The following is a 55,652-nucleotide window of genomic DNA, read 5'->3' on the forward strand; positions in this document are numbered from 1 at the left end:
ATCGGCACCGAACTGCACAACCTCGTCGGCACTGCGGCGGGCGGCGGCGAACGCACTGTCGGCCGGCACCACCAGCGCCGCTCTGCGCGCCTGCGCCAGGCGCTGGCGCTGGGTGTCGAGCTCGGCCAGGCCGGTCTCCAAGGCCCGCAAGGCGGTCTTCGCCGCATCCGCTTCGGCAAACTGCGCTTGGGCCGCCTGGCCTTGCTGCAGGGCGGTGCGCGCAGCGGTATCGTCGGCGCGCGCCTGCGTTTCGGCGCCGGTCAGTACCGCCAGTTCGGCCTGCAGTGCGTCGCGGCGGGCCAGCAGCGCCTCGGGTGCGTCAGCGCCAGCCTGATCGAGCAAGGTGCGGCGTTGCAGCGCGGCCTTCTCGCCACGCTCGCGCAGCGCGGCGGCGTCGGCCTTGAGGGCATCCTGCAGACGCTTGTAGGTGGCGGTGGCGAACAGGGTCTCGAGGATCTTCTCGCGCTCGGCCGAGCTCGCCGCGAGCAGCTTGCGGAACTGCCCCTGCGGCAGCACCACCACCTGGCGGAACTGTTCGGCCTTGAAGCCGAGCAGCTCTTCGACCAGCGCACCAACCTCGGTGGTCTTCTGCGCCAGCGGCGTCCAGGTCTCGCCGTCCGCCTCGAGGCGGTAAAGCTCGGCACGGGCGAGCACCTTGACCAGCTTGTCGCCACGCAGCGCCGCACGCTCCTGCTCGGGCACGCGGCGCACGCGGTAGTGGCGCTGGCCGAGGGCGAACTCGAACTCGACCTCGGTCTGCACGCTGGCGTCGGCATGGTGGCTGCGCATTTCACGCGCGCTGCGCTCGCCGCCCGAGGTGTCGCCGTAGAGGGCGTAGGTGATGCCGTCGAGGATGGACGTCTTGCCGGCGCCGGTGGGGCCGGCGATCAGGAACAGGCAGCCGGGCGGCAACAAGGTGAAGTCCACCGTTTCACGGCCGGCGAAGGGACCGAAGGCCTGCAGGTTGAGCTTGAGCGGTTTCATGCGCTGCGCGCCTCCAGCTCGATGCGGTCGACGATGCGTTCGAGCGCAGCCTGTGCGGCAGGCTCGAGCGCGAGTCCGGTGGTGTCACGATGGAAGCTGGCGAACAGGTCCTGGATGCGGGTGCGGCGGTGGTCGGCGTGGGCACGGCCGGGGCCGTCGCCGGTGAGCACGGGGCGCTCGATGGCGAGCGCGTTCGGGTAGGCCGTGCGCAGCTTGCCCATGGCGTCGAGGAGCGCACCGCTGTCGGTGAGGCGGGCGAGCAGGTAGTCGTCACGCGCCGGGTCGGAGGCAGCGGCGGCGACGATGGCTTCGAGCGTGCCTTCCACGATACGCAGGTCGCGGCGTGGCGTGAGCGCAATGCGCTCGACGCTGCACACGCCCGCGCCGTCGAGCTCGACCAGGGTCACGGACTTGCGCTGGTCCGCCTCGGAGAACGCGTACTTCAGCAGCGAGCCGGCGTACTGGATGCGCGCCTCGCCCACCTGCTGCGCACGGTGCAGGTGACCGAGCGCGACATAATCGAAGCCGGCGAACACCTCGGCACCGACCGCCCCCGTGCCCCCTACCGACAGCGGACGCTCGGACTCGCTCTCTGCGCCGCCCTGCACGAAGGCGTGGGCAACCACGACCACGCGCCGGCCCGGCGCCCGCGCGGCACGCACGGCCGCAGTCTGCGCGGCAAGCGCGGCGTGGTGGTCGGTGACCGTATCGTCGCCACTGACGCTGCGCACCAGCGCGGGCTCGGCATAGGGCAAGGCATGGATCTCGACCTCGCCGTGCGCATCATTCAGCACCAGCGGCGCCGCAGCCCACTCCACCGGGCCACGCACCAGGAGCCCTGCGCGCTGCAGCAGGCCGGAGCCGAAGGCGAGACGATCGGGGCCGTCGTGGTTGCCCGCAATCATCACCACCGGAATCCTCAACCCGAGCACGAGCTGCTCGAGGACGCGGTCGAGCAGGCGCAACGCCTCTGCGGGCGGCACCGAACGGTCGTAGATGTCACCGGCAAGCAGCACGGCGTCGGGCCGGGTATCGGCAGCGATACGCACGAACTGCTGCAGCGCATGGTCCTGGTCTTCGAGCAGGGAGACGCCGTGATAGACACGGCCAAGATGCCAGTCGGCGGAGTGAAGGAAGCGCATGAGCGGAAGCGGGCGTGGCCGTGGGCACGAGGTGGATTGATGACGCTGTCGAGCATAACCCCGAACCTTGCACGGTACGTACGACAGCCCTCGCACCACGCGCCATGGCGCCGCGTTTGATGGCGCCTGCGCTATAATCCAACGCTTTGTTTTATCTGAACTTCAGGACTCTCCGTGCTCGTCGCAGCCAACATCACCATGCAGTTCGGGGCCAAGCCCCTGTTCGAGAACGTCTCCGTCAAGTTCGGCGACGGCAACCGCTACGGCCTGATCGGGGCCAACGGGGCCGGCAAGTCGACCTTCATGAAGATCCTGTGCGGCGCCCTCGAAGCCAGCGCAGGCAACGTCTCCAAGGATGTCCATGAGCGCATGGCCTACCTGCGCCAGGACCAGTTCGCCTACGAGGACATGCGCGTACTCGACGTGGTGATGATGGGCCACGAGGAACTGTGGGCGGCGATCAAGGAGCGCGACGCGATCTACGCCAACCCGGACGCCACCGAAGACGACTACATGCACGCCGCCGAACTCGAGGGCAAGGTGGGCGAGTACGACGGCTACACCGCCGAGTCGCGCGCCGGGGAACTGCTGCTGGGCGTGGGCATCGGCACCGAACTGCACAACGGCCCGATGAGCGAGGTCGCCCCGGGCTGGAAGCTGCGCGTGCTGCTGTGCCAGGCGCTGTTTGCCAATCCCGACATCCTGCTGCTCGACGAGCCGACCAACAACCTCGACATCAACACCATCCGCTGGCTCGAGGACGTGCTCAACAATCGTGACTGCACGATGATCATCATCTCGCACGATCGCCACTTCCTGAACCAGGTGTGCACCCACATGGCCGACCTGGACTACGGCACGATCACGATCTATCCGGGCAACTACGACGACTACATGGAAGCGTCGACGATGGCGCGCGAGCGCCAATCTTCGGCCAACGCCCGCGCCAAGGACAAGATCCAGGAGCTGCAGGCCTTCGTGCGCCGCTTCTCGGCCAACAAGTCCAAGGCCAAGCAGGCCACCAGCCGCCTCAAGCTGATCGACAAGCTCAAGCCCGAGGACGTCAAGCCGTCCAGCCGTCAGTACCCGTGGATCCGCTTCGACTACGACGAAAAGGACAAGCTGCACCGCCTGGCCTGCGAGGTGGACAACATCTCCTTCGCCTACGAGGGCATGGACAAGCCGCTCATCAACCGCTTCTCGATCGCCATCGAGGCCGGCGAACGCGTCGCCATCATCGGCGAGAACGGCGTCGGCAAGACCACCCTGTTGAAGCTGCTGGTGGGCGAGCTTGCGCCGCAGAAGGGTGCCATCAAGTGGGCTGAGAAGGCCAAGCCCGGCTACTACGCCCAGGATCACTCGAGCGATTTCGCCGAGGACGTCAGCCTGACCGACTGGATCGCGCCCTACTCGCGCATCACCGCCGCCGCCACCGGCGAGGACAACGAGACCCTGCTGCGCGGCACGCTCGGCCGCCTGCTGTTCTCGGGCGACGAGGTGAAGAAGTCGGTCAAGGTGATCTCCGGTGGCGAGCAGGGCCGCATGCTGTTCGGCAAGCTGATGCTGTCGCGCCCCAACGTGCTGCTGATGGACGAGCCGACCAACCACCTCGACATGGAATCGATCGAGTCGCTCAACAGCGGCCTCGAGAAGTTCTCCGGCACGCTGATCTTCATCTCCCACGACCGCGAGTTCGTGTCATCGCTCGCCACCCGCATCATCGAGATCAAGCTGGACCGGCAGATCGTGGATTACCGCGGGACCTACGAGGAGTACCTGCAGAGCCAGGGCCTCGACTGATTCACTGCCACAGCGCGTGCAGCGGCGTATCCGGCGCGAACCGGTGCGCCACCTGCGCCTGCAGCAGCTCGGCGGTGGCGAGCGCGTCGGTCAGCGCGTGGTGGGCGCGGTAGCGCGGCAGGCGGTAGCGTTCGCGGCTGTCGGCGAGGCGGATCGACACCTGGTCGTGCTTGCGGCCAAACAGGCGGGCGCGGAGGTTTGCAAGCCAAGAGCCCGTCGCTGGCGCACGATGCAGGCGCGCCTCCAGCTCCATGGTGTCGATCACCGGAAACTCGATGCCTTCGCCGATGCGCGCCTTGAGCGCTGCGGCCAGGAAACTGCGCTCGATGTCGCCGCAATGCACCACCACGACGCGGCCGGCCAACGCCGGCAGCAGTTCGTCCACGATGGCGCCGAGATCGGGTGCGGAGGCGATCTGCGCGTGGGTGATGGCGTGGATCGTCACCGACTCGGGGTGCAGCTCGGCACGCGGGCGCACCACCCAGTAGCGCGAGGCGCTCGAGCGGATGCAGGTGAGATCCATCGGCACCACGCCGATGCTGACGATCTCGTCGCGAACCGGGTCGAGCCCGGTGGTCTCGACGTCGAGCGCGACCATCTGCACGTTCTTGAGCGGCGTTTCGCCCGCGACCGTGCCTGCCGCATAGAAGCGATGCAGGCGCGGATCGCGTGCGGCGGCGGCGAGTTCGGCGAAGCGCGCCGGCCAGTCCGGAACGGCGCGGGCGCGCGGCTCACCGCTGCGTGCAGGCGCGGCGGGCGCGTCCTTCCTGAGGTCGCCAAGGTGAAGCATGGCCGCGCCCTTAGTTCGCCCGCCCGGGCTGGTAGCGGTACTTGAGGAATTTCTGCGCGTTGCCGAGGATCAGGAAGGCATCGCGCAGACTCTTGCGTTCGAATTCGGACAGCTTCTCGGGGTCGATGCTGTTGTCCGGCTCTTCGCCTGCGGCGAGTGACTCGGCCTGGTGGCGGGCGCGCACCATGGCGATGAATTCCAGTGCGTCGTAGAGGTCCTGGCCGCGGCCAAGCGGCAGGATGGCGGCGTCGATGACGTCCTTCAGGCGCTCGAAGGAGTTGAGTGCCATCGAGCCGATCGCCAGCGCGTGGACGCGGGTCAGGTCCGCGAGCGGCGCGGTGCCGCGGCGCTTGATGTTGATGACGCGGCTGTGGCGGCCATCGGATTCGACCACGAAATCCTTGAAGAAACCCAGCGGTGGCGTGCGCTGCAGCGCGTTGCGTGCCATGCAGGCGAGGAAGCGCGAGTTGCCCTTGGCCTTGCGCGCGATCAGCTCGCGCAGCCGCGTTGCCCACTCCAACCGCCCCCAGACGCCGTCGAGGTCGAAGAAGATGCCGGCGTTGAGCAGCGACTCGGGCGTAGGACGCTCGATCCAGTCCGTGAAGGTACGCTCCCACACCTTGAGCGGCTGGCGCCAGCGTTCGTTGGTCGCCATCACGCCGCCACTGCAGTAGCTGTAGCCGCAGCGCGCCAGGCCGTCGCTGACGAATGCGGCAAGCGCCCTGAAGTAGGCGTCGTGCTGCACGGGGTCGAAGCGGTCGTCGAGCACCAGGGCGTTGTCCTGGTCGGTGACGATCATCTGCTCCTGGCGCGCCATCGAGCCGAGCGCGAGGAAGCAGTAGGGCACGGGCGGCGCGCCAAGCTCGGCCTCGGCCAGCTCGAGCAGGCGCTGCTTGAAGCTGCGCCCGATCGCGGCCATGGCGCTGCCGATCATGTTGGCGCTGGCGTCCTCGGCCACCATGCGTGCGAAGCAGGCGCGCACCTCGGGTACGAGGGCGGCGAGTTCATCCACCGAGTGCTGGCGGAAGATGCTGCCGACCAGGAACAGGCTGCTGCGCGACTCGTAGCGAATGATGTCCGACAGCGCGATCACACCCAGCGGACGCTGGTTCCTGAGCACCGGCAGGTGATGCACGTTATGGCGCAGCATCGCCAGCATGGCCTCGAACACGAGCTGGTTGTGGTTCACCGACACCACGCCGGCCGACATGATCTCGGTCACCGGGGTGTCGTAAGGTAGGCCGGGGGCGACCAGGCGTGTGCGCAGGTCGCGGTCGGTGACGATGCCGGCAAGCTGCGGCAGATCGGGCACCTCCGGGTTGTGTTCGAGAATGAGCAGCGAGGACACGCCCTCCTCGCTCATGCGCTGCGCCACCTCGCGCGCACTGGCGGTGCTGGACAAGGTTACCGCGCTACGTCCGACCAGGGTGTCGATCGTCGCCGACAGCAGGTCGTTGGACTCCTCGCGCTTGGAGACCACCTGGCGCAGCCGTGTGCGGTCCTCGACCTCCACCAGGTCGGCGAAGCGCTCGTGCTGGTCGAAAAGCTCGGCGAAGAGCTCGCGCGGAATCAGGTACAGCAGCGTGTCTTCCAGCGCAGTGACCGGAAAACGCACCCGCCCGTTGCGCAGCAGGCCGAACTCGCCGAAGTAGCCGCCGGCGGTGAGGCGGTTGTAGAGCGTGCCGTTGCGGCGGAAGACCTCCACCGCACCGCTGCGCACCACATGCCAGGACTCGGCCACCTGGCCGAACTCGACGATCGCCTCGCCCGCTTTGTAGTAGCGCACGTCGATCGCCGCCGCCACCCGCTGCAGTACCTCGTCGGGCAGTTCGTCGAAGGGCGGATGGGCGCGCAGGAAGTCGAGGATCTCGAGTTGTTCGATCTGCATGGCGGACAGCAGTGGCGAGGGCGAGAGAGAATCGTAGCGCAAGCCTTCAGCCCGTACGCGGCTCCGAGGCCAGGCCCTTGATCACCGCCACCGCCGACATCAGCAGCACGATGGTAAACGGCAGGCCGGTCGACACCGCCATCGCCTGCAAGGCCACCAGACCACCGCCAAGAATCAGCGCAACCGCCACCAGCCCTTCGAAGGTGCACCAGAACACGCGCTGCGGCATCGGCGCATCCACCTTGCCGCCTGCGGAGATGACGTCGATCACCAGCGACCCGGAGTCGGACGAGGTGACGAAGAACACGACCACGAGCACGATGGCGACGAACGAGGTGATCGAGGCCAGCGGCAGCGCGTCGAGCATGGTGAATAGCTGCAGGGGCAAGGCGGCGCCGGCGGCAGCCTCGTAGCCATCCCTGACGAGTTGGCTGATCGCGGTCTCGCCGAATACCGTCATCCACATCACGCAGGCCAGCGAGGGCACGATCAGCACCGAGACGATGAACTCGCGCACCGTGCGCCCACGCGACACGCGTGCAATGAACATGCCGACGAAGGGCGACCAGGAGATCCACCATGCCCAGTAGAAGGCGGTCCAGCCCTGCGAGAAGTTGGCATCGTCACGCCCGATCGGGTTGGCGAGCGCGGGCAGGTTCTGCAGGTAGGCGCCAAGATTGGAGAAGAAGCCGGTCAGGATCGCCAGCGTGGGCCCCACTGCTACCACGAACAGCAACAGCACGACCGCGAGCACCATGTTGATCTCGGACAGGCGCTTGACCCCCGCGTCCAACCCCGCCACCACCGACACCAGTGCAATGGCGGTGATCGCAATCACCAGCACGACCTGGGTGGTGTTGCCGAGCGGTACGTCGAACAGGTAGTTGAGCCCCGCCGAGGCCTGCGCGGCGCCGAAGCCGAGCGAGGTGGCCAGACCGAACAGTGTGGCAAATACGGCAAGGATGTCGATGACGTGCCCCGGCCAGCCCCATACACGCTCGCCGAGCAGCGGATAGAACACTGAGCGCACGGTCAGCGGCAGGCCCTTGTTGAACGAAAACAGGGCCAGGCCGAGCGCCAGGATGGCGTAGATCGCCCACGGGTGCAGCGCCCAGTGGTAGATGGTCGCTGCCATGGCGAGACGGGTCGCCGCCTCGGCATCGCCCGCTGCGGCCCCCAGAGGCGCCCAGTCGGTGCGCACGCCGTCCTCGACCACGGTGCCGCCAAAAGCGCTGCCGAAGTGGGACAAGGGCTCGGAGACGCCGAAGAACATCAGCCCGATCCCCATGCCGGCCGCGAACAGCATCGAGAACCAGCCGAGATAGGAGTAGTCGGGCTTCGCCTCGGTACCGCCCAGCCTGACCTTGCCGAGCGGCGACACCGCCAGGCCCAGGCAGACCAGCACGAAGACGTTGCCGGCGCTGATGAAGAACCAGTCGAGGTGTGTCGTCAGCCAGCCGCGCAGGCCACTGAAGAGGGGCTCGACATGGTTCTGGAAGGCCAGGGTGAGAATCACGAAGGCGACCACGGCGAGGCCGGAGATCGCGAATACGCGGTTGTGGATGTCGAGGCCAAGCGGCCCCACGTTAACGATGATGTTGTCCTGGCCAACCTTGTAGTCGGTGTCGATCGGATTGACCTGGCCATCGGGGGACATCGGGTCCCTGCGCTCTGTCATTCCAGCTCCTTGTCGTTATATGAAGGGAGGCCGCAGCACTTGCGGCACGAGCCGTAACGGGTCGAGCGAGACATTTTAACATTTGTCCAAATTAAATTTGCCTGGTTTTCAAAATACCCTTTGCCCGCCGCACACCGGCCAACGGACGCCCCCCGCACAGACTCGGCTAGAATCACGCCCAGCGGAGAACGGACATGATCGGCATCTTTCTGATAACGCATGGCACGCTGGGCGAATCGCTCATCCAGTGCTGCTGCCATGTGCTCAACAAACGGCCTGTGCAGATCGCGCAGCTTGGCGTATCGGCGCAGGACGACCCCCTGGACGTGCTGCCGCTGGCGCGCAACATGCTGGGCTGGGTCGATGGCGGCGAAGGCGTGCTCGTGCTCACCGACATCTACGGCGCCACGCCGAGCAACATCGCGGCCAAGCTGGTGATGCCGGGCCGCATCGAACTGGTCGCCGGCGTGAACCTGCCGATGCTGCTGCGCGTACTGACCTATCGCGAACGTGACATGCCGACCCTGGTCAAGCGTGCGGTATCGGGCGCCTGCGACGGCGTCCTGCACGTCGACGCCAACTGAACGCGAAGAATAACGAGGACACGGGAAAACCCGGGGGAGACGAGTCCATGCCAAGAGCGGACGCCGACATCATCAACAAGCTCGGCCTGCACGCACGTGCGTCGGCCAAGCTCACCCAGCTCGCCAGCAATTACCCGTGCGAGGTCTGGCTCGAGCGCAACGGCCGCCGCGTCAACGCCAAGAGCATCATGGGCGTGATGATGCTGGCCGCCGCCAAGGGCAGCACGATCACGATCGACACCGAAGGCGAGCAGGCCGACGACGCCCTGCGGGCGATCCGGGACCTGGTCGCGGACCGCTTCGGCGAAGGGGAGTGAGATGCCTTTCACTGTCCACGGCCTCCCGGTCTCGCAGGGCATCGCGATCGGCCATGTGCACCTGATCTCCCACGCCCTGCTCGAGGTCAACCACTACCACGTCGCGCCGCGCCACATCGAGGACGAGCTCGCGCGCCTGGACGAGGCCGTCGCCACCGTGCAGGGCGAACTCGTCGGCCTCAAGGCGGTCACCACCTCGGGCCAGGCCCACAGCGAAGTCGGCGCATTCGTCGACCTGCAGCTGATGATGCTGGCCGATCCGATGCTGGTCGACGCCGCCCGCCAACTCGTCGAATCGCGCCGCTGCAACGCAGAGTGGGCGCTGGTGCAGCAGATGGAGCACCTGGTCGAGCAGTTCCGTCAGATCGAGGACCCCTATCTGCGCGAGCGCCAGGCCGACGTCGTGCAGGTGATCGAACGCCTGGTCAAGGTCCTGCTCGGCCATCCCGGCCACCTGCCGCCCAAGCGGCGCGACGGTCTGGGCACCATCGTCGTCGCCCACGACCTGTCACCGGCCGACACCATCGGTTTTCGCGACCACAACATCGCCGGCTTCGTCACCGACGTCGGCGGGCCGACCAGCCACACCGCGATCGTTGCCCGCAGCCTCAAGATCCCCGCCGTGGTCGGCCTGCACCATGTGCGCGACCTGCTCGAGGACGATGAGCTCGTCATCGTCGACGGCACGCGCGGCGTCATCATCGTCGCCCCCGGCGACGAGATCATCGAGGAGTACCGCCTGCGCCGCAGCGAGCTGGAGATCGAACGCTCCAAGCTCAACCGCTTGCGCGACACGCGCGCCACCACGCTGGACGGCGAAAGCATCAACCTGATGGCCAACATCGAGGGCCCCAAGGACCTGCCCGCGGTCAAGTCCGCCAACGCCGACGGCATCGGCCTGTACCGGACCGAGTTCCTCTTCATCGGCCGCGACAACCTGCCCGACGAGGACGAGCAGTACGAGGCCTACCGCGCCGTCGTCAAGGCGATGCCGAGCAAGCCGGTCACCATCCGCACCTTCGACGTCGGCAACGACAAGGCACTCAACGGCGTGCACTCGCGCATGGAGCCCAACCCCGCGCTCGGCCTGCGCGCGGTGCGCTACTCGCTGTCCGAACCCAAGATGTTCCTCACCCAGCTGCGCGCACTGCTGCGCGCGTCGGCGCACGGCAAACTGCAGATCATGGTGCCGATGCTCGCCCACGCCCAGGAGATCGACCAATGCCTTGCCCTGATCGAAAAGGCCAAGGCTGAGCTGCGCGCCGAGAAGCTCAAGTTCGACGAAGGCGTGCAGATCGGCGGCATGATCGAAGTCCCCGCGGCCGCGTTGTCGCTCGGCATGTTCATCCGCCGCCTCGCCTTCCTGTCGATCGGCACCAACGACCTCATCCAGTACACGCTGGCGATCGACCGTTCGGACGAGGCGGTGGTACACCTCTACGACCCGCTCCACCCCGCGGTGCTCAAGCTCATCGCCGGTACCATCGCCACCGGCGCCCGCTACGGCCTGCCCGTGTCGGTGTGCGGCGAGATGGCAGGCGACCTCGCCTACACCGAGCTGCTGCTCGGCATGGGCCTGCGCAACTTCTCTATGCATCCGGGCAACATCCTCGAGATCAAGCAACAGATCCTGCGCGCCGACCTCGGCGAACTCGCACCCAAGGTGCAGCGCATCCTCAAGATGGACGAACCTGCGCGCATCCGCGAGGCGGTCGAACGACTGGTGGCCTGACGCTCACACAGAAAACGCCGTCTGCCGGTATCGGGCGAAGCGGATGTTGCGTAAGCCCAACTTGGGCGAAAAGACCCTGAGCGCTCCGTGGCCTTGGTGCTAATCTTGAGCGCAGGATGCACTCGCACGCTCAGGCGACAAGAACATGAAAACCAGCAGCAAAAAAACCCGCTCGATGCTTCGCCCCAGCGTGCTGGCCTTGGCCATTGCGACGGGGTTCCCCCTGATTGCTTCGGCCCAATCCAGCCTTCCCGCGGAATTCACCGTTCTCGGCTCGCTGGGAGGCGACTACAACCGCCTCGGTGGCTATTACAACAACCGTGTGGTTTCCGCGGATGGCACGGTCGTCATCGGTTACGGGGAGACGACGGATGGCTACTACAACGCCTTCCGGTGGACCGCTGCCGACGGCATCGCCAGCCTGGGGACCCTGGGCGGCAACTACAGCTACGCCCACAGCATGTCCGCCGATGGCGGCGTGGTGGTCGGGCAGAGCTACCTCACCGACTGGAGCAACTCCCGCGCCTTCCGCTGGACCGAGGCCACCGGCATGATCGATCTCGGCACCCTGGGCGGCAACTACAGCTATGCCTACGGTGTCTCCGCGGACGGTAGCGTGGTTGTCGGACAGGCTCGCACGGCGATGAACCAGGACCGCGCCTTCCGCTGGACCGAGGCCACCGGCATGGTCGACCTGGGCACCCTGGGCGGCAGCTACAGCTACGCGACCGGTGTGTCCAACGATGGCAATGCCGTAGCCGGATATGCATACACTGCAGCAAGCCATGGCCATGCATTCCGCTGGACGGAAGCGGGAGGGATGGCCGACCTGGGCACCTTGGGCGGCAACTATAGTTACGCATACGGCATTTCCGGTGACGGCAGCGCGGTGGTCGGCCACGCGGACACAGAGAGCGGACACACGCACGCCTTCCGCTGGACCGAGGCCTCCGGCATGACCAACCTGGGCACACTGGGTGGCAACTGGAGCTACGCCTACCGGGTCAACATCGACGGCAGCGTCGTGATCGGATACGCGCGCACCGAAGAGGACCAATACCATGCCTTCCGCTGGACCGAGGCGGGCGGCATGGCCGACCTCGGCACCCTGGGCGGCAACTATAGCTGGGCGAGCGGGCTCTCGGACGACGGCAGCGTCGTGGTCGGGGTCACGTACGACGCAGACTCGATCTACCAGCCCTTCCGCTGGACGGCCGCGACGGGCATGCAGTCGGTGTCGGACTGGCTGGCGGGCGCGGGCGTGACCACGCCCGAAGGCTGGCGGCTGGCAGACGGTGGCGAGGTCGGCGTGAATAGCCTCGGCAACGTCGTAGTCGGCACCGGCCGGGATGCAGAGGGGCGCAATCAGGTGTGGCTCGCACGTGTGGGTCACGGCAGCGGCATCATCAGCGTGCAGGACTGGCTGCGCAGCGTCTCCGGCGCCGGCCAGGCCTTCCATTCCGGCTTGCAACTGACCAACCTGCCGCTCAATGGCGCCCACCATCGCCCGCTGATGAGCTATCCACAGCTCGGCAGCACGAACTGTTTCTGGGCGACCGGCGATCTCGCCCGACACGAGAACAAGGATGCCCGCGTCGGCACGGGAGAGGTGGGTGTGTGCACCGACTTCGCTGGCGGCGCCGTGCGCGCCGGGGTCGGCGTCGGCATCGGACGCCAGACTCAGGATCTCGCCTTTGGCGGCCGCAGCAAGGTCGACGGCCAGTTCCTGGTGGGCGAGGTGAACTGGCGCCCTGAAGGCTCCCCCATCGTCGGCTCCGTCACCGCAGTGCTCGGTGATTGGGATGCCGATATCCGGCGCGGCTACATGAACGGCACGACGCAGGAACGTTCGAGCGGCAGCCCGGACGTCGACGCACTCGCACTGCGCTTGCGTGCGGACTGGTTCGACGCCGCACGGCTGGGCTCGGCGACACTGACGCCCTGGGCCTCCTACACCTGGAGCCGGGTCAAGGTCGACGGCTACACTGAGAGCGGCGGCGCTTTCCCCGCTACCTTTGACGGCCAGAAACATAACGCCGACGAGCTCCGCCTCGGCGTCGCCGCCGACTGGAGCTTGACGCCGGCGACCGGGGTCCGCGGCACGATCGAGACCGTTCATCGCCTCGACGACCGTGGCCCGGCGCTATCTGGCAGCGAGGCGAGCGGTCTGCTCAGCTTCAACGAGCCAGGCGCCCGCATCCGCAAGAACTGGCAGCGTGTCGGCGTCGATGTGGATCACCGCATCAAGCCGAACATGGTTGTGACCGTGTCGGCGCATGCCGCCACCTCCGGCGAGGACCCGAGCTACTCCGCCGCGGTTTCGCTGCGCCTCGGCTTCTGACGGCTGCAGCCTTCGTCGTACCGCCACCGTGCCGGGTCCCGCCCTGGCGCGGTGGTTTTTGACCTTTCTCATCCACTTCATCCGGAACCGCAGCAAGCGTCCCCCAAGCATGGACTTCGTAAGCACGATGCCTGGCCTGCACTGGCCAGCGTTGCCGGGACCAAGGGCGATCATGCGCCTCGGGTTGCTGCATCAGTTCGCAGCCACGCAATGGTGGCCTGCCGAGCGGCTGGCAAGCATGCAGTTGCGCCAGCTTGCCGAGCTCGTCGCCCACGCCCGCAAGCACAGCCCCTACTACGCCCGCACGCTCGCACACCTCCCCGCGCAACTGGACGAAAGCGCATGGCGGTCGATCCCGGTCCTCAAGCGCGACACCGTGCAGGAAGAGAAAGCGGCGCTGCGTAGTACGCATTGCCCGCAAGCGCATGGTGGTCGCGAAACCATTTTCTCTTCTGGCTCGACAGGCAAGCCGATCGCCGTCGAGCAAACCACGCTCACCCAGTTGTTCTGGGAGGCATTCACGCTTCGTGACCACGAATGGCATGCGCGTGACGTGGCGGGCAAGCTGTGTTCAATCCGCTTTTTCCCCGATGGCAGTGCCGCGCCCCCCCAGGGTGGGCGTGGCCCGAACTGGGGCAGCGCCACGGCCGACCTCGTCCGCACCGGCCCCGTTGCCATGCTGGACGTACGCTCGAGCGTCGACCAGCAGATCGCTTGGCTGGAGCGCGAACAACCCGAATACCTGCTGACCCACCCCACGATTCTCGACACCCTTCTGCGCACCCTTGAAGACGGCAGGCCGTTGCGGCTGGAGCGCCTGCGCGAGGTCCGCACGGTAAGCGAAGCGCTGCCCGAAGGCTTGCGCGAGCGCTGCCGGCAATTGCTCGGTGTTTCCCTGACCGACATCTACAGCACGCGCGAGACGGGCTACCTCGCGCTGCAATGCCCCGAGCACGATCACTACCACCTACAGGCCGAGAACGCCCGCATCGAGATCCTCGACGCCGGCGGCCAGCCCTGCGGCCCCGGTGACATCGGACGAGTGGTGGTCACACCGCTGCACAATTTTGCCTTCCCGCTGCTACGCTACGAAGTTGGCGACTATGCCGAAGTCGGCGAACCTTGCCCCTGCGGTCGCGGCCTGCCGGTCATCAGGCGCATCCTTGGCCGCCAACGCAACATGCTGCGCCTGCCGGACGGTCGATGCCACTGGCCGATCCTGAACTACAAGGCCATGAACACCATCGTGCCATTGCGACAGCTGCGCATGATCCAGGTCGAGCTCGAGCGTATCGAGGTCGACATCGTGGCCACGCACCGACCTGATGAAGCCACGGAGCTGCGCCTCGGCGAGGAGATACAGCGCAACCTGGGCTACCCCTTCAAGCTCGAGTTTCACTATGTCGACGCCATTCCACGCTCCGCAGGCGGCAAGTTCGAGGACTTCATGTCGCGGGTCGCATGAGTCCGCACAGTGATGAGCACATGATGACGGCGTCGATTTCACCTACCGCAAGCCTGCTGCCCAGCAACGCGGCATTGCTCGCATTCTGGGAAACACTGCTGGCGGGCTCGCTCGCCACCCACGAGTTCGAGGACATGGTCGGCAGGCATTGGCAGGAACGACGTTTCCTGCGCCGCTGCCCGGCTGCTGTCGATCAAGTCGAGGAGATCATGCGCGCACGCCACGACCTCGAGTCCGCGGGCTATGGTCATGACATCGGCGACATGCGTTTCGAGAGCCTGCTGCTGACCCGGTCGATCGGCGGACCGTCGGCAATCCACGTGCGCGCCCCGGCCGAGCGCCACCCCGATGGCCCATTGAGGACACGCAACCGCGAACCCCATGTACACGACTCGGGGCGTATTGCGCTGATCACCGCGGACAGCGCCACGTTCTTCATCGAACATCCGGGCCGGCGAGGCGAAGCAGTACTCAGGGTGGCGGTGGCGCGCGGCGACATGCTGTTCTGGCCCGCCGGCCTCGCCCACACCTTCGATGCTGGCAAGGGATTCAGCCTGGTCTCGGCCATGGCACGCCACGTCCCGCCTGCATCCACCGAGTTCGCCTTGCCGGCGTCGGCGCTGGGACTCGATCTCGACGCCTGCGAGGCGTTCGACTACGGCGACATCGAAGCGCAGATTTCACCTCTGCCCCCCGCTCGACACGGATGACAGCGGCTTCGACCGCCATGCGCACGGAGCTGCCCTGGCTGCTCGGCGGACGCCCGCTGCGACCCGACCGCGGCGGCTACACCGTGACGATGCGGGAGGACGAAGGCACCGCCCGCGCTCTCGCTGCGCTGCGCGCGAGCCGGCGCGCGGCGCCCTGCATCCATGTCGGCTGGGGCAGCTTTCGCAATCTCGACATCGCCGCGGCCAGAAGCTCCGCCAGCGTGTATCTGTGCGACATCAATCTGCACCAGTTCCGCGTCTGGCGAGCAGTACGCCAGGCATTGCGCAGGGCCGACTCACCCGCAGCCTTCGTGGATGCAGTCACCCCGAAACTGCCCCAGCGCCCTCGCCTGCGGATGTTCTCCACCGACGTACGGGACTGGATTGGCCGTGAGCTGTCCCGCCCCGACAGCTGGCTCAACGAACGTTCGACAGAGCGCTACCGGCACATACGCGAGCTGTTCGAAACCGGCGCCGTCAGAGTGCTGCAACTGGATCTTGCAACCTCGCCCGACGCCCCGCTACGGCCCTTCGGACGCCTTGCCGCACGACTCTCGGAGCGGGCAAGCAACGACGGTTTCGCTGTGGACACGGTATACGTGTCGAACATCCCGTTCATGCTGCAACAAGCGGTAGGCTTCTTCGGGGAAGACCAATCATCGGACGGACGGAGCGTATCCGCCGCGTTGCACGCAGTCCGCCACAACCTTGGATTGCTCGCCTCGCCCGCCGCCCTGTTGATCACGGCTGAGCACCTGGCAACGACGAGCACGAACGACAATCTGCAATGGCGCACCGAGGTACTGCAGCTCGATGCGTATCTGCAAGCAGGACTGCCTTGAGGCGGCGCCACGACGCATAACCGCAGTCACTCCGTCATCGCTGACACCACCTGCCGGGCTCACCTGGACACATTGCGTCGGACGGCCTGCGCCCAGTAGAATGGCGACCTTGTTCGCTTCGGCCAGGGGCCGGATGCGCATGGCGGGTGTCGTATAATGGCTATTACCTCAGCTTCCCAAGCTGATGACGAGGGTTCGATTCCCTTCACCCGCTCCACCTGAATTCAAGCACTTGCGCCAATCCTCCGGGGTTGGCGTTTTGCTTTCATGGCTCATGTAGCCGAGACGAATGCCATTCGGATGTACTGAAGAAGGAATTGTTCTCGGGCCGGCAGTCCCTCTTACCAGTCGCCGTCAGCTGGCTGCAGCCGGCGGCGTCGCGTAGCCATCGACGATGCGATCGATTTGTGCACAGGCCTCGATCAGCGCTTCATCCCCCCAGCGCCGCCCGACACACTGCAGACCGACTGGCAGGCCATCGACCGGGCCAGCCGGCAGCGAAACCACGGGGTGACCGGTCAGTGAAAACAGCCCCACCATACTGACGGTGGCCTCCAGAAAAGGGAGGGCCCGGTCACCGACCACCAGTGTCGGCGGCTTGCCCAGCGGCTTGAGCGCGAACGCCGGATAAGCGGTCCGCGGTGCCGTGGGGCAAATCAGCACATCGTGGTCATCGAGGAAGTTCTCCATGGCACTGATCAGCTGATCCCGGATGTTGAGCGCGGCGTTGTAGCGACGCCAGTCAAACCGCAAACCTTGCGTGAAGGCTCGGGTGAGAGGCTGGCGCTTGGGAATCAGGCGACCGGCCATCGCGATCAGATGACGCTCCCAGGGCTTGAAGGCCAGACCGATCTCGGCGCCGGCGAGCACACCATAAGCGTATAGGGCACGCTCAGGATCGAAGGCGTCGGGAAAACACCGTACAACCTCTACGCCCGCATCGGTGAGCCGCCCGATGGTCCGATCCAGGCCGGCACGTGTACGATCGCACAGGGGCAGGCCGGCGAAGTCATCCCACCAAGCGACGCGCAGCCGGTCAGTGCGGGCACGGCCGGCCACTCCGGCGACCGGCGGCACCTCGGTATCGATACGGTCCGGCCCCGCCATGACCGACAAACCAAGCGCCAGATCCTCGATCGACCGGGTCAGTACGCCGAAACTGAGCATGTGTCGGACACTGCGCGGCTGCCCGGGCAGATGCGGAATGTGACCGGTTCTCGGAATACGGTTCTCCGTGGCCTTGAGTCCATAGACGCCACAGTAGGCCGCCGGGATGCGGATGGAGCCGCCCAGGTCGCTGCCCGGGTCCATGTACGAGAACCCCATGGCCACCGCGGCGGCGGCACCGCCGGAACTGCCGCCCGGGGTGACATCGTGACGCCATGGGTTGCGTGTCGCCCCGAATACCGGACTGATGCATTGAGGGTCGCCAGCCAGTCGGGACAGGTTCGTCTTTCCCAGGATGATTGCACCCGCCTGGCGCAAACGCGCAACCACGGTCGCATCGGTGTCAGGCACGTAGTCAGCCAGCGGCGGGTGGCTAGCGGTCGTGCGCATGCCAGCCGTGGCAAACGCATCCTTGACAGTGATGGGCACGCCCCGCAACGGCAGCTTCGCAGGGTCATGGACAGACTCACGGTCACAGGCCTCGGCCTGCCGGCGCGCAGACGCCGCATCCAGGGTCACCACGGCGTTGATGATGCCGTTGGAGAGATCGATACGCGTCAGACACCCGTCCACCGTGGCCGCCGCGCTCGTCGTGCCGATCGACATGGCTTGATGCAGCCGGGCAACCGAATTGCTCAAGATGATGCTCCTCTGGCCGGAAGCAAACCAATCATGACATTTGCTTTTCGATGTACATCAAAATTGATATTCTCAACGGATATCGTTTGAGCTTTTGTTCAAGCGAAATCCGCTTGTAAAGGCGAATTTTCGGTTGTTCGTGTGCCATTTTGGATGATGTATTTTTCTGGCGCCCGGGTCAGCCGACGCCGCCGTAGCGCTGAACGATGGAAGGCCACACCGTCTTGGTCCAGGCCAGACCATCGACAATGGCTGTCAGTCGCCGCAGGGAGGCAGCCATGCCCAGATCCCGCATGTGCCCGTCGACCAGCATGACGTTCGATCGTGGCTCGCCCGTGCGCTTTAGGAAGGTATGACCGTGCAAGACATCAAGCACCCAATCCCAACCCAGACTGATGTAAGGACGACGCCCCGCGATCCATTCGGTGAACCCGGTCACCTCAGTCACGTCACCACACCCCGGAATGGGGGCCGCCTCCGGTACGTCCAGACCCGAGGCGAAGTGACGCAACCGGACAGTGCTCAAGGCCTGCTCCGGCAAACGGACGAGTCCATCGTCCGATACCCGAACGACGGACGTCATTGGCTGTTCTGTTCTCATCTGCTCACGCGTTGTTATTGGTTTGAAGCGCTTCATTGTTGCCAGACATTAGCGCGCCGGTGTGTTTCTAGGCATGTCAACGTTGACAGGTTCAGAGATCCCGATACCCGGCCAGAGGGCGTCGGATGAACATCTGGCGCGAAGACCTCCTGACCCGACTGAACGCCGCGCACGGTGCAACCGAAGTGTTCTCGGTGATCGAGCTTGAGAGCAAGGCACTTGGCTTCGACCACCTGGCCTACGGTGTGCGCTTCCGCTATCCACTGAGCAACCCCCGCATCGTTCTGCTCAACAACTACCCGGAACAATGGCAAACCCTTTACGCCGAGCGTGGATACATCAATAACGATCCCGTGGTCATGCGTGGAATGGCATCGCAACTGCCCTTCGTCTGGTCCGAACACTACTCACAGGCCAGCGACACGTTCTGGGAAGAAGCCAGGCAGTTCGGCATTGCCAACGGTTGGTCTCAATCTGCCACGGACTGTCGCGGCCGGCAGAGCCTGGTGTCTTTCGTTCGCGGCGCCGAGTGTCTGAGTTCGGCCGAGCTATTCGCGAATGGGGCGCGCTTGAGCTTTCTCGCCCATGCGGGCCATGAGTACCTGTGTCATCAGTTGGCCCGCGAACACCACGCGCAAGATCTCGGCGAACTGACGACCCGTGAGGTCGAGGTCTTGCGATGGACCGCCGAGGGCAAGACTGCCGGGGAGATTTCGATTCTCATGGGCATTTCCGAACGCACCGTGAATTTTCACGCCGCCAACACCATGGCCAAACTCAACTGCGCCAACAAGACCGCCACCGCGGTAAAGGCAGCCATTCTGGGATTGCTGGATTAAGCTTGAAGCGCCGCCGTTCGGCGATCGGGCGCTGGAGCCACCGGCTGGGTCGGGGGGCTGGCCGTACTTGGCATGTCGCTCTACACCCGCTTAATACGGATTCAGACGCTCAACCCGGCTCATGCGAGTCGGCCGTTTTGGATCACACCCTGAGGCAACAGCGGAGGCAAGTGATGAGTCCACGCCGACCGAAGACATGGCATGCCCAAGCAACAGCGCTGGCCGTGCTCGGCGTAAGCGCCCTCGCACTCGCGCTCGTAGCGCCCATCCCACAGTCGCCGCAGTATCACCAATTCGCCGACACGCGCGCACTTGCAATCGGCCGCCTGCTCATTCCCAACGCTGCCGATGTCCTGAGCAGCCTCGCCTTCTGTGCGGCGGGCCTTGCAGGCCTGGTGCGGGGAGCGCACGCGCCGCCCTCGCAGCGCATGGCGCTGAGGGTGTTCTTCATCGGCCTGGTCCTGACTGGGGCGGGTAGCGCCTGGTACCACCTCGACCCCAGCAGTGCCAGCCTGTTCTGGGATCGCCTCGCCATGTGCATCGCGTTTGCCGGTGCACTCGGCGCCCTTGCCGGCGAGCGCCTCGGCGACCGAGCGGCTCGGCGCTGGCTCGGTGGCTGGCTGTTGCTGGGCGCGTCGGCGCTGGCCCTATGGGTACTGAAGGACGACCTGCGGCTATACGTTCTGACGCAGTTCGGCGGCTTCATGGTCCTACTGATCTGGCTGCGCCACAGTGTGCGGCCCGGGGCCTGCGCCTTGCCATGGGGATGGCTCCTGGTGGCATACGGGCTGGCCAAGGTTTTCGAGGCCGCCGACACCAGCATCTGGACGCTCTCCGGGCAGCTTATCGCTGGACATGCACTCAAGCACCTCGCCGCCGCCGCGGGTGTCATCCCGCTGCTGATCGCCCTGTCACGTGCAGACCGGGGCCTGGATCAAGGCTCGGGCGGCAGGTAGAGACTTTCCTTGACCTCCTCCATCACCACGTAGCTGCGCGATTCGGTTGCCGACGGCAGCTTGAGCAGGATGTTGCCAAGCAGGCGCCGGTAGTCGCTCATCTCGGCGATACGCGCCTTGATCAGGTAATCGAAGTCACCCGACACAAGGTGACACTCCATCACCTCGGGGACAAACGCGAGCTCCTTCTTCACGCGGTCGAAGGTGTCGTTCGACTTGGCAGCGAGCTTGAGTTCGACGAACACCAGCAAGGGCCGGCCAAGCGCCCGCGGGTCGACGCGGGCGTGGTAACCAGTGATGACGCCCTCGCGTTCGAGACGGCGCACACGCTCGGTGCACGGGGTCGCCGACAGCCCCACACGCTGGGCAAGCTCGGTCATCGACAGGCGGCCGTCCTTCTGCAGCAGATCGATGATCCGGCGGTCTATGCGGTCGAGATCGCGCATTTCACTCCTGAAGTGCCCTGGCACGGGGCAACAAAGTTCATATCACTAGAATCGACCATTAGTTAGGTGATTTTCACTGCATTTTGCTGACTAAACTGCCGATATTCAACAGCTACAAGACAGGAGACACCAGGATGAACGTGATCGTACTCGGAAGCGGCGTGATCGGCACCACCACCGCCTGGTACCTCGCGCAACGCGGCGCCCGGGTAACGGTCATCGACCGCCAGCCTGGTGCCGCGCTCGAGACCAGCTACGCCAATGCCGGCCAGGTCTCGCCTGGATATTCGACGCCCTGGGCCGCACCCGGCATTCCCCTCAAGGCCGTGAAGTGGCTGTTCCAGCGCCACGCCCCACTCGCGATCCGTGCCGACGGCAGCCTGTTCCAGCTGCGCTGGATGGCGAGCATGCTCGCCAACTGCACCAGCGCGCGCTATGCGGTGAACAAGGAACGCATGATGCGCGTCTCCGAATACAGCCGCGACTGCCTGCGCACCCTGCGTGCCGAAACCGGCCTGCACTACGAAGAGCGCAGCCGCGGCACGCTGCAGCTGTTCCGCACTCAGGCCCAACTAGACGCAGCTGCGCGCGACACGGCCGTACTCGACGAGTGCGGCGTACCTTATGAACTGCTGGCCGGCGACGCGCTTGGCGGCGCCGAGCCCGCACTGGCCAGCCGGGCCACCCCGCTCGCCGGGGGCCTGCGCCTGCCCAACGACGAGACCGGCGACTGCCACCTGTTCACCACCCGGCTCGCCGACATGGCACGCGCAGCGGGTGTGGAGTTCCGCTTCGGCGTCGATGTGCGCGAACTGCTCAAGCGTGGCGGCCACATCGACGGCGTGCGTGTCGCGGGAGCAGAGGGCGACGAGATCCTGCGCGCCGACCGCTACGTGCTGGCCTTCGGTAGCTACTCCCGGCAGATGGCAGCCAGCCTGGGGCTCGAACTGCCGGTGTACCCGGTCAAGGGCTACTCGCTTACGGTACCGCTGGTCGATGCCGCCGCCGCGCCGGTGTCGACGGTGCTCGACGAGACCTACAAGGTGGCCGTGACCCGCTTCGACGACCGCATCCGAGTTGGAGGCATGGCCGAGCTCGGCGGCTTCGACCTGCGCCTGAACCCACGCCGGCGCGAAACCCTGGAGATGGTCGTCGGCGACCTCTTCCCCGGCAGCGGCGACCTGCCCAAGGCAGAATTCTGGACCGGGCTGCGGCCGATGACGCCCGACTCGACGCCGATCATCGGCGCCACCTCCTACCCCGAGCTTTTCCTCAACACCGGTCACGGCACGCTGGGCTGGACCATGTCCTGCGGTGCCGGCGCACTTGTCGCCGATCTCGTCTGCGGCCACCAGCCGGCGATCCGCCATGACGACCTCGGCCTCGCCCGCTACGGTCGCAAGGCGGGCGGCAGCACCGCGGGCTACACCCTGTCACCCGCCTGAATCCCCTGCTCATCAGTCGTGGAGTCATGCCATTGGGGCCGCGCTATTGCGGCCCCAATGCGTTGACTGCACCATCGAGCCTGTACATTGCACCCCGGATGCCTACCATGCGCCCTGCCCGCGCCCAGATCGACCTCGCCGCCCTGCGTCACAACTACCGCCTCGCCCGCGAGCGCCACGGCGCGCGCGCGTTGGCGGTAGTCAAGGCCAACGCCTACGGCCATGGCGCGGTGCACTGCGCACTGGCGCTGGCCGCTGAGGCCGACGGCTTCGCGGTTGCCTTCCTCGAGGAAGCGTTGGTGCTGCGCGCCGCCGGTATTCGTCAGCCGCTGCTCCTGCTCGAAGGCGTGTTCGAGGCGGCTGAGCTTGCCGAGGTCGCGCGCGAGGGGCTATGGATCGTCGTCCACCATGAGGATCAGGTACGGATGCTCGAAACGACGCCGATGGCAGCCCCCATCCACGTCTGGCTGAAGGTGAATACGGGCATGAACCGGGCCGGCTTCGCGCCAGCGGAAGTCGGCACCGTGTGGGCACGGCTGAAAGCCTGCAGGCAGGTTGCCGACATCACCTTGATGACGCACTTCGCGCGCGCGGACGAACCACAGGTGATCACCACTGCGGACCAGATCGAATGCTTCCAGGAGGCGACCGCCAACCTGCCCGGCGCGCGCAGTCTTGCCAACTCGAGCGCCATCCTGGGCTGGCCAGACGCCCGGCGCGACTGGGCGCGCCCCGGCATCCTGCTCTATGGGGCCGACCCGATGCCGGCGCCAGACAACGGCCTCAAGCCGGTGATGACGCTCGAAAGCGCGGTGATGGCGGTACGCGAGATCGCTGTCGGAGAAGCGCTCGGCTACGGCGGCCGCTTCGTCGCGCAGACACCCACGCGTGTCGGACTGGTGGCGATGGGCTACGCCGACGGCTATCCGCGCACAGTGCCGGACGGCACACCGGTGAGCGTGGGCGGAAAGCCCAGTCGCATCATCGGGCGGGTCTCGATGGACATGCTCACGGTGGACCTCAGCGCCCTGCCGACTGCGAACATTGGCACCCGGGTCGAGCTGTGGGGCACCGAAGTGCCGGTCAACCGCGTTGCCGCGGCTGCGGGCACGATTGCTTACGAACTGCTGTGCAACGTGAAGCGGGTGCGTTTGGAATACATCGGCTGAGCGGCGACCGTCACTCCCGCACGCGGTCAATCACGACGCTGAGTCCCTCGCTGTCGGGCGAAACCACCGGGCTTGCGCCCTCGAGGTCGCCGCTGCGCGCCGTCGCGTCACCGCCCTTTGCAACCCGGGCCGCGACGACGACACGCTCGGGGATGGGCATGTCGCCCATCATCAGTGTCGCGCCATCGAAATCGAAGTCGAGCGGCAGTTCCGCGGCCGTGAAACGCAGCGCCGCGAACGGCGGACCGCCGGCTTCGGCACGCACGAACACGAACACGACATCTGCTGGCTGCACCTTGTCCGCAAGCTCGGCAGACAGGCTGAGACGGCCGCTGATCGTCAGTACCGGGGCGGCCGCCGCCGGCGCTGCCCCCTCGAGCGCAGCCAGCGGTTCGAGCCCGGCCTTGGCGCGCGCGTCGTTGATGCTGTCGCGCAAACCCTTCGCCATGTCGTTGGTCGCGGGAATCTGCGCAAGGATGCGTTCCCAGTGCCCGGCTGCGGTCGCGAAGTCCTTGCGCTGGTATGCACCGGTGCCTGCAATGGCGAGCGCCTTGACATGCTGGGGCGCCACCGCCAGCGCACGCTGCGCCAGCGCCTCGGCCTCGCCCTGCACCGTTCCGCTCACCACCGCAGTGGCATCTGCCCAGTCGGCCAGGACATCGGGGTCGTCGGGCACCAGCGCCCCCAGACGCGCGAACGCAGCGACCGCCTTCGGGTAATCCTCCAGCACCATGTAGGTGCGCGCGAGCATGGTCCAGCCCTCGACGTTGTCGGGCTCCTGCTCGAGACGGGCCACGAGCTGGCCCACCATGTCGTTGACCTGTTCGCGGGTGAAACCTTGCTGCGTGGTGAGGTTTGCGGGATCGAGCGCCTCCGGCTCTCCGATCGCCAGGTAGGAGGCGATGGCCACGGCCGGGATGCTCACTGCCATCGCCACCGCCCAGCCGCGGCTCGGGCGCACGTCGGCACGCTCAGCCGCTTCGGCAGCCGCCTCGCCCTCTTCGAGCGCGCGGCGCTCGAGCTCCTCGCGACTGCGGGCATGGCTTTCGGCGTCGATCTGGCCGGACGCGAGGTCTGCATCGAGCTCGGCCAGCTGCTCGCGCAGCACGGTCAGCGCCATCGTGCTCTGACGCGCCTGCTCGCGCCGCTGGCGCGCACCTGCGCCCAACAGCGGCGGAACGATCAATAGCAGGGCACCGGCCAGCAACAGGCCGGCAAGAAGGATAAAGGCGGTCACGAACGGGACTCCGGTGATTCAGATTTCGGTGCTGCCTCGTCCGCTCCCGCGAGCAGGACGCGCGCACGTTCGCGCTCGGCGGCGCTCAGGCCATGATCGGCCGCCACTTCTTCCTGCCTGCGGCGCAGCCGCCAGGCCAGCCAGCCGGCGCCCCCGAACAGGAGCAGTGCCGGCCCCACCCACAGCACGGCAGTCGAGGCACGGAATGGCGGCTGGTAAAGGACGAAGTCGCCATAGCGGGCGACGACATAGTCGATGACGTCCTGCTTGCTGTTGCCGGCCGCGAGCTGTTCGCGCACCTGGTCGCGTAGATCGACCGCCAGCGGCGCATTGGATTCCGCAATCGACTGGTTCTGGCACACCAGGCAGCGCAGCTTGTGCGACAGCTCCATGACGTCAGCCTCGAGCGCGAGGTCTGCCGCCACCGTCGGCGCCAAGCCGGGGTCGGACGCAGGCTGGCCCTCAGCCCAGGCGGACTGCCCGCCCGCGAACATGAGCGCGCAGGCAGCCAGGCGCAGCGTCCGGAGCGCAAATTCCTTGTAGTGATCAGCCGGCACGGCGGACCTCCTCGATCTTCGGTAGCAACACCTGCTTCAGCACCTCGGGCGTGATCGGGCCGATGTGCTTGTAGCGGATCTTGCCCTCGCGATCGATCAGGAAGGTCTCGGGTACGCCATAGACGCCAAAGTCGATGCCAACGCGGCCATCGATGTCGAGCACGGACAGCACGTAGGGGTCGCCATGGTCGGTCAGCCAGCGCCGGGCGCGCTGGATTGCAAGGTCGGTTTCGGTGTCGAGTGCCATACCGCGTACGTTGAGCGCCCCGTCACCACGTACCTCCTTGTAGTTGAGGCCAACGATGGGCACCAGCTTCTGCTGCGCCATGCGCACCAGAACGGGGTGCTCCTCGCGACAGGCGACACACCACGACGCCCACACGTTGAGCAACCACACCTCGCCGCGCATTTCCTCGAGTGCGAAGCGCTGCTCGGGCTGATCGAGGCGGGCAAGCGTGAATTCGGGCGCCGGCTTGCCGATCAGCGGCGAGGGTACCTCGCGCGGGTTGAGGGTGAGGCCGAAGCCGAGGAACGCGGCAAGAGCGAAGAACAGCAGCAGCGGAACGAGAAACTTTGCTTTCATGAGGCTTGTCCGGTCTCCACTCAGGCTGCGCCGGCAACGCTGCGCCCTGCGCCGACCTTGGCATCGCGCTCGGCAAGGCGGCGATAACGGCGGTCGGCCGCGGCAAACAGTCCGCCAAGACCCATCAACGTGCAACCCAGCCAGATCCAGCTGATGAAGGGCTTGTAGTACAGGCTGACGATCCATGCCCCGGTCTCGAGCTGTTCACCAAGCGATACATACACGTCGCGGAACGGGCCGATGTCGATCGAGGCCTCTGTCATCGGCATGCCCTGCGCCCAGTAAAGGCGTTTCTCGGGCGTCAGAGTCGCAATCGCACGACCGTTGCGCGTTACGTCGATGATGCCGCGCGCGGCGTCGTAGTTGGGGCCATCGGCGTCGATCGCGCCACGGAAGGTGAAGGTGTAGCCCGCAAGCTCTGCACGCTGTCCTTCCTGCATCTTGACGTCAAGGTGCTGATCGAGGCTGCCGACCATGGTGACGCCGATGATGAACACGCCAATTCCGAGGTGTGCGAGCCACATACCCCACCAGGATGCAGTGATCGAGCGCAGGCGCGATCCGACCGATGCACCGGCGCGCTCCTTGAGGCGGCCATAGAGCAGCTGGATGCTGGCCAGCACCACCCAGGCGGCAAGGAACAGGCCCAGCGCTGTGCGCCAGGTCAGGTGATCCACCGCCATCGCCGCACCGATTCCGATCAGGATGCTGGCAACGAAGGCTGGCGCGACCTTGCGCGCCGCCGCGACGAAATCATCGTCCTTCCAGCGCAGGAAGGGGCCGAACATCATCAGTACCACCACCGGCGTCATCAGCGGCACGAACACCGCCTCGAAGTACGGCGGCCCCACCGAGATCTTGCCCAGGTTGAGCGCATCGAGGAACAGCGGATAGAGCGTGCCGAGCAGCACCGACGCCGAAGCCACGGTCAGCAGCACGTTATTGCCGAGCAGCGAGGTCTCGCGCGATACCAGCGCAAAGCTACCGCCACCCATCAGCTTGTTGGCACGCATCGCGTACAGCATCAGCGAAAAGCCGATCACCAGCACGAGCAGGGCAAGGATGTAGAGACCGCGCTTCGGGTCGGTCGCAAATGCATGCACACTGGTGATGACGCCCGAACGCACGAGGAAGGTGCCGAGCAGCGACATCGAGAACGCCGCGATCGCCAGCAGCACCGTCCAGCTACGGAACGCACCACGCTTCTCGGTGACCGCGAGCGAGTGGATCAGCGCGGTGCCAAGCAACCACGGCATGAAGGAGGCGTTCTCGACCGGATCCCAGAACCACCAGCCGCCCCAGCCGAGCTCGTAGTACGCCCAGCCCGAACCGACCGCGATACCCGCAGTCAGGAACACCCAGGCCACCGTGGTCCATGGCCGCGACCAGCGCGCCCAGGCAGCGTCGAGCCGGCCGGAGAGCAGCGCGGCAATGGCGAACGCAAAAGCCACCGAGAAACCGACATAACCCATGTAGAGCAGTGGCGGGTGGATGATCATCCCCGGGTCCTGCAGCAGCGGGTTCAGGTCACGGCCCTCGGCCACCGCCGGCAGCAGGCGGTCGAACGGGTTGGAGGTAACGAGCGTGAAGGAGATGAAGCCGACGCTGACCCAACCCAGCACGCCGAGCACGCGGGCCATGAAGGCCTCGGGCAGGTGGCGCGAGAACACCGTCACCGCCACCGTCCACAACGACAGCGACATCGCCCACAGCAGCAAGGAACCTTCGTGGTTGCCCCATACGCCGGTGATCTTGTACATCAGCGGCGTGGCGCTGTGCGAGTTCGACGCGGCCAGCTGCACCGAGAAATCACTGGTGACGAAAGCCCAGGTCAGGCATACGTAGCTGAACAGGATGAAGAAGAACTGACCCTGTGCTGCAGGCCGGCCGACTGCCATCAGCGCCATGCTGTTGCGGCTGGCACCGACCAGCGGCACGATGCCCTGCACCAGCGACAGCACCAGCGCGAGGATGAGCGCGAAATGTCCGAGTTCGGGAATCATGGCGTCACTGGCTCACGGTTTGGGCGGCTTTCTGCGCCTGCTCGACCGCGTGTGCGGCCTCGGGTGGCATGTAGTTCTCGTCGTGCTTGGCGAGTACCTCCGTCGCACGGAAAATGCCGTCGTCCTCGAGCCGCCCCTGCACCACTGCGCCCTTGCCCTCCTTGAAGAGGTCGGGCAGCGTGCCACGGTAGGTCACCGGAATGACCTTCGCGGTATCGGTGATGGCGAAACGTACGGTGAGTCCATCGGCCTCTCTCGCGATCGAGCCATCCTCGACCATGCCGCCGATGCGGAAGGTCTTGCCCAGGGGCGCCTTGCCTTCGGCAACCTCGGAAGGCGTGTGGAAAAACACCAGGTTTTGCTGGAAGGCGCTCAACACGAGGGCGACCGCCGCCACCAACAGGGCGACACCGCCGCCAACCAACATCAGACGCTTGCTACGGGCTTTCATCTTTCAGACTCCAGGGCGGGCTCGAACTCGCCGCCATCATGCTTGCCAACTTCCTTGCCGACCGCCCGCCGCCAGCGCAGCAGTCGGCGCGTCGTGTCTCTCCGACGCTGGAACACGAGCACGAGTTCCAGCGCGAGCAATCCGAAGGTGACGGCGTAGCTGCCCCAGACGAAGATGGCTGCACCGCCCATGTCCCAGAACGCGGACCAGCTTTCCCATTGCATCAGGCACGTCCTCCCTTGTTCGCTGCAACGGCCTGCAATTCCTTCTCAAGCACCGTGCCCACCCATTCGGTGTGGCGCTCGCGCTCGAGGATCATCGGGCGCACCCGCCACAGCACCACGGCGATGGTGTACATCCACGCCGCGATCGCCATCACCAGCATGCCGGCGAGCATCGTCGCCGCCATCGACGGCGCCTTGGTAAGGCTCACCGAAGCACCCTGGTGCAGGGTGTTCCACCAATTCACCGAGAAATAGATGATGGGCACGTTCACCGCACCGACCAGTGCGATGATGGCGCCGGCACGGTCGGCGCGGCGCGGGTCCTCGATCGCGCGCGTGAGCGCGATGAAGCCGAAATAAAGGAAAAGCAGCAGCAACTGCGAGGTCAGGCGTGCGTCCCACACCCAGTAGGCCCCCCAGGTCGGCTTGCCCCACAGCGCGCCGGTCCACAGCGCCAGGAAACAGAAGATCGCGCCAGTGGGCGCCAGCGCCTGGCTCATCACGAAGGACAGGCGCGTGTTCATGACCAGGCCGACCGCAGACCAGAAGGCCATCACCAGGTAGATGAACATCGACATCCAGGCCGCAGGCACGTGGATGAAGATCACCCGATAGACCTCGCCCTGGGTTGCATCGGTGGGTGCCACGAAAAAGCCCAGCCAGAGGCCGGCAAGGGTGAGCACGACCGCCAGGGCTGCGAACCAGGGGGCAAGCTTGCCAGCGAGCGGATAGAAGTACTGCGGGGATGCGAAGCGGAGCACGCTGCGACTGCGTTCGGAGGTCGTCATGCGAAGATCGGTCGTTGTCTCGTCTCAAGGCCACACACGCAAATGCGCGGCCACATCATCATTCGGTCGAAATCCTGAGCGCCGCGGCGCACGCCCAGGGGGCAAGCGCCACCGCACCGGCCAGCCCGCCACCAAGCAGCAGCAGGTGAGCCAAGGCACCACTACCCGACACCTCGGCCTCGACCGCCCCCGCACCGAAGATCAGCACCGGCACGAACAGCGGCAGTACAAGCAGCGCCAGCAACATCCCGCCACCTCTCAGGCCAAGCGTCAGGGCGGCGCCTACAGCGCCCAGCAAGGTCAGGATCGGCGTGCCCAGCGTCAAACTTAGTACCAACACCGAAAGTCCACCTTGCTCCAGGTCAAGCAGCAAGGCCATCGCAGGCGCAACCGCAATCACCGGCAGGCCGGTGCTGAGCCAGAAGGCCAGCACCTTGGCCATCACCCATACAGCAGCAGGCTCTCTAGACAGGAGGAGTTGCTCCAGGGTTCCGTCCGCATAGTCCTGTGCAAACAGCCGGTGCAAGGACAACAGGCACGCGAGCAAGGCGGCCACCCACAACACGCCGGGTGCGATCGCGCGCAGCTGGTTGGGCTCGGCACCGACACCGAACGGGAACAGACAGACGACGATGACGAAGAAGGCCAGCGTCACCAGTACGTCGGCGCGCCCGCGCCACGCCAGCAATAGGTCGCGGCGCAGCACGGCGAGGAAGGTGCTCAGCATGCAAAGGCTCCGACATCGAGCACCGCGGGTGGGCGGGCAAAGGGTGCATCCTGGTGGGTGGTCATCATCACGCAGCCACCGTCCGCACAGTGTGCGGACAGGGTCGCGGCCAGATCGGCCACCGCGTGCACGTCGAGTGCAGTGAAGGGTTCGTCCAGTACCCACAACGGCCGCCGCGCCGACAGGAACAGGCGGGCAAGCCCCACACGCCGGCGCTGGCCCTGCGACAGCACCCGTGCGGGGAGATCGAGCTGGTTCTCGAGACCGATGCGGACAAGCGCCTGTACGCAGTCATCCTCGGCGACATGGTCGCCTCCCGCGGCACAGGCAAAGCGGAGGTTCTCGAGCGGGCTGAGCAAGTCGTTGAGGGCCGGCGCATGGCCGAGATAGAGCAGTTCGCCATGGAAGGCTTCGCGCTCGCGGCGGATACAGTGGCCGCGCCAGCGCACCTCCCCGGCTTCCGGCAAGGCAAGGCCGGTGACCAGGCGCAGCAGGCTGGTCTTTCCTACCCCGTTGGGGCCGGCGATACGCAGCATTTCGCCCGCCTGCAGGCGAAAGGCGAGGTCGCGGAACAACAGGCGATCGCCCTTCAGGCAGGCGAGATCTTGGGCTTCGAGCATGGGGACGGATTGAACCACAGGGATGGCAGGCGACGCCATCCCGAGCTGCGCCGAAAGGCAATGGCAAACCCCCTGCGCCACCGATCCTGATCAGCGCCGCAGGGGGCGGATATGTGGAGCGGGCGCCTAAGCCCCCGCTCTGCCCTTCACGCCAGGGCTTACTGCTGGGCGGCGGGCGGCGTCGGGTGCATGGTCTCCGGCGTCACACCGCCACGCTCGGCGCCGATATCCTGCGCGACCGGCGGCAGCGAGTGAGCGATGCCCTTGTGGCAGTCGATGCAGGTCTTGCCTTCGGCGAAGCCAGCCTGGTGCATCTGGTTGGAGCGGCGACCCTGCGCCGAGTAGTCGAAGTACTCGAAGCTGTGGCAGTTGCGACACTCGCGCGAGTCGTTCGCCTTCATGCGGCGCCATTCGTTCTCGGCGAGGCGGAGGCGCTCCTTGTTGAACTTCTCGGGCGTGTCGATCGTGCCCATCACCTTGCCGTACAGCTCACGCGAGGCCTGGACCTTGCGGACCATCTTCGGCCCCCACTCCTTGGGGACGTGGCAGTCCGGGCAGGTCGCGCGCACACCGGTGCGGTTCTGGTAGTGGATGGTGTTGCGGTACTCCTTGAAGACGTTCTCCTCCATTTCGTGGCAGGAGATGCAGAACTTCTCGGTGTTGGTCGCCTCCAGGGCCCAGTTGAAGCCGCCCCAGAACACGACACCGGCCGCGAACAGCAGCACGACCGCGCCCCAACCGGCGCCGCGGATGCGCTGCATCAAACTCTTCTTGTTGTCGGTCATTTCATACCCCGTTCAGTCGGCCTTAGCGCAGGCCCTGGGCGCGCTGGAACTGGTTCTCGACCAGCGGGCGGGCATCGGTCTGCGGCACATGGCACTGCAGGCAGAAATAGCGCCGCGGCGAGATGTTGGAGAGTTCGGTGCCCTCGCGGTCCTTGAAGTGCGTGATGCTGACCTTGGTCGCACCGGTCTCGCGATAACGCGTCCAGGAGTGGCAGTCCATGCACTTGTTGAAATTGATGGTGACCTCATAACCATCGATCTTGTGCGGCACCAGCGGTGGCTGCTGCACATAGTCACGCGGCAGCGGGGCCTGGTCGGGGATCAGCTTGTAGTTGCCCACGGCCAGTTCGGGATCGGCGACGTCGGCGCCACGAATACTGCGCACGCTCTGGGCCTCGGCGGCATCGGGCAGTGCAGCGCCGATGCCGAGTGCGGCGACGAGCGCGATCACGAGATTGCGGGTTTGTTTTTTCATGACTCGCTCCTGTTGAATCGGGTCGTAATACGGAAAACGTCCTTGCCGCATACATCCACACAGCGTCCGCAGGTGGTGCAGTCGGCATCCAGAATCAGGGGGTGGTCCTGCCCGGCCGCCTTGAGCGCGGGACGGATGACCTGCGGCTCGGGGCACACGGCGAAGCAGTCCATGCAGTCGTTGCAGGCGCTGCGCCTGGCGGCCGACACCTTGAGCACCGAAGCACGGCCGAGCAGCGCGTAGAAGGCGCCTTGCGGGCACAAGTGACCGCACCAGCCGCGCGGCGCAATCAGCAGGTCGTAAAAGAAGATGCCGCCGACGATGCCCCAGGCCAGGCCGAAGCCGAAGATCAGCCCACGGTGGAACATCGACACCGGATTCACCCACTCCCACGCCAGCGAACCGGTTGCCGCCGCGATCACCAGCACGAACCCCAGCAGCCAGTAGCGCGTGCTCGCCGCAGGCGCCTTGCCGCCCTTGAGCCCCAGCCGGCGCCGCAGCCAGGCCGCAGCATCGGTGACGAGGTTCACCGGGCATACCCAGGAGCAGAACAGCCGCCCACCGAGGAGCAGGTAGAAGGCCAGCACGATGCCACCACCGAGCAAGGCCTCGCGATACGGCCACTGCCCCGCCGCCACCTGCTGCGCGATCAGGAAGGGATCGGTGAGCGGCAGCACGCCCAAGGTCAGGCTTGAGGCCAGGTTGCCCTTGACGATCCACCAGCCGAGCCAGGGCCCGACCAGGAACAGCGCAAGGATGCCGAACTGGGAAGCGCGCCGCAGCAGCAACCACTTGTGGGCACCGAACCAACCCTTGGCCTCGATCGCTTCATGCCCTGGCCGCGCAACGACACCACGCATCGCCGCACCACGCACACTGGTGGGCGGCACCGTGCGCTCGGGCTTGCCGCCCGCCATCACGGAAGTCGTCTGCGTGCTCATGGCTTCCACCCCGAATCCAGTCCGCCGGGGGCCGTCGGTGCATACTCGGGCGTACGGGTCGGCGCTTCACCAGGACGCACGCGGGTATCCCCAAAGGCCTTGTCCTCCAGGCCTCGCACAGGCAGCTCGATCTGGTCGCCGATGAGCGACTGCCCGGCCGCTTCCTTCTGTTCCCAGCCGCGCAGGTAATGGTCGGCTTTCGAACCTTGGGCGAGCTTGATCGGCAGCACCTTGATCGCCGACTCGCCCGGCAGCACGCAGGCCTGCTCGCATTTCCCGCAACCCGTGCAGTGATCCGAATGCACCGTGGGCAGCAACATGGCGTGACGGTCCGAGCGCGGGTTGTGCATGCGCTCGAGCGTGATCGCCTTGTCGATGACCGGGCACACGCGGTAGCACACATCGCAGCGCAGGCCGAGGAAGTTGAGGCAGTTCTCCTGGTCGATGAGCACGGCCAGTCCCATGCGCGCCTGCTCGATGTCGGTGAGCGCACGATCGAGCGCACCAGTCGGACAGGCAACCACGCAGGGAATGTCCTCGCACATCTCGCAGGGGATCCTGCGTGCTTCGAAGTAGGGCGTGCCGGTGGCGACACCGTCGCCCAGTTCGGCCAGCTTCAGGGTGTCGTAGGGGCAGTCGCGCACGCACAGGCCACAGCGCACACAGGCGGCCAGGAACTCGGGCTCGGGGAGCGCCCCGGGCGGACGGATGGCAGTGGCCGGCAACGCCGACGCCTGCTTCGCGTACATCCCGGCACCGAGCGCGAGCAGGCCGGCACCGCCTGCCACGCCCGCCGATTCCTTGAGGAACCGGCGGCGCGAGGACGGGACGGTGGCCCCTTTGCGCTCGGTGTTTTCCGTTTGCTTGCTCATTTCATTCGTGGATCCCCGCCCGCGCACGCCGCCCCCCGGTCGGTCGTGCGCAAGCCGGACTCACGCCTCCATTTATCAGGCCTTGACCACCTTGACCGGGCACTTCTTGAAGTCGGTCTCTTTCGAGATCGGGCAGGTCGCGTCCAGGATCAGCTTGTTCACCAGACGCCCTTCGTCAAAGAAGGGGATGAAGATGAGGCCGACCGGCGGCTTGTTGCGGCCACGCGTCTCGAGACGCGCCACCACTTCACCACGCTTGGAGACGATCTTCACCGCCATACCACGTTGCAGGCCGCGCTTCTGGGCATCGTCCGGGTGCATGAAGACCTGCGCGTCCGGCACCGAGCGGTGCAGCTCGGGCACGCGGCGCGTCATCGAACCCGTATGCCAGTGCTCCAGCACACGGCCCGTGCACATCCACATGTCGTACTCGGCATCCGGCATCTCGGGCGGATCCTGGTAGGGCAGCGCGAACACGATCGCCTTCTTGTCCGGATAGCCATAGAAGCTCCAACCCTCGCCTGCCTCGACGTAGGGGTCATAGCCTTCGCGGTAGCGCCACAGGGTTTCCTTGCCCTCGACCACCGGCCAGCGGAAACCGCGGGAGCGGTGGTAGTCATCGAAGTCGGCCAGATCGTGCGCCTTGCCGCGGCCAAACTTCGCGTATTCCTCGAACAGCCCCTTCTGCAGGTAGAAGCCAAGCTCCTTGGACTCGTCGTTCATGTAGCCCGCCCAGGCGTGCTCATTGACCTTGGCGACGTCCTCGAGCGGATACTTGGTGACCTCAGAGTTCGCATACAGGATGTCGTACAGCGTCTTGCCGCGGTACTCGGGCTTTTTGGCCAGCAGTTCCTCGGGCCACACCTCCTCAACCTTGAAGCGCTTGGCAAACTGGATGTACTGCCACAGGTCGGACTTGGCCTGGCCAGGCGCGCTCACCTGCTGGCGCCAGAACTGGCTGCGACGCTCGGCATTGCCGAAAGCGCCCTCCTTCTCTGCCCACATCGCAGCCGGCAGGATCAGGTCGGCCGACAGCGCTGACACGGTCGGATAGACATCGGAGACGACGACGAAGGCTTCCGGGTTACGCCAGCCCGGATAGATCTCGTCATTGACGTTGGGCCCCGCCTGCATGTTGTTGGTGGTCGTGGTCCAGTAGCACTTGAGCGTGCCATCCTTGAGCGCACGGCTCTGTGCCACGGCGTGCAGGCCAATCCAGTCGGGGATGGTGCCCTCAGGCAGTTGCCAGATCTTCTCGCTGTACTCGCGGTGCTTCGGATTGGTAACGACCATGTCCGCCGGCAGGCGATGGGCGAAGGTGCCGACCTCGCGCGCGGTACCGCAGGCGGAAGGCTGGCCGGTGAGCGAGAACGGGCTGTTGCCCGGCTCCGAGATCTTGCCCACCAGCAGGTGGACGTTGTAGATCATGTTGTTCACCCAGGTACCGCGGGTGTGCTGGTTGAAGCCCATGGTCCAGAACGAGGTGACCTTGCGATTCGGATCGGCATAGACCTCAGCCATGCGCTTGAGGTGGGCCTCGGGCACACCCGAGAGCTTGGAGGTCTTCTCCAGCGTGTACTCGGAGACGTAGGCGGCGAACTCCTCAAACGTCATGTCCTCGGCCTTGCCCGGGTTGCCCTTGGGCTTGCCGTCGGCGCCGGGATAGCCGTTGTTGGTCGCATTCACCTCGAGCGCATGGTTGCCGCGCAGGCCGTAGCCGATGTCGGTCTCACCGCGCTTGAACTTGACGTGCTTGGCGACGAAGTCCTTGTTCACCGCACCGGTCGAGATGATGTGATGGCAGATGTAGTTCAACATCGCCAGGTCGGTCTGCGGCTTGAAGATCATCGGGTTGTCGGCGAGCTCGTAGGAGCGATGCTCGAAGGTCGACAGCACGTGCACCTCGCAACCCGCGTGGGTCAGGCGACGGTCGGTGATGCGGCTCCACAGGATGGGGTGCATCTCGGCCATGTTCGCGCCCCAAAGCACGAAGGCGTCGGCGTTCTCGATGTCGTCATAGCAGCCCATTGGCTCGTCCATGCCGAAGGTGCGCATGAAGCCTGCCACCGCCGAAGCCATGCAGTGGCGGGCGTTGGGGTCGATGTTGTTGGTGCGGAAACCGGCCTTGTGCAGCTTGGCAGCCGCATAGCCTTCCCAGATCGTCCACTGGCCGGAGCCGAACATGCCGATCGAGCGCGGACCGTGTTCCTTGAGCGCGGCCTTCCACTTCTCGGCCATGATGTCGAAGGCTTGGTCCCAGCTGATCGGGGTGAACTCGCCGTTCTTGTCGTACTTGCCGCCACGCATGCGCAGCAGCGGCTGTGTCAGGCGGTCCTCGCCGTACATGATCTTGGACAGGAAGTAGCCCTTGATGCAGTTCAGGCCACGATTGACCGGCGAGTCGGGGTCGCCCTGCGAGGCCACCACACGCCCGTTCTGCACACCCACCAGCACCGAGCAGCCGGTGCCACAGAAGCGGCAGGCAGCCTTGTCCCAGCGCACATTGGTACCTGCCGGCGCCACGCCCTGCGCCTGCGTGACCACGGGGATGCCGATACCGGCCGTGGCCGCGGCAGCCGCAACCGCATTGTTCTTGATGAATTCGCGTCGATTCATGCTCATTTCATGCCTCCGTTAATTCGAGACCATCATCGGTGTATTCATAGGCGATCGTCAGGCCCTGGACCTTCGGGGCAAGATTCACCGCAAGGATCGAGTCGGTGACCGACCAGCCCTCGCCGTCCTCGATCGTGACGACGATGCTGCCTTTTTCTTCCGAAGCGCCATGCAGCTCGACGCCGGGGATCTTGCGCAAGGCTTCCATCACCGTGGGGAAATCGGCGGGAAAAGCCCGCACGACCAGGCTTGCTATGTTCATTGTTCGCTCTCCATGGGCGTATCCAATCGTGATTCGATGGCGATCGCGCGCGTCGGGCAAGGGGCGAAGCAGGCGCCGCAGCCCGTACACGTCTGTACATCGAGCTGGGGACGCGACACGCCGCCGAGTTGCGGGCGAAAGCGGATTGCGCCGACCGGGCAGGACTCACCGCAAACCCGGCACTCGACCCCTGCGGCGGCGATACACGCATCGCCGATGCGCGCGGCGAGCGCCCACGGCAACTCATGCGCATCGGTGCGCAACAGCGCACGGGGCTCGCACCGCGTGACGCACTCGGTACAGAAGCTGCACTCGCCCTTGCTGAAATCGACGCTCGGGAAGCCACCCTCCCCACGCACGAGAATCAGCGTCGGGCAGGCCTCGACACACGCGTCGCAGCGGGTGCAGCGGGAGATGAAATCATCCTCTGCAAGCGCCCACGGGGGGCGCTGTGCGGGCGCAACCTTGCGCATGCGGCCCCGCAGGAAACCCCTGCGGGAGAGAGTGACTGATTCCACTTCGCTGACCTGACCTTTTTATCGATTCCATTGGATACCTCCTGGACCGCATGGATCATTGACTACAGTCAAGTTGCGAGCGTCTCTCAGTTACGTATGTGCTCCACCGCCCACACCGCGGCTTCCACCCGCGAACGCAAGTCGAGCTTGCGCAGGACGTGTTTGACATGGACCTTGACAGTCCCTTCGGTGATGTCCAGTTCGCGCCCGATCTGCTTGTTGGACAAACCTGCGGCGATCTTCTCGAGGATACGGGTCTCCTGCTCGGTCAGACCTGCCGCCCCCACCGATTGCGGGCGGGTCTCGCTGCGCAGCGCAGCCGCAAGCAGGTGATTGAGCTGAGGCGGAATCACCACCCTGCCAGCCGCGACATCGGCCAGCGCTGCCATCATCGCCTCAGGCTCCATGTCCTTGAGCAGATAGCCGTCGACGCCCGCGCGCAACGCAGCGACGACATCCTCCCCGGCGTCCGAAACGGTGATCATGACGACCTTGCTTTCGATACGGGCGGTACGCAAGCCACGCAGCACTTCCAGGCCATTCATGCCACGCATGTTGAGATCGAGCAGGATCAGGTCAGGCTTGAGCTGGCGGGAAAGCGCGAGCCCCTCCTCCCCGTCCGCAGCCTCACCGGCAAGCACGAAACCGGGCACCATCTGCAGCAGCTGGCCCAATCCCTTGCGAAACAGAGGGTGGTCGTCGACGATCAGGACGCGGTGGTGCTCATTCATGCGCGGCTTTCTCCGGCGTGGCTTCGCGCCTCTGCGGGCGCGGGGGGAACGACAGGCTCGGCAAGGCTGGCGGCCGCCTGGAAGCGCACCCGCAGACAGGTGCCGCCGTCGGCTTGGTCATCAAACGCAATACTGCCGCCAAGGCTGCTGGCACGCTCGCGCATGATCGCCATGCCATGATGGTTATGCGCATCGGCCGGCGGCATGCCGAGGCCGACGCCGTCATCCATGACAGTCAGCTCCACCATCCCGTCGTCAGTACCGATCAGGCTGACCCGGGCCCTGCGAGCCTGGGCGTGACGCACCATGTTCGACAAGGCCTCGCGCGCGATCTGCAGCACATGCACTTCCTGGTTGGGACGCAGCGTGCACTCCCCGAGCGCAACTTCCAGCTGCACCTCCACACCACCGCGTGCCCCGTACTCGCGCACGGCATCCGCGAGCAGGGTCTTCAGGTCGCCCGCAAGGCCGAGCCGGAACGAGACGAGCAGTTCGCGCAACTGCCGGTAGGCCGCGTTGATGCCTTCACGCAGATCGGCCAGTATGGGCTCGGCTTCGGCACGCCGCTGCGGATCGGCAAGCACGCCCTGCAGGAGACTGACCTGAATCTTCATGTAGGACAGCGCCTGGGCAAGCGAGTCATGAAGCTCGCGCGCAATCACCGAACGCTCCTCCTGCAGCGCCAGTAGGCGCTCCTGCTCGCTGCGCCGGCTCGCGCCGAGCGCCATGCCGATGTGGCGCGACAGCGCCTCCACCAGCTGACGCTGCCAGTCCTCGAGGCGGGCCCCATCGGGCAGCGAAAGGCGCAGCATGCCGTAGTGGTGCTCACGGTCGCGCAGCGGAAAGCGCAACAAGGCCGGGTGATGAAGCGCCAGCCCAACGCCATCGGATGCCGCCCGACAGGCGCCACAGGCATCCTCGCCACGCTCGTTGCGGTCGGGACAGCCCCCCATCGAGGAAGCGATCACACTCGCCGGCCCACCGTGACGCGGCTCGATGCAGACAAAGCTGCCCTCCAGGCCCGCCACCCGATCGATGTCGCGCAGGGTCGCCTCATACGCCTCGGTGGCCGTTGGCGTCTGGTACAGGCGGGCAATGGCGTGGTACAGCAACTCCAGCGAGCGGTTGCTGCGCTGAAGTTCGGATGTCTTGTCGGCAACTCGCTGCTCCAGCGTGCGGTAGTGGCCGGCAAGCTCATCTGCCATCAGATTGAAAGCCAGACCGACGCGGCCGAGTTCGTCCTGGCCGGTGTAGCTCACACGCACCCCGAAATCGCCGCCGGCGATACGCCGCGCCGCATCGAGCAGCCCACGCAAGGGCGTCAGCAGCGCACGCTTGAGCAACAACAGCGCCACCACAACCACCAGCACGGTGAGCACAATCGCCCCTGCCAGGATCAGACGCAGGTCCTGGATGCGCTTCTCGGTATCGTGTTCGAGCACGGCGACCAGGGTATTGAGCTGGTCGACAAAGGCGTCGACCTCGGTCAGCAGGATCTCGACCTGCTCATTGGGCGGTGGTGGCGACTGGGCGCCAAGCGCCTCGATGCGCGGCTTGAGGCTCAAGTGCCAGGATGCGTGCACGCCGCGGTACGTGGCGGCAAACAACTCGCCGGGCGCACGCTCGACGAAGCGCAGCAGCGCAGGGTGCTCGAGATGGGTCTCGAAGTCCCTCACCGCCGCCTCGACCCGCTGCGACTCGGAACGCCCCGAGAGCGCGTCGACCGCGATCAGGTTGGCAAGGCGATGGGTGTAGCGGCGCAGGCTGCCGGCAACGTTGATCGCGCTCGCACTGCCGCGCGCACTCTCGACGACCAGCACCGAGGCGCTCATACCGGCAAGGGTGATCAGGGTGAGGGTGAGCATTGCCACCGATACCAGCAGCATGATCGAACGCCTTGCCAGCGGACGCAGGGTGGGAAAGTTCATCCTCAACCTCCGCTCAGGCAATCCCACGTCGGAAACGTGGACATACCCCTTTAACGCCAGGGTCAGGCAACTCGGAAGCACACATTCTTGCCACCCTATTCAAATCATGCACTTACACGCTTGGCGCATACCTCTTTGGAGGTATGCGCCAAGCCACACCGGGCGTCCGGCCCAGCGCTGGCAGGGCGTAAATCGGTGCACAAGTGTCTAGTGTACAGGTCTAGCGCCAGACACGGCGTCCGCAGGAGAACCGCATGAACCGCAGCAAGCCCCCCGTCGTCGATACAAGCAGCCTACTGAGCCGCTTCAGCCCTTTCAACATGCTCGACGACGCGGAGCGCAACCGTCTCCAGGCCGGCGCGCGGCCCATCCACGCGGCACGCGGCGAACTGCTCGTGCAGCAGGATGACTGTCCGCGCGGTGTCTACCTCGTCCTCTCCGGCCGGGTGAAGTGCTTCGTGCTCTCACCCTCGGGCGGCGAGAAAATCGTCAGCCTGGCGGAATCAGGCTGTTTCTTCGGCGAGGACGCAGCGATGCTCAACCGCCCGCACATCGTCAACGCTCAGGCCATGACGGCAACCGAGCTGCTGCTGGTTCCGACCACCCTCCTGCGCGAAGCCATGGTGAGTTCGACCGCATTCTCGGTGTCGATGGCGATGCGCCTGGCGATGGCGAACTACGACCTGATGTCGACCATGCAGGTACAGCTGCAGATGAGCGGCACGCAGCGCGTCGCGCACTACCTCACCCGCCTCGCGCCCGACGATGCCGAGCACTGTGAGATCCGCCTCGACATCGACAAGCAGACCATTGCGGCACAGCTCAACCTGACGCCCGAAACCCTGTCGCGCATCCTTTCGCAACTGACCCGCGACGGCATGATCCAGCCGCGCGGCCGGCGTGGCATGGTGTTGAACCGGGTCTCGGAACTGCGCAGCTGCGCAGCACACTGAGCGCACTGCACACACAGGCCCTCGAACAGGCCTTACTCGGCGCCTGTTGCGCCCCGGCCGTCCACCGGCTGCACACCGGCAAGATGAACCGGCACAGCGAGCCAGCGTGTGAGGATGCGCGCGACATCGGCATCGAACGCACGTGCGGTGCTCGCCGCCATGGCCGCCAACGAGGCCGCGTCCGGCACGCTGCCCAGGTGGCACCAGCGGTCGAAAAGATGGAACATCTCGCGCCCGCTGTGCGCATTGCTTTCCCGCACGAACACTGCGCCTGACCACGGCCACGGCTTCGGACCCAGAGCCGACAGAGCAGCGGCGAGGCGCCCATCATGCTCGTCAATCGACTCACGTCGTGCGCAGACGCCTGCACAACGGCGCCCTTGGTAAGCCGAGCACGGACCGCTCCCACCCTCCAGCCCCAGCCGGCGCGGACACAGGCGATACAGCATCGCCAGTTCGCGCAGAAGGTTGTCCACCTCGCGCGCGTTGCGAAACACGCCATGCAGGCCCGTCCATTGCGCCGGATCGGTGCCAGCCACGGGCACGCGTTCATAGATCGGTGCCCGCCGGCGCCCCGTCAGCAGGCGCAAGGCAAAGACCGTGTCCGCCGGCTCCTGAGGTCGGTTGTAGGGTGGGCCAAAGCGGCGTAGTAGCGCCAGCTCCTGCAGTGAGGTGTCGAGCTCGCCCGCGGTCTCGACCCACTCCACCCGGCGCACCCTTGCTGCCAGCTCGGCGTCGCGCCCCTTGCGGGCCTGCGCGGCAAAATGCTCACGTACCCGCGCACGCAGGCTTTGCGCGCGGCCGACGTATAGCGGCCGAGTGTCGCGCGCACCAGCGGGCGGCTCGGGGGTATCGTGAAAAAGGTATAGCCCGGGCACGTCCGGCACCGCCTCCAGCAGCCCCTCGGGCAGGCCGGGGGCCTGGGCCGCTGCCTTCATCGCACGCTCGACGGCGCGCTCGAGCACCTCGGGAGCGAATGCGGCCCGGGCCTGGCACACGAACTGCCAGAGCGCCTGCACGTCGCCCATGGCGCGGTGACGGGCGTCACAGACAAGTTGATGGCGCTCTATCAGTGCATCGAGGCCGTGCCGATGATGCTCGGGGTAGAGCGCGCGCGACAGCTTCACCGTACACAGCACCGGCGCATCGAAACGGCGTCCGATGCGGTCGAAGGCACTCTTGATGAAACCGAAGTCGAAGCGGGCGTTGTGGGCGACGAAGACGCAGTCGGCAAGCAGGGCTTCGACCTTGTCGGCGAGCGCTTCGAAGCTCGGCGCGTCGGCAACCATCTCATCGGAGATGCCGGTCACCTCGCGGATCAGCGGCGGAATCGGCTGACCGGGACAGACCAGGCTTTCCCAGCTTGCGACGACCTGCCCGTCCTCGATCCGCAGGATGGCGATCTCGGTGATGCGGTCGCGTACCGGATGGGCGCCGGTGCTCTCGACATCAATGAAGGCTAGGCGACGCGGCAGGCTCATGCGCGCGCGCCGCCTTCGCGCCGCCCTTGCGGCAAGGTGTTCAGGGCGTTACGGCTCAGTGGTTGCTGTCGTAGTAGTAGGGCTTGACCGGCACCTTGGCCTGCTCGAGCGCGCCCTGCGCACGGACGTCCTGCGGCTTGTCCCACCACAGCGCGCGGCCCTTCTGCTGTTCGGCCGCCTGCTCGGGATGCTGCGCAAGCCATTCGCGCATGAACTTGGTGTGATCGGATTCGTACATTGCCATGTCGGGTCCCGGCTGGATGCAATGAGGGTTGTCAGTCGCGCCTGCAGCGGCCCTGGCCGCAGCGCAAGCAAAGACACAAGGCCGGTATTCTAGCAGCGCGGCGGCCGTTCAGCTCGCCCGCCCGTCGCCCTTGGCCCGGCCAATGCGCACCACTTCCTGCACCCTGCGTACCCCGCGCATGACGCGCGCCAGGTGCATGCGGTCGCGCACCTGGACGGTGAAATTGAGCGCGGTGTAGTCGCCCTGCCCGCTTTCCATGCTGACGCTCTGGATATTGCAGTCTTCCTCGGCGATCGCGTTGGCGACACGGGCGAGCACGCCGCGAGCATTGCGCGTGAGCACGCGGATGCCGACATCGAACAGGCGATCATCGACAACGTGCTCCCACTCCACATCGACCCAGCGCCCGCGGTCGCCACGCAGCTTGCCCATCACTGCGCAGTCGTGCGTATGCACCTCGAGTCCCTGGCCCTTGCGCAAGGTACCGATGATCGGATCACCCGGAATCGGGTGGCAGCACCGCGCCAACTGGACCGCAACGCCCTCGGAGCCGCGGATGGTGATGGCGCCTGCCGGCTTGGGCTTGACCACGTCCGGGCGACCGGATTCGAGGTCCTGGGCCTCTGCCAGACGCCGCGCCACGATGATCGGCAAGCGCTTGCCCAGACCGAGATCGGAGAAGATGTCCTTCTTGCTGCGCACACCGCGGTCACGCAGGAAGCGGTCCCAGGCAAACGTGGAGATCTGCCCCAGGGTGAGCCCGTGCGGTCGCAAAGCCTGGTTGAGCAGGCGCTCGCCGAGCGCGACCGACTCGTCGAGCTGGGCGTTCTTGAGGAAGTGGCGGATCTGCGAGCGCGCCTTGCCGGTGCGGGCGTAGGACAACCAGGCGGGGTTGGGGTTGGCATGCGCGGCGGTGATGATCTCGACCTGGTCGCCGTTCTTGAGCTCGCTGCGCAGGGGCATCAGGTCGCCATTGATGCGGCAGGCCACGCAGCGGTTGCCGACGTCCGTATGCACCGCATAGGCGAAATCGACCGGCGTCGAGCCCTTGGGCATGGAGAAGATCTTGCCCTTGGGCGAGAACACGTAGACCTCACCCGGGAAAAGGTCGATCTTGACGTGCTCGAGGAACTCGGTGGCCTCGCCCGAGGTGGACTGGAGCTCGAGCAGGGACTGCAGCCATGAGTGCGTCTTCTGCTGGAGTTCGGACAGCGTGCGCTCGTCCTCCTTGTACAGCCAGTGGGAGGCCACGCCGGTCTCGGCGATGTGGTGCATCTCGCGAGTGCGGATCTGCACCTCGACCGGCATGCCGAAAGGGCCGATCAGCGTCGTGTGCAGGCTCTGGTAGCCGTTGGCCTTGGGAATCGCCAGATAGTCCTTGAACTTGCCCGGCACCGGCTTGTACATCGAGTGCAGTGCGCCCAGCGCGAGGTAACAACTCGGTACGTCGCGCACGATGACGCGAAAGCCATAGATGTCGAGCACCTGCGAGAAGGACAGGTGCTTTTCCACCATCTTGCGGTAGATGCCGTAGAGATGCTTCTCGCGCCCCTGCACCTCTGCGCCGATGCCCCACTGCGGCAAGCGTTCCTCGATACTGGCGAGGATCTTGCCCACAACCTCGCGGCGGTTGCCACGCGCCGAGCGGATCGCCTTGGCAAGCACCTCGTAGCGCAGCGGATGCTTGTTGCGGAAGGACAGTTCCTGCAGCTCGCGATAGAGGTCGTTGAGGCCGAGCCGGTTGGCGATCGGCGCGTAGATCTCGAGCGTTTCGTTGGCGATGCGGCGGCGCTTGGCCGGACGCATGTGGTCCAGCGTGCGCATGTTGTGCAGGCGGTCGGCGAGCTTGATGAGGATGACGCGCAGGTCGCTCGCCATCGCCAGCAGCATCTTGCGGAAATTCTCGGCCTGCGCCTCTTCCTGCGAGCGGAACTCGATCTTGTCGAGCTTGGACAGGCCATCGACCAGCTCGGCGGACACCTTGCCGAAGCGCTCGGTCAGCTCCGCCTTCGTGATGTGGGTGTCCTCCATCACATCATGGAGGAGCGCGGCGATCAGCGCCTGGGCGTCAAGATGCCAGTCGGCGACGAGCGAGCAGACGGCAACCGGGTGGCTGACATAGGGCTCGCCACTGACGCGGAACTGCCCGGCATGGGCATCGGCCGAGAAATGGTAAGCCGCCTCGACCCGGCCGACGTCCTCGGGCTTGAGGTAGGTCTCGATCTTGGCCTTGAGTTGCTGGAAGTCGAGCGACAGCACGCTCGACACCGGCGGACGAAAGATCGGGCCGGGGGATTGCGCGGGCTGAGGGGGCGCGCCTACATGATTGGCTTGCATGCTTCACCCCCTGGCCCCGGGCTCAGGCCTGGCCGCGGTTGAGCATCTCGAGCCCGACCTTGCCCGCCGCCACTTCGCGCAGGGCGATCACGGTGGGCTTGTCGTTGTCACCCGGCTCGAGTTCGATCTGGGGCGTGCTGCCGATGGTGAGCTGGCGGGCACGATAGGTCGCAGCCAGGGTGAGCTGGAAGCGATTGGGGATGCGTTTCAGGCAATCTTCGACGGTGATGCGGGCCATGTTCAATCCTGTTCGAGAAAGGCGAAATATTCGGGATGCCGCAGGTGCTGATTGCCGCAGCGCAGGCGCGCTGCACGCACGACGGCGACGAGATCATCCAGCGCGGCACCGATTTCGTCGTTGATTATAACGTAGTCGAATTCGGCGACATGGCGCATTTCCCCGCGCGCACCCAGCAAGCGCCGGCTGATCACGTCGGGACTGTCGGTGCCGCGACCGACGAGACGCGCCTCGAGCGCCTCCATCGACGGCGGCAGGATGAAGACCCCGACCGCATCCGGAAAGTGCTTGCGCACCTGCTGCGCCCCCTGCCAGTCGATCTCGAGCAAGGTGTCGCGCCCAGCCTCGATCTGCTCCTTCAACCAGACCTTGGAAGTAGCGTAATAGTTGCCATGCACCTCGGCCCACTCGAGAAACTCGCCGCGATCGCGCAGGGCACGGAAGGTCGCCACATCGACGAAATGGTACTCGCGCCCATCCTGCTCGCCCGGGCGCGGGTCGCGCGTGGTGTAGGAGATCGACAGCTGCACGCGTGCATCGCGTTGCAGCAGGCCGCGCACCAGGGTGGTCTTGCCCGCGCCCGATGGCGCGGTGACGATGAAGAGGGTTCCGGGCATGCGAGGCGCTCCTTATTCGATGTTCTGCACTTGCTCGCGCATCTGCTCGATCAGCACCTTCATCTCCATGGCGATGGCGGTGATGTCGGTGGCGGGCGACTTGGAGGCCAGGGTGTTGGCCTCGCGGTTGAGCTCCTGCATCAGGAAATCCAGGCGCTTGCCCGCAGCCCCGCCGGCCTTGAGGATGCGCTCGACCTCGTCGAGGTGGGTGACGAGCCGGGTGAGCTCCTCGGCCACGTCGATGCGCTGCGCGTAGAGTGCCACCTCCTGGCGGATGCGGTCCTCGTCAAGACTGGCCACTGCGTCGCGCAGCTTGGTCGTGAGGCGCTCCTGGTATTCGGCAACAACGGCCGGCATGCGCGGGGTGGCGATGGTGACCAGTTCGCGCATGCGCACGACGCGCTCGCGGATCATGTCGGCAAGCTTGTCGCCTTCACGACGGCGGGTGGCGACGAGTTCGTCGAGCGCGGCGTTGGTGAGCTCGACGATCGCCGGCAGCATCTCGTCGAAGCCGAGGCCGTCGTCAGCCAGCATGCCGGGCCAGCGCAGCAGCTCATTGACCGACAGCGGCGCGGCATCGGCAAAGCGCGCACGCAGCCCGGCCTGGGCGTCGGCGAGCTGATCGAGCAGTGCGGTGTTGAGCGCCAGGCTGCGCGCACCGCCATGGCCGGCCTGCAGGTTGAGCCGGCATTCGACCTTGCCACGGCCCAGGCGGGCGCTCAGGCGTTCGCGAATGGCGGGTTCGGCCGCACGCAGGTCATCGACGATACGAAAGCCGAGGTCGAGATAGCGCGAATTGACGCTGCGCAGTTCGAGGTGCAGACAAACGCTGCCCAGGTCTCGCGTCTGTACCGCGAAACCCGTCATGCTGTGGATCATGTGGAGTCTCCGGGAACCCGGCGCGATCGATTACACTGCGGGTCCCACTCAGGAATGAAGCTGCAAAGAGCTGATTCTAGCGCCCACGAAGATGCCCTCTCAAGCCAACTTCGCGCTGCCACAGGGCTTTCAGCTCGACCAGTACCGTATCGAGCGGCAATTGTCGCTGGGCGGCTTCTCCATCGTCTACCTCGCTCATGACGAGGCCGGCATCCCGGTGGCGATCAAGGAGTACCTGCCCAATTCGCTCGCGCTGCGCAAGGAGGGCGAGATCGAACCGCAGGTCCCGGACGAGCACCGCGCCGCCTTCCGCTACGGCATGAAGTGCTTCTTCGAGGAAGGCCGCGCACTCGCCAAGCTGATGCACCCCAACGTGGTGCGCGTGCTCAACTTCTTCCGCGCCAACGGCACGGTGTACATGGTGATGCAATTCGAGCGCGGCCGCACGTTGCACGACTACATCCAGCGCCACCGCGGCGAGCTCAAGGAGCTGTTCATCCGCGCGGTGTTCGCCCGCATGCTCAACGGCCTGCGCGAAGTGCACGCCCACAAGCTGCTCCACCTCGACATCAAGCCGGCCAACATCTACCTGCGTGCCGACGGCACGCCCGTGCTGCTCGATTTCGGCGCGGCACGCCAGACCTTGATGGTGGGCCAACCGGTGCTCAAGCCGATGTACACGCCAGGCTATGCCGCACCGGAACAGTATGACAAGCGCGATCAGCTCGGCCCATGGACAGACATCTACAGCGTCGGCGCCAGCCTGTATGCCAGCGTCACCGGCAAGGCGCCGCCGCGTGCCGATGAACGCAGCACCAAGGACACCCTGCAGCCGGTCGCGAAGACCCATGCCGAACACTACGCGCCACAATTGCTCGAACTCGTGGACTGGTGCCTCAAGCTCGACCCGCTGGCCCGGCCGCAGAGCGTGTACAGCCTGCAGAAGGCGCTGATCCAGCGCGACACCGGGGCACAACCGTCCGCACGCTGGTTCTCCGACCTCGGCGGCAGGCTGAAGTCCTTCATCGGACGCAACTGAAGAGACTGCCCATGCGTTTCACGATCTACCAGGAAAGCCGCACCGGCAAGCGCAACGACAACCAGGACCGCATTGCGCACTGCTATTCGCGCGATGCCCTGCTCATGCTCGTCGCCGACGGCATGGGCGGCCACCTTCATGGCGAACTGGCCGCGCACATCGCCGCCCGCCACGTGGTCCAGGCGTTCCAGCGCGAGGCGCGCCCTGCCCTGCCCGACCCTGGCCTGTTCCTGTCGCGCGCACTCGCCGGTGCCCATCACGCCATCCTCGACGATGCGCTCGACCGCGCGCTGCCCGAGGCGCCGCGCACGACCATCGTCGCCTGCGTCATCCAGGACGGCGCTGCGCACTGGGCCCATGCCGGCGACTCGCGCCTGTACCTGCTGCGTCGCGGCCATGTGGTGACGCGCACGCGCGACCATTCGCGCACGCAACTGCTGGTCGACCAGGGTATCCTCACGCCCGCCGAGGCCGACAGCCACCCCGCTCGCAATCGACTCTACTCCTGCCTGGGAGGCAGCCACGCGCCGCAGATCGAGCATTCCGCCCGGACACCGCTGCGCGACGGCGACATCATCGCCCTGTGCAGCGACGGCGTGTGGGGCCCGGCGGGCGACGATGCGCTCGTCAGCGGACTCACCGGCGGCCCACTCAGCCGCTGCGTGCCCCAGCTCCTCAAGCAGGCAGAACTCACTGCCGGCAGCAGTGCCGACAACCTGTCCATCGTCGCCATGTGCTGGCATGCCGACAACGCCAGTCAGGCAACGATGGCCGACGCGATCTCCACACGGACGATGGCGCTCGACGACAACACCACCCGTCTCGACACCTCGAGCATGGGTGCGGACGCCTCCGGCGAGCTGGACAACGACGACGAGATCGAACGCGCGATCCGCGAGATCAACGACACCATCAAGAAACTCGACAAGCGATAGGAACCTCCATGCGACCCAGCAACCGCCAACCTGCCGAACTGCGCCCCGTGCGCCTCACCCGCGGCTTCACCCGCCATGCCGAAGGTTCGGTGCTGGTCGAGTTCGGCGACACCCGCGTGCTGTGCACGGCCAGCGTGGACGACAGCGTTCCCGGCTTCCTGCGCGGCAAGGGCCAGGGCTGGCTCACCGCCGAGTACGGCATGTTGCCGCGTGCCACCCACACCCGCAGCGCGCGCGAAGCCGCCAAGGGCAAGCAAAGTGGCCGCACCCAGGAAATCCAGCGCCTGATCGGGCGCAGCCTGCGCGCCGTGGTCGACCTCACCGCCCTGGGCGAACGCCAGGTCGTGATCGACTGCGACGTGCTGCAGGCCGACGGCGGCACCCGCACCGCCGCCATCACCGGCGCCTGCGTCGCCGTGCATGACGCGCTCGTCGGCCTGGTTGCCGCTGGCAAGCTCGCCCGCAACCCGATGCGCGAGCTCGTCGCCGCCGTCTCGGTGGGCATCCACCAGGGCGTCCCGGTGCTCGACCTCGATTACGCCGAGGACTCCGACTGCGACACCGACATGAACGTGGTGATGACCGAAGGCGGTGGCCTGATCGAGGTGCAGGGCACGGCCGAAGGCGCCGCCTTCTCGCGCGCCGAACTCAACGCCCTGCTCGACCTCGCCGAACTCGGCGGCCGCCGCCTGTTCGAACTGCAACGCAATGCCATTCATGGAGCCTGAAGCATGAGCAAGCGACTCGTCCTCGCCAGCAACAACGTCAAGAAGGCCGCCGAAATGCAGGCCCTGCTCGCCCCGCTGGGGATCGAGGTGGTGCCGCAGTCGGTGTTCGGCGTCAGTGAAGCCGAGGAGCCCCACCCCACCTTCGTCGAGAATGCACTCGCCAAGGCCCGTCACGCGGCAGCGGCCACCGGCCTGCCGGCGGTCGCCGACGACTCCGGCCTGTGCGTGGAAGCGCTAGGCGGCGCACCGGGCGTGATCTCCGCACGCTTTGCCGGCGAGCCCAAGTCGGATGCACGCAACAACGCCCTGCTGCTGGAAAAGCTCGCGCACCTCACCGAGCCCGCCCAGCGCGCAGCCTACTTCTACTCCACCGTGGTCCTGGTGCGTCACGCAGAGGACCCGCGCCCGCTGATCGCCGACGGCGAATGGCACGGCCAGATCCTCACCGCCGAGCGCGGCGCGGGCGGTTTCGGCTACGACCCGCTGTTCTGGCTGCCCGAGCTCGAACAGACCGCCGCCGAGCTCGAACCTGCGCTCAAGAACACCCTCAGCCACCGCGGCGCCGCCATGCGCCACCTGCTCGACCGCCTCAAGTACTACCCGCTGTGAGCAGCCGCCGCATCATCCCGCTGAGCCCGGTCACCCCCCCGGCGAAGCCCCTGCCGCTACCCGAGCGTCCGCAGCTCGAGGCACCTCCGCCGCTGTCGCTGTATGTGCATTTTCCCTGGTGCGTGAGGAAGTGCCCCTACTGCGACTTCAACTCGCACGCCCCGCGCGAGGGCGGCATCCCGGAGCAGGCCTGGCTCGATGCGGTACTCGCCGACCTCCAGCACGCACTGCCCCAGGTCTGGGGGCGGCGGGTACATAGCGTCTTCATCGGTGGCGGCACGCCCAGCCTGATGTCCGCGGCCACGCTCGACGGCCTGCTCACCGGCATCCGCATGCTGCTGCCGCTCGACCCGCTCGCCGAGGTCACGCTCGAAGCCAACCCGGGCACGGTGGAAGCCGGGCGCTTCCGCGACTACCGCGCTGCCGGCGTCAATCGAATCTCGCTCGGCATCCAGAGCTTCGACGACGCCATGCTGGCGAAGATCGGCCGCATCCACGGCGGCGATGAGGCGCGACGCGCGATCGACGCTGCGCGCACGCACTTCGAGCGCGTCAATCTCGACCTCATGTACGCCCTGCCAGGCCAGACCCTGGACATGGCGCTTGCCGACCTGGACACCGCAATCGGCTTCGGCGTGCAGCACCTGTCCTGCTACCACCTCACCCTCGAACCCAACACCCCCTTCGCCCACAACCCGCCGGCGCTGCCCGACGACGACACCGCCGCCGACATGCAGGAGGCGATCGAATCCCGCCTCGCCGCGGCCGGCTTCGCCCACTACGAGACCTCCGCCTTCGCCCGCCCGCACGAGCAGAGCCGTCACAACCTCAACTACTGGACCTTCGGCGACTACCTCGGCATCGGCCCCGGCGCCCACGGCAAGCTCTCCAGCCACGAAGGCATCCGCCGCGAGATGCGCCACAAGCACCCGGGGCGCTACCTCGAAGGCGCGGCACGCAACGACTTCATCCAGGAGGCGCGCGAGGTGTCGGTAGCCGAGCTGCCCTTCGAGTTCATGATGAACGCGCTGCGCCTCACCGAGGGTGTGCCGGCCAAGCTGTTCGCCGCACGCACCGGGGTGCCGATCGAGACGATCACCGACGAGCTGGCGCAGGCGCGCGAGCGCGGGCTGCTGGAGATGGCAGAGGGGCAATTGCGGCCGACGCTCCAGGGGCGGCGGTTCCTGAACGAGTTGCTGCAGGTGTTCTTGCGGGATTGAGGGTGCAAGCCCTCACGACCTTGAGACTGAAGCGCGGCCGCCTCGCTGAGCGAGTGGTCGAGGCTCACCAGTCTTGCCCTGATGCAGCGCCGGATACGGCTGCAAGCGCATTCCGATAGAATCCGGTCCACGCTGCCCGAGCCGTCGGGTCGCGCATCTACAGGAGAATCCAGCACATGTTCGATCAGGAAGACAGCGAGCTCAACGTCGTGATGGGCGTGGTGTTCGGCATCATCGCGCTGGTCATCGCCTTCGTCATCGGCCTGGCCGCCAACCAGCTGGGCGGAAAGCAGGCGGCGCCGGCGCTTGCAGCGCACGGTGCGAGTGAGGTCGCCTTCGTGGACGTCGCCGAAGTCGGCGAACCGCTGGTGAAGATCTACTTCGAGCTCGGCCAGGCCGCGCTGCCGGCGACCGCCGACGAGCAGATCGCCACCGTCGCCTCGGCACTGGCAGCCACACCAACGGCCAGCGCGCTGTTGTCCGGCTACCACGATGAGACCGGCGGCGCAGCGGTCAACGCCGAAGTGGCGAAGAACCGCGCCCTGTCGGTGCGCGACGCCCTCGTCGCCGCCGGCGTGCCCACCGAGCGCGTGCTGATGCGCCGCCCCGCCGTCACCCTCGGCGGCAGCGACGCCGCGGAGGCGCGCAGGGTCGAGGTACGGGTGCAGTAAGCGCACCACGGCACGCGAACAAGACTCGAAAGCCGGGCATGCCCGGCTTTTTCGCACAAGAGAGGAACGGCGCTATGAAGCGACTCGATGGCAAGACCGCCTTGGTGACCGGCGCCGCGCGCGGCATCGGGGCAGCGATTGCCACGACCTTTGTTGAAAATGGCGCCTTCGTCTATCTGAGCGACATCAACGAAGACATGGGCCAGGCGCTTGCCGCCGCCCTGGGTGCCAATGCGCGCTACCTACACCTCGACGTGCGCGAAGAACCCCATTGGCAGGCGGCCATGGCGCAGATCCTTGGCGAAGCGGCGGGCCTGAACGTCCTGGTCAACAACGCAGGGATCACCGGATTCGAGGACGGTTGCCTGGTGCACGACCCCGAACATGCCTCGCTCGCGGATTGGCATGCCGTGCATCGCACGAATCTGGACGGTGTGTTTCTCGGCTGCAAGCACGCCATTCAGGCGATGCGCCAATCGGCAAGCACGGGCTCGATCATCAATGTGTCCTCGCGCTCCGGCCTGGTCGGCATCCCCGGCGCCGCGGCCTATGCCTCGTCAAAGGCCGCCGTGCGCAACCATACGAAGACCGTGGCGCTCTACTGCGCCGAGCAGGGCTTGCCGGTCCGGTGCAACTCGATCCACCCCGCCGCCGTGCTGACACCCATGTGGGAACCGCTCCTGGGCGAGGGTCCGGAGCGCGAGATCAGAATGCGCGAGTTCGTCCAGGATTGCCCCCTGCGACGCTTCGGGCGGCCGGAGGAGGTCGCCGCCGTAGCCGTGATGCTCGCCTCCGACGAGGCCGCCTACATGAACGGGGCGGAACTCAACATCGATGGCGGCATCCTCGCTGGCGCCGTTGCGGCACCTGCATCTTCTCGGCAGTAGCCTGACTCCGTCGGGTGGTGGGACTGCGTTGCAATCACCGCGCATGAACACGCTCAGACCCTCGCGGCTGGCGCCGCTCCCACTTCAGCGCACCTGCATCGGCACTCCACTCGCCCTAAAGCGGCCTGCCGAGTTGCTTCTGCACCTGCTTGCGTTCCCACTCCGCACCCAAGAAGGGTAGCCAGTGGAAGGTCCTCACCGCGTGCGCGAGGATGCCGACCCCCCAGCCCAGCGCTGGCCACAAGAACCAGAGTTTGTGCGGATTGCTCACCAGATTGAAGACACCCAGACCGGCGATGACAACCAGATACTGCGCAAGATGAATGTAGAAACCCTTGATCTTCCGGACCCTGAACAGGGCCAACTGCTCATCGTGATTGACTGCGGCTGAAGCAGGCATGGTCGGTTCGCTTGAAAGTGTGGAGAAGTCGATCTCGAAAACCGCGCACAGCGACTTCAAGGACTCCGCGCTGGCTGTCTGCCCGTTCTCGATGCGCTGAATGGTGCGAACGCTCAAACCGCTGAGCTCCGCGAGCTGCTGCTGCGACCACCCACGCTGAAGCCTGAGTTTCTGCACTTGCATCCGGACTCCTTGAGATCACGCCTTGCAGATTAGAGGAACACACCGGTGTCGCAACGACACGAAGGTGACCACAGGGCGACACGACCACGACAGCGCCCCGCGCAGTCCCCTGGCGAACAACCCGAGCGGCCCGGTCATGCCGAAGCGCGTCGAACGCGCCGGCGCATACTCCGTCACGACCGCCAGCACCCCCATGGCGACGACCGTCAGGTTTGCGCCGATCCGCGCAGCACCATCGCGTCGATCATCTGCTGACGTAAGGGGCTCATGACACTTCTCCTTGAACGCGGGGACATCCCCAGCTTCAAGGTAGGTCTTCGGCGCAGAGGTCATGAAAAAACGCGGTGACGCCTGGGTTCGCGGCCACCGCGTCAGCGGTTTAGTTCAACGCTCGGGCTCAGGGACGGCAAAAAGCTGAGCGATGAACGAGCGGGGCTTTTTGCAGCCCCTTGGAGCCCATTGTTAGCAACTACCTGTTTGCAATGAGTTCTTCCGCTTTCTTAATGAATCTCTGCAAGTCGTCGGTACCAAGCGGATAGGAAGGACTTCTACTCCCTGCGATTGCAACGCCATAAAGCATTTGAACCTTGACAACCTCATGGTTCTCCCCGCCCCAGACCTCTGATCCGATTGATATTCTGTACTGCGTGTTTTTAGGGTGTGGATCGCTGGCCTTTACGTATGCAATTTTCTCTGAGTGGGGGAAATATGCATTTGGCACAGGGGAACCTCCAGAATTGATTGAACAGATGACAGTATCCACCTATAGATTCTTATGGCAACTTTTGTAACCCATTTAGAATAAGTGCTATTTTTTGATTATGTCATTCATATAGTCGATGCCACCAAAGCTGGCACCTAGAGAAAAAATAAAGAACAATCCTCCAAATACATAGCCAGCTTCTTGCCCCCACCACTCATTACCCAGCATGTAACCGATAAAACCGAATGCCCCGGCAAGCGCCAAGCCTACGATTTTGCCTACCACCGGAATCATGAGAACAAGCATTAACCCAAGAAATGCTCCGCCAAATACAAGCCATGATTCTTTGTATACCCCCGAAGCTATCGCAACGATAAGAATTTGAAACATGAACGGACCGGAAAGATCCTGGTTCAGATGGGACTGGGTAACTGCTGCCCTTTGTTCTTTAATTCTTGAATGACTCAAAGGTGCGCCACATTTTGGGCATGACGATGCCTTATCGCTAACTTCGTTGTTGCACTCTGCACATTTAATCATAGCCATGATGATTCTCCTTTTTTATTGCTAACGACCAGCGTAACCGGCGCCCAACGGAGCGCAGCGCAGTTGGGCGTCCGAGTTGACGCTGTTGTTAGCGCTTCTGCTCATATTTCGCCCGCGCCGGCTCGTAAGAAATCCTGACGATCCAATCACGAACCACCTTCACCCTCATTACGAGCGGACCTGCCTCCAACTTAACACGCTCCCAATCGTGTTTGAGCAGAAGCGCTATTCGTTCCGCGAATTCCTCGGCACGCTCAAGCTCCTTTCCCTCGTCGGGAAGAGAAATACACCTGATGATCGCGCCATCATCTTCATCTTCTGGGTTCAGAATCGCCCTGAACTCTACCCTAAGCTTATCCAGCGATTCTTTGTCACGGGAAATTATGGCGTCGTGGACGGTAAGCGACTTTACTCTGACCTTCTCACGCCAAGATCGGCGGTCTTGCGTGATGTTCTCGATGCTAATCTTTCGCTGCGCGGTCCAGGCGGCAACGAGCCCAGCTACGATTGCTGCAATTACTGTTGAAGTAAGAATCACGTTCACCGCTACTTTCTCCCGCTAACGTGTTCTGCAAGTTACTGTTTAGAAGCGAAGATTACGCGAACCACTGAGTAACAACGCAGGCAAAGCAGCAGCCGACAGCTTTCCGAGTCGAGGCGACCGATTTGGCATACAGGCCAGCAGCATACCGCCTCGCTCGAATGACCGCTATCCGGAATGGGTGGCCAGTGACAGCCCCTGGACGAATGTGAGTCCGCGTTGAACGCCTCCCAGTTCTACCTTTTGTTCTTCGCCCGAATATAGAGCATCTTACTTGTCCCACCCGGCGCAGCCCTGCTTCCGAGCTCCCGCGCGATGTGCAAGGCTTCGCCCTGCCACCCCGATTCTCTGGCGGCACCCCGGCATCCCGCAGTTGTTGCAGCGCCCCGAGGGGCGGGCGCAGCTGGAAGGCTTCAGCGCGCGGCGGCCTGGAGCCTCGCCTACCGCCCCACCCAGCCGCCACAGACCGGAAACACCTGGCCGACGAAACAGTCCGCGGCCGGGCTGCACAGGTAGGCCGCGAACAGCGCATCCTCGCGCGCAGACACCAGACGTCCCAGCGGCACCTCGCGCGCCAGCCGCTCCTGG

General features: G+C 65.6%; 58 protein-coding genes and 1 tRNA gene (1 of these 59 running past the window's edge). 21 read left to right on the plus strand and 38 right to left on the minus strand.

What is annotated here, in order from left to right; all coding sequences use genetic code 11:
• Positions 1-984, minus strand: a 984-nt coding sequence (locus B447_RS01900; RefSeq protein ID WP_002936009.1) for an AAA family ATPase, incomplete at its 3' end; no start/stop codon positions are given.
• The gene (locus tag B447_RS01905; RefSeq protein WP_002936010.1) at positions 981-2,126 is read right to left on the minus strand and encodes an exonuclease SbcCD subunit D; all 1,146 of its coding nucleotides are present in this window, start codon (positions 2,124-2,126) and stop codon (positions 981-983) included. The genes B447_RS01900 and B447_RS01905, both read right to left, overlap by 4 nt.
• Positions 2,127-2,300: 174 nt before the next feature.
• Here B447_RS01905 and B447_RS01910 point away from each other — a divergent pair, with 174 nt between their 5' ends.
• Complete coding sequence (locus B447_RS01910; protein WP_002936011.1) at positions 2,301-3,926, plus strand: ABC-F family ATPase; 1,626 nt, start codon at positions 2,301-2,303, stop codon at positions 3,924-3,926.
• Position 3,927: 1 nt separating this feature from the next.
• Here B447_RS01910 and B447_RS01915 read toward each other — a convergent pair whose 3' ends face one another.
• From B447_RS01915 to B447_RS01925, 3 genes are read right to left on the minus strand one after another with little or no spacing between them, the layout of a single operon-like run.
• Positions 3,928-4,716: a 3'-5' exonuclease gene (locus B447_RS01915; RefSeq protein WP_002936013.1), complete on the minus strand. Its 789-nt coding sequence runs from the start codon at positions 4,714-4,716 to the stop codon at positions 3,928-3,930.
• Positions 4,717-4,726: 10 nt separating this feature from the next.
• Positions 4,727-6,604 (minus strand): DUF294 nucleotidyltransferase-like domain-containing protein, encoded by a 1,878-nt coding sequence (locus B447_RS01920; RefSeq protein ID WP_002936015.1) that lies wholly within the window; start codon positions 6,602-6,604, stop codon positions 4,727-4,729.
• 46 nt (positions 6,605-6,650) lie between these two features.
• A complete protein-coding gene (locus B447_RS01925; protein WP_002926006.1) occupies positions 6,651-8,282 on the minus strand; it encodes a BCCT family transporter in 1,632 nt (543 codons plus the stop codon).
• 194 nt (positions 8,283-8,476) lie between these two features.
• On the opposite strand from B447_RS01925, the gene B447_RS01930 reads away from it, so the two are divergent.
• From B447_RS01930 to B447_RS01965, 8 genes are all read left to right on the plus strand, one after another.
• Positions 8,477-8,866 carry a PTS sugar transporter subunit IIA gene (locus tag B447_RS01930; protein ID WP_002926009.1) on the plus strand — a complete coding sequence of 130 codons (390 nt, stop codon included), beginning with the start codon at positions 8,477-8,479 and terminating at the stop codon, positions 8,864-8,866.
• Between the two features lie 47 nt (positions 8,867-8,913).
• Complete coding sequence (locus tag B447_RS01935) at positions 8,914-9,183, plus strand: HPr family phosphocarrier protein (RefSeq protein ID WP_002926011.1); 270 nt, start codon at positions 8,914-8,916, stop codon at positions 9,181-9,183.
• Position 9,184: 1 nt separating this feature from the next.
• On the plus strand, positions 9,185-10,915 hold the full coding sequence (gene ptsP / locus B447_RS01940; protein WP_002936018.1) for a phosphoenolpyruvate--protein phosphotransferase: 1,731 nt from the start codon (positions 9,185-9,187) through the stop codon (positions 10,913-10,915).
• 145 nt (positions 10,916-11,060) lie between these two features.
• Complete coding sequence (locus B447_RS01945) at positions 11,061-13,256, plus strand: autotransporter domain-containing protein (RefSeq protein WP_002936019.1); 2,196 nt, start codon at positions 11,061-11,063, stop codon at positions 13,254-13,256.
• Positions 13,257-13,428: 172 nt separating this feature from the next.
• Positions 13,429-14,721, plus strand: a complete 1,293-nt coding sequence (locus tag B447_RS01950) for a phenylacetate--CoA ligase family protein (RefSeq protein WP_002936022.1) — start codon at positions 13,429-13,431, stop codon at positions 14,719-14,721.
• Complete coding sequence (locus B447_RS01955) at positions 14,718-15,431, plus strand: hypothetical protein (RefSeq protein WP_232431447.1); 714 nt, start codon at positions 14,718-14,720, stop codon at positions 15,429-15,431. Before B447_RS01950 ends, B447_RS01955 begins: the two co-directional genes overlap by 4 nt.
• Positions 15,432-15,448: 17 nt before the next feature.
• Entirely contained in the window at positions 15,449-16,273 is an 825-nt protein-coding gene (locus tag B447_RS01960) for an LIC_10091 family protein (RefSeq protein WP_002926024.1), read from the plus strand.
• A 142-nt stretch (positions 16,274-16,415) separates the two neighbouring features.
• Positions 16,416-16,490, plus strand: a tRNA-Gly gene (locus tag B447_RS01965).
• A gap of 137 nt (positions 16,491-16,627) precedes the next feature.
• Here the strand turns inward: B447_RS01965 and B447_RS01970 are convergent.
• Together B447_RS01970 and B447_RS01975 are read right to left on the minus strand one after the other, a co-directional pair.
• The gene (locus B447_RS01970) at positions 16,628-18,079 is read right to left on the minus strand and encodes an amidase (protein ID WP_002926026.1); all 1,452 of its coding nucleotides are present in this window, start codon (positions 18,077-18,079) and stop codon (positions 16,628-16,630) included.
• A 178-nt stretch (positions 18,080-18,257) separates the two neighbouring features.
• On the minus strand, positions 18,258-18,716 hold the full coding sequence (locus B447_RS01975) for a DUF4902 domain-containing protein (protein WP_332306949.1): 459 nt from the start codon (positions 18,714-18,716) through the stop codon (positions 18,258-18,260).
• An 89-nt stretch (positions 18,717-18,805) separates the two neighbouring features.
• Between B447_RS01975 and B447_RS01980 the strand changes: the two genes are divergently transcribed.
• On the plus strand, positions 18,806-19,519 hold the full coding sequence (locus B447_RS01980; RefSeq protein ID WP_002926031.1) for an autoinducer binding domain-containing protein: 714 nt from the start codon (positions 18,806-18,808) through the stop codon (positions 19,517-19,519).
• Positions 19,520-19,692: 173 nt separating this feature from the next.
• On the plus strand, positions 19,693-20,475 hold the full coding sequence (locus B447_RS01985; protein ID WP_002926033.1) for a hypothetical protein: 783 nt from the start codon (positions 19,693-19,695) through the stop codon (positions 20,473-20,475).
• On the opposite strand, the gene B447_RS01990 is transcribed toward B447_RS01985, so the two are convergent.
• The gene (locus tag B447_RS01990) at positions 20,454-20,921 is read right to left on the minus strand and encodes a winged helix-turn-helix transcriptional regulator (protein WP_002926036.1); all 468 of its coding nucleotides are present in this window, start codon (positions 20,919-20,921) and stop codon (positions 20,454-20,456) included. The two genes, B447_RS01985 and B447_RS01990, sit on opposite strands and share 22 nt — an antisense overlap.
• A 134-nt stretch (positions 20,922-21,055) precedes the next feature.
• On the opposite strand from B447_RS01990, the gene B447_RS01995 reads away from it, so the two are divergent.
• Together B447_RS01995 and alr are read left to right on the plus strand one after the other, a co-directional pair.
• A complete protein-coding gene (locus B447_RS01995) occupies positions 21,056-22,366 on the plus strand; it encodes a D-amino acid dehydrogenase (RefSeq protein ID WP_002926037.1) in 1,311 nt (436 codons plus the stop codon).
• A 107-nt stretch (positions 22,367-22,473) separates the two neighbouring features.
• Positions 22,474-23,535: an alanine racemase gene (alr, locus tag B447_RS02000; RefSeq protein WP_002926039.1), complete on the plus strand. Its 1,062-nt coding sequence runs from the start codon at positions 22,474-22,476 to the stop codon at positions 23,533-23,535.
• A 10-nt stretch (positions 23,536-23,545) separates the two neighbouring features.
• Here alr and ccmI read toward each other — a convergent pair whose 3' ends face one another.
• The 18 genes from ccmI to B447_RS02090 all read right to left on the minus strand — a co-directional run bounded on the left by ccmI (position 23,546) and on the right by B447_RS02090 (position 39,853).
• Positions 23,546-24,772 (minus strand): c-type cytochrome biogenesis protein CcmI, encoded by a 1,227-nt coding sequence (gene ccmI / locus B447_RS02005; protein WP_002926041.1) that lies wholly within the window; start codon positions 24,770-24,772, stop codon positions 23,546-23,548.
• Positions 24,769-25,329 (minus strand): cytochrome c-type biogenesis protein, encoded by a 561-nt coding sequence (locus B447_RS02010; RefSeq protein WP_002926043.1) that lies wholly within the window; start codon positions 25,327-25,329, stop codon positions 24,769-24,771. The genes ccmI and B447_RS02010 overlap by 4 nt, the downstream gene beginning before the upstream one ends.
• Complete coding sequence (locus B447_RS02015) at positions 25,319-25,912, minus strand: DsbE family thiol:disulfide interchange protein (RefSeq protein ID WP_002926045.1); 594 nt, start codon at positions 25,910-25,912, stop codon at positions 25,319-25,321. The genes B447_RS02010 and B447_RS02015 overlap by 11 nt, the downstream gene beginning before the upstream one ends.
• Positions 25,913-25,932: 20 nt before the next feature.
• The gene (locus tag B447_RS02020) at positions 25,933-27,915 is read right to left on the minus strand and encodes a heme lyase CcmF/NrfE family subunit (RefSeq protein ID WP_002926047.1); all 1,983 of its coding nucleotides are present in this window, start codon (positions 27,913-27,915) and stop codon (positions 25,933-25,935) included.
• Positions 27,916-27,919: 4 nt separating this feature from the next.
• On the minus strand, positions 27,920-28,366 hold the full coding sequence (gene ccmE / locus B447_RS02025) for a cytochrome c maturation protein CcmE (protein WP_002926049.1): 447 nt from the start codon (positions 28,364-28,366) through the stop codon (positions 27,920-27,922).
• A complete protein-coding gene (gene ccmD, locus B447_RS02030; protein WP_002926051.1) occupies positions 28,363-28,590 on the minus strand; it encodes a heme exporter protein CcmD in 228 nt (75 codons plus the stop codon). The genes ccmE and ccmD overlap by 4 nt, the downstream gene beginning before the upstream one ends.
• Positions 28,590-29,378 carry a heme ABC transporter permease CcmC gene (gene ccmC / locus B447_RS02035; RefSeq protein ID WP_002926053.1) on the minus strand — a complete coding sequence of 263 codons (789 nt, stop codon included), beginning with the start codon at positions 29,376-29,378 and terminating at the stop codon, positions 28,590-28,592. Before ccmC ends, ccmD begins: the two co-directional genes overlap by 1 nt.
• A gap of 58 nt (positions 29,379-29,436) precedes the next feature.
• Entirely contained in the window at positions 29,437-30,105 is a 669-nt protein-coding gene (gene ccmB, locus B447_RS02040) for a heme exporter protein CcmB (protein ID WP_002926054.1), read from the minus strand.
• Positions 30,099-30,725 (minus strand): cytochrome c biogenesis heme-transporting ATPase CcmA, encoded by a 627-nt coding sequence (ccmA, locus tag B447_RS02045; protein WP_002926056.1) that lies wholly within the window; start codon positions 30,723-30,725, stop codon positions 30,099-30,101. The genes ccmB and ccmA overlap by 7 nt, the downstream gene beginning before the upstream one ends.
• 158 nt (positions 30,726-30,883) lie before the next feature.
• A complete protein-coding gene (locus tag B447_RS02050; protein WP_002926059.1) occupies positions 30,884-31,510 on the minus strand; it encodes a NapC/NirT family cytochrome c in 627 nt (208 codons plus the stop codon).
• A gap of 22 nt (positions 31,511-31,532) precedes the next feature.
• Positions 31,533-31,985, minus strand: coding sequence for a nitrate reductase cytochrome c-type subunit (locus B447_RS02055; protein WP_002926061.1), 453 nt, complete (start codon positions 31,983-31,985; stop codon positions 31,533-31,535).
• A complete protein-coding gene (gene napH / locus B447_RS02060) occupies positions 31,982-32,926 on the minus strand; it encodes a quinol dehydrogenase ferredoxin subunit NapH (RefSeq protein WP_002926065.1) in 945 nt (314 codons plus the stop codon). Before napH ends, B447_RS02055 begins: the two co-directional genes overlap by 4 nt.
• Positions 32,923-33,798 (minus strand): ferredoxin-type protein NapG, encoded by an 876-nt coding sequence (napG, locus tag B447_RS02065; protein WP_002926067.1) that lies wholly within the window; start codon positions 33,796-33,798, stop codon positions 32,923-32,925. Before napG ends, napH begins: the two co-directional genes overlap by 4 nt.
• A gap of 75 nt (positions 33,799-33,873) precedes the next feature.
• On the minus strand, positions 33,874-36,420 hold the full coding sequence (gene napA / locus B447_RS02070; RefSeq protein WP_002926069.1) for a nitrate reductase catalytic subunit NapA: 2,547 nt from the start codon (positions 36,418-36,420) through the stop codon (positions 33,874-33,876).
• A 1-nt stretch (position 36,421) separates the two neighbouring features.
• A complete protein-coding gene (locus tag B447_RS02075) occupies positions 36,422-36,676 on the minus strand; it encodes a chaperone NapD (RefSeq protein WP_002926070.1) in 255 nt (84 codons plus the stop codon).
• Positions 36,673-37,194, minus strand: a complete 522-nt coding sequence (gene napF, locus B447_RS02080) for a ferredoxin-type protein NapF (protein ID WP_083485739.1) — start codon at positions 37,192-37,194, stop codon at positions 36,673-36,675. Before napF ends, B447_RS02075 begins: the two co-directional genes overlap by 4 nt.
• A gap of 86 nt (positions 37,195-37,280) precedes the next feature.
• Positions 37,281-37,925 carry a two-component system response regulator NarL gene (gene narL, locus B447_RS02085; protein ID WP_002926072.1) on the minus strand — a complete coding sequence of 215 codons (645 nt, stop codon included), beginning with the start codon at positions 37,923-37,925 and terminating at the stop codon, positions 37,281-37,283.
• Positions 37,922-39,853 carry a histidine kinase gene (locus B447_RS02090; protein WP_002926073.1) on the minus strand — a complete coding sequence of 644 codons (1,932 nt, stop codon included), beginning with the start codon at positions 39,851-39,853 and terminating at the stop codon, positions 37,922-37,924. Before B447_RS02090 ends, narL begins: the two co-directional genes overlap by 4 nt.
• Before the next feature lie 254 nt (positions 39,854-40,107).
• Here B447_RS02090 and B447_RS02095 point away from each other — a divergent pair, with 254 nt between their 5' ends.
• Positions 40,108-40,806 carry a Crp/Fnr family transcriptional regulator gene (locus B447_RS02095; protein WP_002926074.1) on the plus strand — a complete coding sequence of 233 codons (699 nt, stop codon included), beginning with the start codon at positions 40,108-40,110 and terminating at the stop codon, positions 40,804-40,806.
• Positions 40,807-40,838: 32 nt separating this feature from the next.
• On the opposite strand, the gene B447_RS02100 is transcribed toward B447_RS02095, so the two are convergent.
• From B447_RS02100 to B447_RS02125, 6 genes are all read right to left on the minus strand, one after another.
• On the minus strand, positions 40,839-42,287 hold the full coding sequence (locus tag B447_RS02100) for an exonuclease domain-containing protein (RefSeq protein WP_002926075.1): 1,449 nt from the start codon (positions 42,285-42,287) through the stop codon (positions 40,839-40,841).
• A 55-nt stretch (positions 42,288-42,342) separates the two neighbouring features.
• The gene (locus tag B447_RS02105) at positions 42,343-42,531 is read right to left on the minus strand and encodes a DUF3460 family protein (RefSeq protein WP_002926078.1); all 189 of its coding nucleotides are present in this window, start codon (positions 42,529-42,531) and stop codon (positions 42,343-42,345) included.
• A 108-nt stretch (positions 42,532-42,639) separates the two neighbouring features.
• Positions 42,640-44,868, minus strand: a complete 2,229-nt coding sequence (locus tag B447_RS02110; protein ID WP_002926080.1) for a RelA/SpoT family protein — start codon at positions 44,866-44,868, stop codon at positions 42,640-42,642.
• 22 nt (positions 44,869-44,890) lie between these two features.
• Positions 44,891-45,106, minus strand: coding sequence for a DNA-directed RNA polymerase subunit omega (rpoZ, locus tag B447_RS02115; RefSeq protein WP_002926082.1), 216 nt, complete (start codon positions 45,104-45,106; stop codon positions 44,891-44,893).
• 2 nt (positions 45,107-45,108) lie between these two features.
• Complete coding sequence (gmk, locus tag B447_RS02120) at positions 45,109-45,723, minus strand: guanylate kinase (protein WP_002926084.1); 615 nt, start codon at positions 45,721-45,723, stop codon at positions 45,109-45,111.
• A gap of 12 nt (positions 45,724-45,735) precedes the next feature.
• Complete coding sequence (locus tag B447_RS02125; RefSeq protein ID WP_002926087.1) at positions 45,736-46,602, minus strand: YicC/YloC family endoribonuclease; 867 nt, start codon at positions 46,600-46,602, stop codon at positions 45,736-45,738.
• 91 nt (positions 46,603-46,693) lie between these two features.
• On the opposite strand from B447_RS02125, the gene B447_RS02130 reads away from it, so the two are divergent.
• From B447_RS02130 to B447_RS02160, 7 genes are all read left to right on the plus strand, one after another.
• Complete coding sequence (locus tag B447_RS02130) at positions 46,694-47,641, plus strand: serine/threonine-protein kinase (RefSeq protein WP_002926089.1); 948 nt, start codon at positions 46,694-46,696, stop codon at positions 47,639-47,641.
• 11 nt (positions 47,642-47,652) lie between these two features.
• Positions 47,653-48,576, plus strand: a complete 924-nt coding sequence (locus B447_RS02135; RefSeq protein ID WP_002926091.1) for a PP2C family protein-serine/threonine phosphatase — start codon at positions 47,653-47,655, stop codon at positions 48,574-48,576.
• An 8-nt stretch (positions 48,577-48,584) separates the two neighbouring features.
• Positions 48,585-49,304 carry a ribonuclease PH gene (gene rph / locus B447_RS02140; protein ID WP_002926095.1) on the plus strand — a complete coding sequence of 240 codons (720 nt, stop codon included), beginning with the start codon at positions 48,585-48,587 and terminating at the stop codon, positions 49,302-49,304.
• A 3-nt stretch (positions 49,305-49,307) separates the two neighbouring features.
• A complete protein-coding gene (gene rdgB / locus B447_RS02145) occupies positions 49,308-49,913 on the plus strand; it encodes an RdgB/HAM1 family non-canonical purine NTP pyrophosphatase (protein WP_002926097.1) in 606 nt (201 codons plus the stop codon).
• A complete protein-coding gene (hemW, locus tag B447_RS02150) occupies positions 49,910-51,133 on the plus strand; it encodes a radical SAM family heme chaperone HemW (protein ID WP_002926098.1) in 1,224 nt (407 codons plus the stop codon). Before rdgB ends, hemW begins: the two co-directional genes overlap by 4 nt.
• A 176-nt stretch (positions 51,134-51,309) precedes the next feature.
• Positions 51,310-51,804, plus strand: coding sequence for an OmpA family protein (locus B447_RS02155; protein ID WP_002926099.1), 495 nt, complete (start codon positions 51,310-51,312; stop codon positions 51,802-51,804).
• A gap of 38 nt (positions 51,805-51,842) precedes the next feature.
• Positions 51,843-52,691: an SDR family oxidoreductase gene (locus B447_RS02160; RefSeq protein WP_232431451.1), complete on the plus strand. Its 849-nt coding sequence runs from the start codon at positions 51,843-51,845 to the stop codon at positions 52,689-52,691.
• A 115-nt stretch (positions 52,692-52,806) separates the two neighbouring features.
• On the opposite strand, the gene B447_RS02165 is transcribed toward B447_RS02160, so the two are convergent.
• From B447_RS02165 to B447_RS02185, 6 genes are all read right to left on the minus strand, one after another.
• Positions 52,807-53,274, minus strand: coding sequence for a helix-turn-helix domain-containing protein (locus B447_RS02165; protein WP_002926101.1), 468 nt, complete (start codon positions 53,272-53,274; stop codon positions 52,807-52,809).
• 15 nt (positions 53,275-53,289) lie between these two features.
• Positions 53,290-53,607 (minus strand): hypothetical protein, encoded by a 318-nt coding sequence (locus B447_RS02170; protein WP_037982216.1) that lies wholly within the window; start codon positions 53,605-53,607, stop codon positions 53,290-53,292.
• A 136-nt stretch (positions 53,608-53,743) separates the two neighbouring features.
• Positions 53,744-54,037, minus strand: coding sequence for a hypothetical protein (locus B447_RS22000; protein ID WP_198291738.1), 294 nt, complete (start codon positions 54,035-54,037; stop codon positions 53,744-53,746).
• Between the two features lie 45 nt (positions 54,038-54,082).
• Entirely contained in the window at positions 54,083-54,523 is a 441-nt protein-coding gene (locus tag B447_RS22480; protein ID WP_157354466.1) for a zinc ribbon domain-containing protein, read from the minus strand.
• An 88-nt stretch (positions 54,524-54,611) separates the two neighbouring features.
• Complete coding sequence (locus B447_RS02180; RefSeq protein WP_002926103.1) at positions 54,612-55,067, minus strand: hypothetical protein; 456 nt, start codon at positions 55,065-55,067, stop codon at positions 54,612-54,614.
• A gap of 437 nt (positions 55,068-55,504) precedes the next feature.
• Positions 55,505-55,652, minus strand: partial view of an SDR family oxidoreductase gene (locus B447_RS02185; protein WP_002926105.1) — the 3' portion only. The gene runs 533 nt beyond the window's last position; 148 of the gene's 681 nt are visible here — the last part of the coding sequence; its start codon lies off the right edge, out of view; the stop codon is at positions 55,505-55,507.

It is taken from the genome of Thauera sp. 27, from assembly GCF_000310125.2.
GTDB lineage: Bacteria > Pseudomonadota > Gammaproteobacteria > Burkholderiales > Rhodocyclaceae > Thauera > Thauera mechernichensis.

What these genes read in the sequence shown, in the direction of transcription:
- B447_RS01905 (WP_002936010.1), bottom strand. Translation starts at nt 2,126, where the DNA reads ATGCGCTTCCTTCACTCCGCCGACTGGCATCTTGGCCGTGTCTATCAC.
- B447_RS01915 (WP_002936013.1), bottom strand. Translation starts at nt 4,716, where the DNA reads ATGCTTCACCTTGGCGACCTCAGGAAGGACGCGCCCGCCGCGCCTGCA.
- B447_RS01920 (WP_002936015.1), bottom strand. Translation starts at nt 6,604, where the DNA reads ATGCAGATCGAACAACTCGAGATCCTCGACTTCCTGCGCGCCCATCCG.
- B447_RS01925 (WP_002926006.1), bottom strand. Translation starts at nt 8,282, where the DNA reads ATGACAGAGCGCAGGGACCCGATGTCCCCCGATGGCCAGGTCAATCCG.
- B447_RS01930 (WP_002926009.1), top strand. Translation starts at nt 8,477, where the DNA reads ATGATCGGCATCTTTCTGATAACGCATGGCACGCTGGGCGAATCGCTC.
- B447_RS01935 (WP_002926011.1), top strand. Translation starts at nt 8,914, where the DNA reads ATGCCAAGAGCGGACGCCGACATCATCAACAAGCTCGGCCTGCACGCA.
- ptsP (WP_002936018.1), top strand. Translation starts at nt 9,185, where the DNA reads ATGCCTTTCACTGTCCACGGCCTCCCGGTCTCGCAGGGCATCGCGATC.
- B447_RS01945 (WP_002936019.1), top strand. Translation starts at nt 11,061, where the DNA reads ATGAAAACCAGCAGCAAAAAAACCCGCTCGATGCTTCGCCCCAGCGTG.
- B447_RS01950 (WP_002936022.1), top strand. Translation starts at nt 13,429, where the DNA reads ATGCGCCTCGGGTTGCTGCATCAGTTCGCAGCCACGCAATGGTGGCCT.
- B447_RS01955 (WP_232431447.1), top strand. Translation starts at nt 14,718, where the DNA reads ATGAGTCCGCACAGTGATGAGCACATGATGACGGCGTCGATTTCACCT.
- B447_RS01960 (WP_002926024.1), top strand. Translation starts at nt 15,449, where the DNA reads ATGCGCACGGAGCTGCCCTGGCTGCTCGGCGGACGCCCGCTGCGACCC.
- B447_RS01975 (WP_332306949.1), bottom strand. Translation starts at nt 18,716, where the DNA reads ATGAAGCGCTTCAAACCAATAACAACGCGTGAGCAGATGAGAACAGAA.
- B447_RS01980 (WP_002926031.1), top strand. Translation starts at nt 18,806, where the DNA reads ATGAACATCTGGCGCGAAGACCTCCTGACCCGACTGAACGCCGCGCAC.
- B447_RS01985 (WP_002926033.1), top strand. Translation starts at nt 19,693, where the DNA reads ATGAGTCCACGCCGACCGAAGACATGGCATGCCCAAGCAACAGCGCTG.
- B447_RS01990 (WP_002926036.1), bottom strand. Translation starts at nt 20,921, where the DNA reads ATGCGCGATCTCGACCGCATAGACCGCCGGATCATCGATCTGCTGCAG.
- B447_RS01995 (WP_002926037.1), top strand. Translation starts at nt 21,056, where the DNA reads ATGAACGTGATCGTACTCGGAAGCGGCGTGATCGGCACCACCACCGCC.
- alr (WP_002926039.1), top strand. Translation starts at nt 22,474, where the DNA reads ATGCGCCCTGCCCGCGCCCAGATCGACCTCGCCGCCCTGCGTCACAAC.
- B447_RS02015 (WP_002926045.1), bottom strand. Translation starts at nt 25,912, where the DNA reads ATGAAAGCAAAGTTTCTCGTTCCGCTGCTGCTGTTCTTCGCTCTTGCC.
- B447_RS02020 (WP_002926047.1), bottom strand. Translation starts at nt 27,915, where the DNA reads ATGATTCCCGAACTCGGACATTTCGCGCTCATCCTCGCGCTGGTGCTG.
- ccmE (WP_002926049.1), bottom strand. Translation starts at nt 28,366, where the DNA reads ATGAAAGCCCGTAGCAAGCGTCTGATGTTGGTTGGCGGCGGTGTCGCC.
- ccmD (WP_002926051.1), bottom strand. Translation starts at nt 28,590, where the DNA reads ATGCAATGGGAAAGCTGGTCCGCGTTCTGGGACATGGGCGGTGCAGCC.
- ccmC (WP_002926053.1), bottom strand. Translation starts at nt 29,378, where the DNA reads ATGACGACCTCCGAACGCAGTCGCAGCGTGCTCCGCTTCGCATCCCCG.
- ccmB (WP_002926054.1), bottom strand. Translation starts at nt 30,105, where the DNA reads ATGCTGAGCACCTTCCTCGCCGTGCTGCGCCGCGACCTATTGCTGGCG.
- ccmA (WP_002926056.1), bottom strand. Translation starts at nt 30,725, where the DNA reads ATGCTCGAAGCCCAAGATCTCGCCTGCCTGAAGGGCGATCGCCTGTTG.
- B447_RS02050 (WP_002926059.1), bottom strand. Translation starts at nt 31,510, where the DNA reads ATGACCGACAACAAGAAGAGTTTGATGCAGCGCATCCGCGGCGCCGGT.
- B447_RS02055 (WP_002926061.1), bottom strand. Translation starts at nt 31,985, where the DNA reads ATGAAAAAACAAACCCGCAATCTCGTGATCGCGCTCGTCGCCGCACTC.
- napH (WP_002926065.1), bottom strand. Translation starts at nt 32,926, where the DNA reads ATGAGCACGCAGACGACTTCCGTGATGGCGGGCGGCAAGCCCGAGCGC.
- napG (WP_002926067.1), bottom strand. Translation starts at nt 33,798, where the DNA reads ATGAGCAAGCAAACGGAAAACACCGAGCGCAAAGGGGCCACCGTCCCG.
- napA (WP_002926069.1), bottom strand. Translation starts at nt 36,420, where the DNA reads ATGAGCATGAATCGACGCGAATTCATCAAGAACAATGCGGTTGCGGCT.
- B447_RS02075 (WP_002926070.1), bottom strand. Translation starts at nt 36,676, where the DNA reads ATGAACATAGCAAGCCTGGTCGTGCGGGCTTTTCCCGCCGATTTCCCC.
- narL (WP_002926072.1), bottom strand. Translation starts at nt 37,925, where the DNA reads ATGAATGAGCACCACCGCGTCCTGATCGTCGACGACCACCCTCTGTTT.
- B447_RS02090 (WP_002926073.1), bottom strand. Translation starts at nt 39,853, where the DNA reads ATGAACTTTCCCACCCTGCGTCCGCTGGCAAGGCGTTCGATCATGCTG.
- B447_RS02095 (WP_002926074.1), top strand. Translation starts at nt 40,108, where the DNA reads ATGAACCGCAGCAAGCCCCCCGTCGTCGATACAAGCAGCCTACTGAGC.
- B447_RS02100 (WP_002926075.1), bottom strand. Translation starts at nt 42,287, where the DNA reads ATGAGCCTGCCGCGTCGCCTAGCCTTCATTGATGTCGAGAGCACCGGC.
- B447_RS02105 (WP_002926078.1), bottom strand. Translation starts at nt 42,531, where the DNA reads ATGGCAATGTACGAATCCGATCACACCAAGTTCATGCGCGAATGGCTT.
- B447_RS02110 (WP_002926080.1), bottom strand. Translation starts at nt 44,868, where the DNA reads ATGCAAGCCAATCATGTAGGCGCGCCCCCTCAGCCCGCGCAATCCCCC.
- rpoZ (WP_002926082.1), bottom strand. Translation starts at nt 45,106, where the DNA reads ATGGCCCGCATCACCGTCGAAGATTGCCTGAAACGCATCCCCAATCGC.
- gmk (WP_002926084.1), bottom strand. Translation starts at nt 45,723, where the DNA reads ATGCCCGGAACCCTCTTCATCGTCACCGCGCCATCGGGCGCGGGCAAG.
- B447_RS02125 (WP_002926087.1), bottom strand. Translation starts at nt 46,602, where the DNA reads ATGATCCACAGCATGACGGGTTTCGCGGTACAGACGCGAGACCTGGGC.
- B447_RS02130 (WP_002926089.1), top strand. Translation starts at nt 46,694, where the DNA reads ATGCCCTCTCAAGCCAACTTCGCGCTGCCACAGGGCTTTCAGCTCGAC.
- B447_RS02135 (WP_002926091.1), top strand. Translation starts at nt 47,653, where the DNA reads ATGCGTTTCACGATCTACCAGGAAAGCCGCACCGGCAAGCGCAACGAC.
- rph (WP_002926095.1), top strand. Translation starts at nt 48,585, where the DNA reads ATGCGACCCAGCAACCGCCAACCTGCCGAACTGCGCCCCGTGCGCCTC.
- rdgB (WP_002926097.1), top strand. Translation starts at nt 49,308, where the DNA reads ATGAGCAAGCGACTCGTCCTCGCCAGCAACAACGTCAAGAAGGCCGCC.
- B447_RS02155 (WP_002926099.1), top strand. Translation starts at nt 51,310, where the DNA reads ATGTTCGATCAGGAAGACAGCGAGCTCAACGTCGTGATGGGCGTGGTG.
- B447_RS02160 (WP_232431451.1), top strand. Translation starts at nt 51,843, where the DNA reads ATGCCCGGCTTTTTCGCACAAGAGAGGAACGGCGCTATGAAGCGACTC.
- B447_RS02165 (WP_002926101.1), bottom strand. Translation starts at nt 53,274, where the DNA reads ATGCAAGTGCAGAAACTCAGGCTTCAGCGTGGGTGGTCGCAGCAGCAG.
- B447_RS02170 (WP_037982216.1), bottom strand. Translation starts at nt 53,607, where the DNA reads ATGACCTCTGCGCCGAAGACCTACCTTGAAGCTGGGGATGTCCCCGCG.
- B447_RS22480 (WP_157354466.1), bottom strand. Translation starts at nt 54,523, where the DNA reads ATGGCTATGATTAAATGTGCAGAGTGCAACAACGAAGTTAGCGATAAG.